This window comes from Paracoccaceae bacterium (assembly GCA_019454225.1).
Classification (GTDB): Bacteria; Pseudomonadota; Alphaproteobacteria; order Rhodobacterales; family Rhodobacteraceae.
Genome location: CP075370.1, coordinates 4,093,709 through 4,151,379, shown reverse-complemented (window position 1 = coordinate 4,151,379; position 57,671 = coordinate 4,093,709). Strand labels below are relative to the sequence as shown.

Annotated in this window: 49 protein-coding genes (2 of these 49 running past the window's edge); 35 read left to right on the top strand and 14 right to left on the bottom strand. The window is 69.5% G+C overall.

The genetic code is table 11. The features are described from left to right. The 3 genes in view from KF887_19780 to fliP are tightly spaced (each overlapping or abutting the next) and all read left to right on the top strand, a layout consistent with a single transcriptional unit that may run on beyond the window. A protein-coding gene (locus KF887_19780) for a flagellar biosynthesis protein (protein ID QYK41563.1) crosses the window boundary here: on the top strand, window positions 1–487 show its 3' portion. Its footprint begins 122 nt before the window's first position; only the last 487 of its 609 coding nucleotides appear in the window; its start codon lies beyond the left edge, outside the window; it ends in the stop codon at window positions 485–487. Next, complete coding sequence (locus tag KF887_19775) at window positions 480–746, top strand: FliM/FliN family flagellar motor switch protein (GenBank protein ID QYK41562.1); 267 nt, start codon at window positions 480–482, stop codon at window positions 744–746. The genes KF887_19780 and KF887_19775 overlap by 8 nt, the downstream gene beginning before the upstream one ends. After that, a complete protein-coding gene (fliP, locus tag KF887_19770; GenBank protein ID QYK41561.1) occupies window positions 746–1,480 on the top strand; it encodes a flagellar type III secretion system pore protein FliP in 735 nt (244 codons plus the stop codon). Before KF887_19775 ends, fliP begins: the two co-directional genes overlap by 1 nt. Before the next feature lie 174 nt (window positions 1,481–1,654). Here the strand turns inward: fliP and KF887_19765 are convergent, their stop codons facing one another. The 7 genes from KF887_19765 to KF887_19735 form a co-directional block, all read right to left on the bottom strand. Next, window positions 1,655–2,755 carry a flagellar basal body P-ring protein FlgI gene (locus KF887_19765; protein QYK41560.1) on the bottom strand — a complete coding sequence of 367 codons (1,101 nt, stop codon included), beginning with the start codon at window positions 2,753–2,755 and terminating at the stop codon, window positions 1,655–1,657. Further along, entirely contained in the window at window positions 2,752–3,753 is a 1,002-nt protein-coding gene (locus tag KF887_19760) for a flagellar biosynthesis protein FlgL (protein ID QYK41559.1), read from the bottom strand. Before KF887_19760 ends, KF887_19765 begins: the two co-directional genes overlap by 4 nt. Before the next feature lie 3 nt (window positions 3,754–3,756). Then, the gene (gene flgK / locus KF887_19755) at window positions 3,757–5,214 is read right to left on the bottom strand and encodes a flagellar hook-associated protein FlgK (GenBank protein ID QYK41558.1); all 1,458 of its coding nucleotides are present in this window, start codon (window positions 5,212–5,214) and stop codon (window positions 3,757–3,759) included. Window positions 5,215–5,241: 27 nt separating this feature from the next. Then, window positions 5,242–6,546 carry a flagellar hook-basal body complex protein gene (locus tag KF887_19750; protein QYK41557.1) on the bottom strand — a complete coding sequence of 435 codons (1,305 nt, stop codon included), beginning with the start codon at window positions 6,544–6,546 and terminating at the stop codon, window positions 5,242–5,244. A 118-nt stretch (window positions 6,547–6,664) separates the two neighbouring features. After that, window positions 6,665–7,507 (bottom strand): chemotaxis protein MotB, encoded by an 843-nt coding sequence (locus tag KF887_19745; GenBank protein ID QYK41556.1) that lies wholly within the window; start codon window positions 7,505–7,507, stop codon window positions 6,665–6,667. Window positions 7,508–7,682: 175 nt separating this feature from the next. Then, entirely contained in the window at window positions 7,683–8,594 is a 912-nt protein-coding gene (locus KF887_19740) for a hypothetical protein (protein QYK41555.1), read from the bottom strand. Between the two features lie 111 nt (window positions 8,595–8,705). Continuing rightward, a complete protein-coding gene (locus tag KF887_19735) occupies window positions 8,706–9,836 on the bottom strand; it encodes a 3-hydroxybutyryl-CoA dehydrogenase (protein ID QYK41554.1) in 1,131 nt (376 codons plus the stop codon). A 142-nt stretch (window positions 9,837–9,978) separates the two neighbouring features. Between KF887_19735 and KF887_19730 the strand changes: the two genes are divergently transcribed. The 8 genes from KF887_19730 (at window position 9,979) to KF887_19695 (ending at window position 17,895) form a co-directional block, all read left to right on the top strand. Next, window positions 9,979–12,261, top strand: coding sequence for a bifunctional salicylyl-CoA 5-hydroxylase/oxidoreductase (locus KF887_19730; GenBank protein QYK41553.1), 2,283 nt, complete (start codon window positions 9,979–9,981; stop codon window positions 12,259–12,261). Continuing rightward, window positions 12,258–12,977 carry an SDR family oxidoreductase gene (locus tag KF887_19725; GenBank protein ID QYK41552.1) on the top strand — a complete coding sequence of 240 codons (720 nt, stop codon included), beginning with the start codon at window positions 12,258–12,260 and terminating at the stop codon, window positions 12,975–12,977. Before KF887_19730 ends, KF887_19725 begins: the two co-directional genes overlap by 4 nt. Continuing rightward, a complete protein-coding gene (locus KF887_19720) occupies window positions 12,974–13,426 on the top strand; it encodes a MarR family transcriptional regulator (protein QYK41551.1) in 453 nt (150 codons plus the stop codon). Before KF887_19725 ends, KF887_19720 begins: the two co-directional genes overlap by 4 nt. Further along, window positions 13,423–14,235: an enoyl-CoA hydratase family protein gene (locus KF887_19715; protein ID QYK41550.1), complete on the top strand. Its 813-nt coding sequence runs from the start codon at window positions 13,423–13,425 to the stop codon at window positions 14,233–14,235. Before KF887_19720 ends, KF887_19715 begins: the two co-directional genes overlap by 4 nt. 72 nt (window positions 14,236–14,307) lie before the next feature. Then, window positions 14,308–15,444: an acyl-CoA dehydrogenase family protein gene (locus KF887_19710; protein QYK41549.1), complete on the top strand. Its 1,137-nt coding sequence runs from the start codon at window positions 14,308–14,310 to the stop codon at window positions 15,442–15,444. Then, complete coding sequence (locus tag KF887_19705) at window positions 15,441–15,857, top strand: acyl-CoA thioesterase (GenBank protein ID QYK41548.1); 417 nt, start codon at window positions 15,441–15,443, stop codon at window positions 15,855–15,857. Before KF887_19710 ends, KF887_19705 begins: the two co-directional genes overlap by 4 nt. Then, window positions 15,854–16,270 carry a RidA family protein gene (locus KF887_19700; protein ID QYK41547.1) on the top strand — a complete coding sequence of 139 codons (417 nt, stop codon included), beginning with the start codon at window positions 15,854–15,856 and terminating at the stop codon, window positions 16,268–16,270. Before KF887_19705 ends, KF887_19700 begins: the two co-directional genes overlap by 4 nt. Further along, on the top strand, window positions 16,267–17,895 hold the full coding sequence (locus KF887_19695) for an AMP-binding protein (GenBank protein QYK41546.1): 1,629 nt from the start codon (window positions 16,267–16,269) through the stop codon (window positions 17,893–17,895). Before KF887_19700 ends, KF887_19695 begins: the two co-directional genes overlap by 4 nt. A gap of 61 nt (window positions 17,896–17,956) precedes the next feature. Here KF887_19695 and KF887_19690 read toward each other — a convergent pair whose 3' ends face one another. After that, window positions 17,957–18,871: a LysR family transcriptional regulator gene (locus KF887_19690; GenBank protein QYK41545.1), complete on the bottom strand. Its 915-nt coding sequence runs from the start codon at window positions 18,869–18,871 to the stop codon at window positions 17,957–17,959. A 127-nt stretch (window positions 18,872–18,998) separates the two neighbouring features. On the opposite strand from KF887_19690, the gene KF887_19685 reads away from it, so the two are divergent. The 10 genes from KF887_19685 (at window position 18,999) to KF887_19640 (ending at window position 28,944) form a co-directional block, all read left to right on the top strand. After that, window positions 18,999–21,131, top strand: coding sequence for a xanthine dehydrogenase family protein molybdopterin-binding subunit (locus KF887_19685; GenBank protein QYK43675.1), 2,133 nt, complete (start codon window positions 18,999–19,001; stop codon window positions 21,129–21,131). Further along, window positions 21,128–22,081: a dihydrodipicolinate synthase family protein gene (locus KF887_19680; protein ID QYK41544.1), complete on the top strand. Its 954-nt coding sequence runs from the start codon at window positions 21,128–21,130 to the stop codon at window positions 22,079–22,081. Before KF887_19685 ends, KF887_19680 begins: the two co-directional genes overlap by 4 nt. Window positions 22,082–22,109: 28 nt before the next feature. Further along, window positions 22,110–22,658, top strand: a complete 549-nt coding sequence (locus KF887_19675) for a 3-hydroxyanthranilate 3,4-dioxygenase (GenBank protein ID QYK41543.1) — start codon at window positions 22,110–22,112, stop codon at window positions 22,656–22,658. 89 nt (window positions 22,659–22,747) lie between these two features. After that, complete coding sequence (locus KF887_19670; GenBank protein ID QYK41542.1) at window positions 22,748–23,905, top strand: ABC transporter substrate-binding protein; 1,158 nt, start codon at window positions 22,748–22,750, stop codon at window positions 23,903–23,905. 69 nt (window positions 23,906–23,974) lie between these two features. Beyond that, the gene (locus KF887_19665; GenBank protein ID QYK41541.1) at window positions 23,975–24,889 is read left to right on the top strand and encodes a branched-chain amino acid ABC transporter permease; all 915 of its coding nucleotides are present in this window, start codon (window positions 23,975–23,977) and stop codon (window positions 24,887–24,889) included. Between the two features lie 10 nt (window positions 24,890–24,899). Then, window positions 24,900–25,859, top strand: a complete 960-nt coding sequence (locus KF887_19660; protein QYK43674.1) for a branched-chain amino acid ABC transporter permease — start codon at window positions 24,900–24,902, stop codon at window positions 25,857–25,859. After that, entirely contained in the window at window positions 25,856–26,602 is a 747-nt protein-coding gene (locus tag KF887_19655; GenBank protein QYK41540.1) for an ABC transporter ATP-binding protein, read from the top strand. The genes KF887_19660 and KF887_19655 overlap by 4 nt, the downstream gene beginning before the upstream one ends. Beyond that, on the top strand, window positions 26,602–27,303 hold the full coding sequence (locus tag KF887_19650; GenBank protein ID QYK41539.1) for an ABC transporter ATP-binding protein: 702 nt from the start codon (window positions 26,602–26,604) through the stop codon (window positions 27,301–27,303). Before KF887_19655 ends, KF887_19650 begins: the two co-directional genes overlap by 1 nt. Continuing rightward, entirely contained in the window at window positions 27,269–28,093 is an 825-nt protein-coding gene (locus tag KF887_19645; GenBank protein QYK41538.1) for an aspartate dehydrogenase, read from the top strand. Before KF887_19650 ends, KF887_19645 begins: the two co-directional genes overlap by 35 nt. Next, complete coding sequence (locus KF887_19640; protein QYK43673.1) at window positions 28,090–28,944, top strand: alpha/beta hydrolase; 855 nt, start codon at window positions 28,090–28,092, stop codon at window positions 28,942–28,944. Before KF887_19645 ends, KF887_19640 begins: the two co-directional genes overlap by 4 nt. On the opposite strand, the gene KF887_19635 is transcribed toward KF887_19640, so the two are convergent. Beyond that, a complete protein-coding gene (locus KF887_19635) occupies window positions 28,915–29,505 on the bottom strand; it encodes a TetR/AcrR family transcriptional regulator (GenBank protein QYK41537.1) in 591 nt (196 codons plus the stop codon). The genes KF887_19640 and KF887_19635 overlap by 30 nt on opposite strands. 87 nt (window positions 29,506–29,592) lie before the next feature. Here KF887_19635 and KF887_19630 point away from each other — a divergent pair, with 87 nt between their 5' ends. From KF887_19630 to KF887_19600, 7 genes are all read left to right on the top strand, one after another. Next, window positions 29,593–30,060, top strand: a complete 468-nt coding sequence (locus tag KF887_19630) for a (2Fe-2S)-binding protein (protein QYK41536.1) — start codon at window positions 29,593–29,595, stop codon at window positions 30,058–30,060. Between the two features lies 1 nt (window position 30,061). Further along, window positions 30,062–32,293: a xanthine dehydrogenase family protein molybdopterin-binding subunit gene (locus KF887_19625; protein QYK41535.1), complete on the top strand. Its 2,232-nt coding sequence runs from the start codon at window positions 30,062–30,064 to the stop codon at window positions 32,291–32,293. Window positions 32,294–32,344: 51 nt separating this feature from the next. Then, on the top strand, window positions 32,345–32,770 hold the full coding sequence (gene arfB, locus KF887_19620; GenBank protein ID QYK41534.1) for an aminoacyl-tRNA hydrolase: 426 nt from the start codon (window positions 32,345–32,347) through the stop codon (window positions 32,768–32,770). After that, on the top strand, window positions 32,767–34,032 hold the full coding sequence (locus KF887_19615) for an aspartate aminotransferase family protein (protein QYK41533.1): 1,266 nt from the start codon (window positions 32,767–32,769) through the stop codon (window positions 34,030–34,032). The genes arfB and KF887_19615 overlap by 4 nt, the downstream gene beginning before the upstream one ends. Beyond that, complete coding sequence (locus KF887_19610) at window positions 34,029–34,967, top strand: phosphotransferase (protein QYK41532.1); 939 nt, start codon at window positions 34,029–34,031, stop codon at window positions 34,965–34,967. The genes KF887_19615 and KF887_19610 overlap by 4 nt, the downstream gene beginning before the upstream one ends. A 463-nt stretch (window positions 34,968–35,430) precedes the next feature. Further along, the gene (locus KF887_19605) at window positions 35,431–37,689 is read left to right on the top strand and encodes a S8 family serine peptidase (protein QYK41531.1); all 2,259 of its coding nucleotides are present in this window, start codon (window positions 35,431–35,433) and stop codon (window positions 37,687–37,689) included. A gap of 337 nt (window positions 37,690–38,026) precedes the next feature. After that, on the top strand, window positions 38,027–47,572 hold the full coding sequence (locus KF887_19600; GenBank protein QYK41530.1) for a hypothetical protein: 9,546 nt from the start codon (window positions 38,027–38,029) through the stop codon (window positions 47,570–47,572). A gap of 93 nt (window positions 47,573–47,665) precedes the next feature. Here the strand turns inward: KF887_19600 and KF887_19595 are convergent, their stop codons facing one another. Next, window positions 47,666–50,047, bottom strand: a complete 2,382-nt coding sequence (locus KF887_19595; GenBank protein QYK41529.1) for a DNA topoisomerase IV subunit A — start codon at window positions 50,045–50,047, stop codon at window positions 47,666–47,668. 281 nt (window positions 50,048–50,328) lie between these two features. Between KF887_19595 and KF887_19590 the strand changes: the two genes are divergently transcribed. The 6 genes from KF887_19590 (at window position 50,329) to KF887_19565 (ending at window position 54,374) form a co-directional block, all read left to right on the top strand. After that, window positions 50,329–50,826, top strand: a complete 498-nt coding sequence (locus KF887_19590) for an SH3 domain-containing protein (protein QYK41528.1) — start codon at window positions 50,329–50,331, stop codon at window positions 50,824–50,826. Window positions 50,827–50,885: 59 nt separating this feature from the next. Next, entirely contained in the window at window positions 50,886–51,713 is an 828-nt protein-coding gene (locus KF887_19585; GenBank protein ID QYK41527.1) for an SDR family NAD(P)-dependent oxidoreductase, read from the top strand. A 57-nt stretch (window positions 51,714–51,770) separates the two neighbouring features. After that, the gene (locus tag KF887_19580; GenBank protein QYK41526.1) at window positions 51,771–51,980 is read left to right on the top strand and encodes a twin transmembrane helix small protein; all 210 of its coding nucleotides are present in this window, start codon (window positions 51,771–51,773) and stop codon (window positions 51,978–51,980) included. A 7-nt stretch (window positions 51,981–51,987) separates the two neighbouring features. Beyond that, the gene (locus KF887_19575) at window positions 51,988–52,566 is read left to right on the top strand and encodes a cob(I)yrinic acid a,c-diamide adenosyltransferase (GenBank protein QYK41525.1); all 579 of its coding nucleotides are present in this window, start codon (window positions 51,988–51,990) and stop codon (window positions 52,564–52,566) included. A gap of 120 nt (window positions 52,567–52,686) precedes the next feature. After that, complete coding sequence (locus tag KF887_19570; protein ID QYK41524.1) at window positions 52,687–53,448, top strand: electron transfer flavoprotein subunit beta/FixA family protein; 762 nt, start codon at window positions 52,687–52,689, stop codon at window positions 53,446–53,448. Continuing rightward, complete coding sequence (locus KF887_19565) at window positions 53,448–54,374, top strand: FAD-binding protein (GenBank protein QYK41523.1); 927 nt, start codon at window positions 53,448–53,450, stop codon at window positions 54,372–54,374. The genes KF887_19570 and KF887_19565 overlap by 1 nt, the downstream gene beginning before the upstream one ends. Window positions 54,375–54,429: 55 nt before the next feature. Here KF887_19565 and KF887_19560 read toward each other — a convergent pair whose 3' ends face one another. After that, window positions 54,430–55,251 (bottom strand): hypothetical protein, encoded by an 822-nt coding sequence (locus KF887_19560; protein ID QYK43672.1) that lies wholly within the window; start codon window positions 55,249–55,251, stop codon window positions 54,430–54,432. 157 nt (window positions 55,252–55,408) lie between these two features. Between KF887_19560 and KF887_19555 the strand changes: the two genes are divergently transcribed. Further along, window positions 55,409–56,284 carry a 3-hydroxybutyryl-CoA dehydrogenase gene (locus KF887_19555; protein ID QYK41522.1) on the top strand — a complete coding sequence of 292 codons (876 nt, stop codon included), beginning with the start codon at window positions 55,409–55,411 and terminating at the stop codon, window positions 56,282–56,284. A gap of 7 nt (window positions 56,285–56,291) precedes the next feature. On the opposite strand, the gene KF887_19550 is transcribed toward KF887_19555, so the two are convergent. From KF887_19550 to KF887_19540, 3 genes are all read right to left on the bottom strand, one after another. Next, window positions 56,292–57,179 carry a lysophospholipid acyltransferase family protein gene (locus KF887_19550; GenBank protein ID QYK43671.1) on the bottom strand — a complete coding sequence of 296 codons (888 nt, stop codon included), beginning with the start codon at window positions 57,177–57,179 and terminating at the stop codon, window positions 56,292–56,294. A 101-nt stretch (window positions 57,180–57,280) separates the two neighbouring features. Further along, window positions 57,281–57,550: an HPr family phosphocarrier protein gene (locus tag KF887_19545; GenBank protein QYK41521.1), complete on the bottom strand. Its 270-nt coding sequence runs from the start codon at window positions 57,548–57,550 to the stop codon at window positions 57,281–57,283. After that, a protein-coding gene (locus KF887_19540; GenBank protein QYK41520.1) for a PTS fructose transporter subunit IIA crosses the window boundary here: on the bottom strand, window positions 57,547–57,671 show its final stretch. The gene runs 277 nt beyond the window's last position; only the last 125 of its 402 coding nucleotides appear in the window; its start codon lies beyond the right edge, outside the window; it ends in the stop codon at window positions 57,547–57,549. Before KF887_19540 ends, KF887_19545 begins: the two co-directional genes overlap by 4 nt.

The window sequence follows — 57,671 nt, the reverse complement described above, 5'->3', positions numbered from 1 at the left end:
CTGGGATGACGCGGCAGCGGCGGCCGAGGACGACCGGCAGAAGATGTCGGCCGATCTGGGGCGCCATCTTCAGACCCTGGGCTTCACCTATCACGAGGCGCGCGAGCATGTGCTGCGCGCCCTCGAACCCCTGCTGACCGAGATGACCGGGCGCATCCTGCCCGCCATCGCGCGCGCCGCCCTCGGCGCCGTGGTGGTCGAGACGCTGCGCCCGCTGGCGGCACAGATGGCGCTCGTGCCCGTGCGGATCGCGCTGAACCCGGCCGCACGCGCCGGTGTCGAAGGCGTGCTTGCGACCGAGACTGCGCTGTCCCTGACGATCATCGAGGATCCCGCCCTTCCGGAGGCCGAGGCGCGGCTGACCATCGGCGAGGCCGAGCGTCATGTGTCGCTCGACGCTGCCACGGCATCCATCGCTGCCGCCGTCGCCGATTTCTTTGCCCTGCTGCCGCATCCTGCCCCGACCGAGGAGTCCGCCGATGGATGACCGCCCCGACACACCCTTCGCACAGGTGCCGATCGAGATAACCGTCTCGGTCGGCAAGGCCCGGCCCCTGATCCGCGACCTCTTGCGGCTGGAACGCGATGCCGTCCTGCCCCTTGACCGGCGGGTCGAGGACCCGGTCGAACTCTACGTCGGCGACCGGCTCATCGCGCGCGGTGAACTGCGCGAACTCGAGGGGGATCAGGCCGGCCAGCTTGCCGTGCGCCTGACCGAGGTCGCAGATCTGCGCGGCGCGCTCTGATGCGGCCCGGCGTGACACTTCTGGCCCTGATGGTGCTCGTCGCGGCCAGCCCGGCAGCGGCCCAGACGGTCACGCTCGATCTGGGCGAGGGCAACTCGCTTTCGGGGCGGGCTGTCCAGCTCATCGCGCTTGTGACGGTGCTCAGCCTCGTGCCGGGGCTCGCGGTGATGGTGACCTGCTTTCCGTTCATCGTGACGGTGCTGTCGATCCTGCGCCAGGCGATTGGCCTGCAGCAGGCGCCGCCCAACATGCTGATCGTGACGCTGGCGCTGTTCCTGACCTGGTTCGTGATGGACCCCGTCCTGACCGAGGCCTGGACGAACGGGGTCGAACCCCTGACGCGTGACGCAATCACCCTCGAACAGGCGCTGCCCGCCACGTTGCAACCCTTCCGCCACTTCATGGCGGCCCGCCTCGATGCCGATACCTATGCCGCTCTCGCCGCCCTGCGTCCGCAGGTGCCCCCTGCCGCAGCGCCGGTCGAGGCGCCGCTGTCGCTGCTGGTGCCGGCGTTCCTGCTGGGCGAGATCCAGCGGGCCTTCGAGATCGGCTTCCTCGTTTTCCTGCCCTTCCTGATCATCGACCTCGTCGTCGCCGCCGTGCTGATGTCGATGGGCATGATGATGGTGCCGCCCGCGGTCGTCGCGCTGCCCTTCAAGCTGGCCTTCTTCGTCGTGGCCGACGGCTGGACCCTGATCTCGGGCGCGCTGGTAAGGGGTTACACCGGCGCCTGACAGCCCTTGCCGGACCCCCTGTCGGCCCTCCGTCCGCGCCTTCCGTGGTGTTCTCGGCATCGGCATCGGCATCGGCATCGGCAGTGCGTGCGCCGCCTCCGGTGGATTGCCGCGCCGACCGCGGCCGGACCGTCGATTGCGAACCGTCGGGAATCCCCGTATTGAGAACAAGACCTAGCGCACCAGCAGTTCGGCATGCAGCGCTCCGGCCGCATGGATGCTTTTCAGGATGTCGATCATGTCGTGCGGTGCCACGCCCAGGGCATTCAGCCCCGAGACGATCTCGGAAAGGTTCGCGCCCCCGCTCACCTCGGCCAGCCCGGTTCCCGGGTCGCGCTCGATGCTGGCGGAGCTGCGGGGCAGGATGATCGTCTCGCCCGGTGCGAAGGGGTTGGGTTGCACCGCCTGCGGCATTTCCTCGACCCGCAGCGTCAGGCCGCCCTGCGACACCGCCACCCGGCTGATCCGCACGTCCTCGCCCATCACGATGGTGCCGGACCGCTGGTCCACCACCACCCTCGCGCGCGTCTGGGGCGATACAGCGATGTTCTCGATCCGCCCCATCACATGCGCAGGCGAGGCCATGCGCGCGACCGCGATGTCGACCGCAACGGTTCCGGCATCCAGCATCACGGCGACACCCCGACCGAAATCCCGGTTGATCGCGGTCTCGATCATCCCGGCGGTGGTGAAGTCGGGGTTGCGCAGAGCCAGCCGGACGGCGCCCACGGCGGTGAAATCGAACTCCACCTCACGCTCGATCCGCCCGCCGGCGGGAATCGTGCCTGCGGTGGGCACACCCTGCACCACGCGGGCTGCCTGCCCCTCGGCCGCGACGCCACCCGCGATGATCGACCCCTGTGCCACCGCATAGATCTGCCCGTCCGCCCCGTTCAGTGGCGTCATCACCAGTGTGCCGCCCAGCAGGCTCTTCGCGTCGCCGATGGCGGATACCGCCACATCGACCCGGCCGCCCGACCGGGCAAAGGGCGGCAGCGTGGCGGTGACCAGTACGGCGGCCACGTTCTTTGGCCGGAACTCCTCTCCCGCGACGTTGACGCCCAGCCGCTCCAGCAGGTTCGCCAGCATCTCCTCGGTGAAGGGTGAATTGCGCAGCCCGTCCCCGGTGCCGGCCAGCCCGACGACCAGGCCATAGCCGACCAGATCGTTGCCGCGCACCCCGTCGAAGTCGACCAGGTCCTTGATGCGGACGGGCGCGGCGGATGCGGCCATCGCGGCCAATGTCAGGACGGCGGCAAGCAGAAGTCGGATCATCGCAGGAAATCCACCAGGCTGAGGCGCGACAGGCGCGCGGTGACGGCATGAAGTGTCTCAAGCTGGCTCTGCGCCGCTTCGAGGGCGGTGGCGGCCGCGTAGCTGTCCGCCTCCAGAATCTGGGCCCGCGCGATCTCGAGCGCGGTGATCTCGGTGGCGTTGCGGCGGTCCGCCGCCTCGATCCGCGCCTCGGCCACGCCCAGCCGCGCGGCGATGCCGGCCCGCCCCGTGGCGCCCGAGATCAGCGCCTCTCCCGCCCGGCGGGCAAGATCGGCCCGCTCCGCAGGCCCGCCCGCCGGAACGCCGCGGTCGATCAGTGCCGCCATCGCCAGGCCGGCCAGCGTATCGCGCAAGGCGGGGTCCTGCGCCGTCAGGTCGATGCGCAGCGTATCCTCGGGCGAGAGCGGCAGGGGCGACGGGGGCGCGCCCCCCTGATAGGCCGCGCCGAACCCGGCCGGGCTGGTGAACCAGGCCCGCACCGCCGCCTCGGTCTCGGCCGCCGTGACGGCGCCCCCCGCAGCGGCGGCCAGTGCATCGAGCAGCGCCGTGCCGCCGGTCAGGGCGGGGCCGCCGGTGCCGGTGCCGGCAAAGAGCGTCCGGTCGCCCAGCCGCGTGTTCAGCGCCGAGACCGCCGCATCGAAACGCGCGGCGGCATCCTGGGCAACCGCGGCCACCATGGCGGGCTGACCGGTGTTTCCGGCGGTCAGCAGGCTGCCCGACATGGCCGTGGCCAGGTCGTCGATGCGCCCCAGCACCGCCTGCATGCCACCCACGAACAGCGCGGCCTCGGCACTTGCGGTACGGTAGGCGCCCGCCCGTGCGATGGATGTCTGCAACCCTGCCAGCGGCACCAGGTCGCCGCGCACGGCGCGCGCCGTGTCGGCCACCCGCCCCGTCGTCACCTCGGTCGCGAGCCGCCGCACCGACAGCTTCAGCGCGGCGGCATCGCGGCGCTGCTGGAAGGCCAGCGACATGTCGCCCGCCGAGACGATCGCCATGTGTCAGATCTCCAGAATGAGCTTGATCATCGTGTCGACGGTCTGCACCACGCGCGCGTTCGCGCCATACGCGCGCTCGATCATCAGCAGGTCCTGCATCTCGCGGTCGGTATCTATGCCACCGTCCAGTTCGGCCTGGCGCAGGGCCTCCGCCCGGGCCGCGGAGAAGCTGACCTCGGTGTCCGCCGCGAGCCGTGAACCGGCGATGCGCGATGCCGCCTGCGCGGCGAGATCGGCCAGGCTGCGCACACCCCCGGCCGTGCTGCCCGAGGCCGTCGCGCGCGGCATGCGAAGGGCCTCGCCCAGCGCGACCAGAAGCGCCGAGTCCCCCGTCGCACCGGGGGCCGGTGCGCCCAGCCCGTCGCGCAGCCGCCACAAGGCGCCGCCGCGGTCCGGATCGGCGGCCGGGTTCCAGACGATCCGCCCGGCGATGCCGGTCTCCTCCGCCGGATCGAGGGCGGTGGTGCCGTCCATGAACAGGCCCGGCATGCCGGGGCCGATCGTTCCGTCCGGCCCGGGGGCCTGCAAGCGTTCGATCAGGTCGCGCGCAACGGCATCCAGATCCGCCTGCGCGCGCGGGGCGATCTCGTCGCGCAGGGCGAATCGCGCCGCCAGTTCGCCCCCGGCGAACAGGCCCTGCGAACCGGTATCGGCCGCGCGGCCGTTCAGCGTCAGCCCGGACAGCACGCCGCCGGCCGCCGACATCTCGGCCACGATCACGCCGACCGGTTCGAACCCCAGCCGCGACGGCTGTGTTCCGTCCAGCAGCGCGGCACCGCCGGTGGTGTAGAGCGCGACCAGCCCGTTGCCCCGGTCGATCTCGCGCAGCGGCACAAGCGTTGCGATCCCGTCGATCACCTGCTGCCGCTGGTCGATCAGGGCGCTCGGGTCGCGCCCCGTGCCCCCCAGGCCCTGGATCTGCGCATTCAGCCGCGCCACCTGGTCCAGCGCGTCGTTGATCCGGCCGACATCCTGCGCGATGGCGGCATCTGCCGCCATGCGCACCGCCTGTACTTCGCCAGTGGCGTCGCGCAGCTTGGCCGCCAGTGCGCGGCCCGCATCCGCCACCGCGCCCAGCCGCGCGTCCGAATCGGGGCGGCTGGCCGCCTCGACCAGCGCCGCCTCCAGCATGGCGATCCGGTCGGTCAGCGATCCGTCGGCCTCCGGGCTGCCCAGGGCCGACTCGATCCGTGCCAGGGCACCGGCCCGCAGTCCCCGGTCGCCCGCACCCGCCTGCGCCACGCGGCGGTCGGCGATCACCACCGGGTCGACCGCCCGCCTGACGCCCACGACCTGTGCGCCCTGGCCGGTGGACCCGACACTGCGCGCCGTCACCTGCAACTCGCGCCGCGCATAGCCGTCGGTCAGAGCATTCGCGACATTCGACGAGACAAGCTCGGCCGCGCGCGACGCCACCGTCAGGCCCGAAAGCGCGTTCGACATGGTGGCCGCAATGCTCATGCCCTATCCTCCGGGGCCGGGGGGACGTCAGCGCTTGATGTTGGTGGTTTCCTGCAGCATCTCGTCCACCGTCTGGATCACCTTGGCGTTCGAGGAATAGGCGCGCTGCGTCTGGATCAGCTGCGTCAGCTCCGCCGCAACATCGGTCGCCGATTCCTCGCGGCTGTAGCCCACGGTCGTGCCTGTCGGCCCGTCGCCCGCGTCCCACAGGTAGAACGGACCCGAGGCGGGCGAGATCTGGTAGGTCTGGTTGGACAGCACCGTCAGACCATTCGGATTCGGCACGTCAACCAGCGGAATCTGATAGATGCGGCGTGTGAAGCCCTGGTCGTAGATCGCCAGCAGGTTGCCGTTCCGGTCCATCTCCACCGCGGTCAGCGTCGCGACCGGAGAGCCGTTCTTGGCGATCGAGGTGGGGGCGAAGCTGTCGGACAGCTGCGTCATTCCGTTCGGGGCGCCGGGCAGGCCCAGGCCGATCTGCATCGGCCCCCCGCCCAGCGTCACGCCGACCTGGCCCGTCACCGGATCGTAGGTTCCGCCCGACAGCGTCGACACCGACAGCAGCGTGCCGCCGGTCGCCCGGCCCGAATCGAACGTCAGCACATATTCCCCCACCGTGGCGCCGCCCAGCGCGCTGTCCGCGACGGTCATGGTCCATTCATTCGACGATCCCGTCAGGGGAACCGAGGGGGTGAAGGTGAAGGTCAGCTTCTCCGACGTGCCGAGGTTGCCGTAGTATTCGACCGCCAGATCGATCGGCCCCGAGGTCGATCCCGCCATCGTCGCCGTCGCGGGCAGGTTGACCCCCAGCGACAGTTCGGTCGAGGGGTTGCCGACATATTCGTTCGAGCTGATCCGCACCGGCACGAGACCCGCCATCGTGTCACGCGGGAAAGGCGGCACGGTCCCGTCGAAATCGGCCGGCCATCCCATCAGCACCTCACCCGTCACGGTGCGCAGGATGCCGTTCTCGTCGGGCCGGAACGATCCCGTGGTGGCCAGCGCGACCGGGTAGGCGCCGTCGGCGGCCCCCACCGCGCCGATCGTGGTGACCGGCAGGAAGCCGCGCCCGTCGATGGCGATGTCCGTGGGGTTCGACGTCGCGATCAGCGGCCCCCGTTCGTCGATCAGGCGTGCCGTCGAGACGCGCACGCCCCCCGCCGAATAGGACGATCCCGCATTGCCCTGGATGACGACCGAGTGGAAATCCGCGTCCGACCGCTTGTAGCCATAGGTGGCCGAGTTGGCGATGTTGTCCGAGATCGTGGCCAGTCGGGTCGCATTGGCGTTCAGCCCTGCGACCCCCGCATTGAGCGAGGAGGAAATCGTCATCGGATGGCACCCTTCTGCTGCGCGACGCAATGGTCGGCATGCAGCATCCGCAGCGTCCCTTAAGATCGGACTAACGCAAGATTGACAGGCGGTTAACCGATAAACTCCGCCGGATTTCCTACCTGTCCCGGCGCAACAGCACGACCTCCAGCCGGTTGTTGCGCACGGCCGCCGGGTCGGGCGTCACGGGCGCGCGGTCGGCGTGCCCGCTGATCCGGGCCATCCGCCCGGCGGCAAGGCCGGCGTCCTCCAGCAGGCCGCGCATGGCCTGCGCCCGTTCCGAGGACAGCGTCCAGACCGGATTGTCGATCAGCGTCACGGGAAGCGAACGCACATGCCCGTTCACCGCAAGATCGTTCGCGGTGACCGCCAGCACCTCTGCCAGCAGCGCCGCGATGTCGCGCAGGATCGGTGCCGGCGCGGCCGTCAGCGCGTCGAACAGCGGCACGTCGGGCAGGTCGAAGACCTCGATCACCAGCCCCTCGTCCGTCACCTTCGTCGCCACATGCCGCAGGGCGCGTTCCATCGTCATGCTTTCGCCGCCGCGCGCCGTCAGCATCCGCGCGATCTGTTTCGCCTGTTCCTCGGCTGCGGCCTGGGCCTCGGCCTGCATGGTCCCGATCTCGCCGCGCGCCTGCTCATCCTCGGTCGGGTGCAGGTTCGACGCGCCCGATCCGTTGCGCGCCAGCGCCTGTTCCGCGAACACGCTGTCACCGCCGAAGGCGCCATCGCCGCCGCCCGATATCCGGTTCACCGGGATCGTCGGATTGAAATAGTCCGCAAGCCCCTTGCGCTGCTTTTCGGTCGTCGCGTTCAACAGCCACATCAGCATGAAGAAGGCCATCATGGCCGTCACGAAGTCGGCATAGGCAACCTTCCACGCCCCCCCGTGGTGGCCACCGCCCGCGATGATCTTCTTCCGCTTGATGATGACTGGCGCGGCATTTGACTGCCCTGCCATCCACACACCCGTTCCAACACCCGGGACCAGACCTCGCACATCGCGGTGAAGGCCGGCTTAACCGCTGGCATTTGAACGAGATAGGGAGGCGGCCCCCGGGGAAAGGGGCCGCCTCGGGGCCGCGCGCTCCCCCGGGAGCGGGGGGATCCGGGCGCCGACCCTGTGGGTGCCGCCGTCAGGCGGGGCCGAGACCGCAGAGCCGCGCGCGCGTGCGCAGCCCGATCGCCGCATATTCGGCCTGGAAAGCCAGCGCCTGCGCCCGGGGCAGGCCGCGTTCGATGCACATCGGGCTCCCGGCGCCCGGCGCCAGCACGGTTCCGGGCATCGCCCCGCCGCGCGTGATCAGGAAGTCGCTGACCTCGCTGTCGGACAGTCCTTCGGCGCCTTCCAGCATCAGGTCGAACCGCTGGAAATCGCGATTCACCGGTGCCGCGCCGCTGCCGGGAAAACGGCGCATCAGGTGATCGCACGTCGCCCGGTCGAGGTCGGCCGCGATCGCGCAGGTCATCGCGCAGCGCCGCGTGCCCAGCCGCGCCAGCTGCCGCGCCAGCGCCGCGGGCGCCGCCGGATCGGCCGGGCGCTGCAACGGGATCAGGTCGTAGCGCGCCGTCGCCGGGTCCGACAGGATCAGGCGCAGCCCGGTCAGGCGGGGCATCGCCGCCTGCCACAGCCCGACACGCTCCAGCGTCAGCCCCGTGATCACAAGGCCAGAGGGCGAGGCCAGATCGCGCGCCAGGTCTCGGGGCGGACGCATCGCCACATGGGCCAGCGTCTGCAACGTGTCGGTCCGGGTCACCCGGCCGCGCGGGTGCAGCGCGATGTCGCGGCGTGGATCGGTCGCGCTGGCCTGGTGCCCTTCGATCCTCGCCCGCGCCCCGATCACCGACAGCAGCGCCGCAACCCGCCGTGCCTGCCCGCGCGGCAGGCCCTCGGCAATCACCGGCTGCGCCCCGGCCAGGCGTCTGGCGGCCTCGCCGGCCGGCAGGCCCAGGTGCGCCGTCAGGATGTCGGCCACCATCTCTGCCATCGGTCCGGTCGCGGTCAGGACCAGTCGGACACTGTTCTGAAGAACGGGGCGGGCGGACATGGGACGCTCCTGATTGACGTTGCGGAAAGTCTGTCGCATTCCGCCGTCACCGTCCAGCCCGGCCCCGTCAAAGCCTCGTCAAATATGGGTTTTCTCCCCGTCAACGCAGGATCAAATCGTCCTGTCGCCCATCGTGCCCAGCCCTGGCGCCGGATCGTAGCGCCCCGCCAGATGCGCCGGCGCGGCAGCCGCCAGTGCCGCCAGCGTGTCGCGGATCCGGTCCCAGCCCTGCGCCTGCGCCGCCGCAAGGGCGCCGCGCGGAAAGTTCAGCCCCAGCCGCAGCGCGGTGTCTATGCCTGCCGCATCGACCCCGCCCTCGGCCAGCAGATAGGCCGCCTCGTTGGCCAGCGTCGCCTCGATGCGCAGCACGATGTCCGCCGCATCCGGCGGCGGCTCGACCGGCATCGCGCCCGTCACGAAACCCGTGCCCGACTTGCGGCCCAGCCGCCCGGCCGCGACCTGCGCCCGCAATGCCTCGAACGGGTGATAGCGGGGGTTCCGCCCCATCGCCGCCCACACCCCCTCGGTGGCGGCAAGGTTCACATCCGCCCCGATCAGGTCGATCAGCGCAAAGGGTCCCAGCCGATAGCCCGCCGCCACCATCGCCGCGTCGATCTCGCCCGGAACCCGCCCGGCTTCCAGCATCGCCAGCGCCTCGCCGTAATAGGGCCGGGCGCAGCGGTTCACGATGAACCCGGGCCGGTCGGCGCAGGCGATGACCGTCTTGCCCGCCCCCTCGGCCAGCCGTCGCGCCAGCGCCAGCGCGGCCGCATCGCTGCCGGCATGCGCGATCAGCTCCACCAGCTTCATCGCCGGGGCCGGGTTGAAGAAATGCAGGCCCACCACCCGCCCCGGCCGTTCCAGCCCCGCCGCCACGGCACCGACCGACAGCGAGGATGTGTTCGTCGCCAGAACCGCCTGCGGCGCCACGCCTTCCAGCATCCCGAACAGGGCGCGCTTCACCGCCAGATCCTCGATCACCGCCTCGATCACCAGGCGCGTGCCGGCGAGGCCGGCCGCATCGGGCAGGACGGCCAGCCGCCCGATCATCTCGAGGGCGGAATCCGCGCCCAGTCGGCCCGCCGCCACCCTGCGGGCCAGGTCCGCCTCCAGCCGAGCGGCCGCGCTGTCGCGGGCGGCAGCCATCGCGTCGGTGGCGACCACCCGGTGCCCTGCCGCCAGAAACACCTGCGCGATGCCCAGTCCCATCGCGCCCAGCCCGACAACCCCCACGATGTCCATGCACATCCCCCGCTTTGCGTCATGATCGGGGGAAATCGGCGGCCGATCAAGGCAGAAATTTCAAGCTTGAAATAATATGGCGCCGGTGGCACGCTCAACGCGGCGCGGCATGACTCGGCGGCGCGGCCAGGGGAGGGATGCAATGAAGGTTCTGTGCCTGGGTGGCGGTCCGGCGGGGCTCTATTTCGCGATCTCGATGAAGCTGCGCGATCCGTCGCACAGCATCACCGTCCTCGAACGCAACCGCGCCAACGACACCTTCGGCTGGGGCGTGGTGCTGTCGGATGACGCGCTCGGCCGGATGACGCGGAACGATCCGCAGTCGGCACGGGCCATCCGCGACAGCTTTGCCTACTGGGACGACATCGCCGTGGTGCGCGGCCCCGATCGCGTGGTCTCGGGCGGGCACGGGTTCGCGGGGATCGGGCGCAAGGCGCTTCTGGTCCTGCTGCAGGCGCGGGCGCGTGAACTCGGCGTCGACCTGCGGTTCGAGACCGAGTTCCAGCCCGCCGCCGCCTACGCCGCCGACCATGACCTCGTCGTCGCCTGCGACGGCATCAACTCGGCGACCCGGCGCGAATGGGCCGACCACTTCCGCCCCGACATCGATACCCGGCTGTGCAAGTTCGTCTGGCTCGGCACGAAGGCCAAGTTCGATGACGCCTTCACCTTCATCTTCGAGAATACCGAACACGGCTGGGTCTGGGCCCATGCCTACCAGTTCGACGCCGACACCGCGACCTGCATCGTCGAATGCACCCAGGAAACCTGGGACCGCTGGGGGTTCGAACACATGTCGAAAGAGGATACGGTTGCCACCTGCACCCGCATCTTCGCCCGCCACCTCGGCGGCCACGACCTGATCTCGAATGCCGCGCATCTGCGCGGGTCGGCGGTCTGGATGAACTTTCCCCGCGTGATCTGCGAAAGATGGTTCCACGAAAACGTCGTGCTGATGGGTGACGCCGCGGCCACCGGGCATTTCTCGATCGGTTCGGGCACCCGCCTCGCCTTCGACAGCGCCATCGCCCTGGCCGAATACCTGCACAGCGAGCCCAGCCTCCAGGCCGCCTTCCAGCGCTACCAGGACGAACGCCGGGTCGAGGTGCTGCGCCTGCAATCGGCGGCGCGCAACAGCCTCGAATGGTTCGAACAGGTCGAGCGCTATCTCGACATGCCGCCCCTGCAGTTCGCCTATTCCCTGCTGACCCGCAGCCAGCGCATCGGGCACGAGAACCTGCGCAGGCGCGATCCGGCCTTCCTGCGCGCCTGCGAGGATCACTTTGCCCGGGCCGCCGGCGGCACGCCGGGCCGCGCGCCGATGTTCCAGCCCTTCACGCTGCGTGGCCTGCGTCTGGAGAACCGCATCGTCGTCTCGCCCATGGCGCAGTACCGCGCGGCGGGCGGCACGCCCGGCGACTGGCACTTCGTCCATTATGCCGAACGCGCCAAGGGCGGCGCGGGCCTTGTCCATACCGAGATGACCTGCGTGTCGGATACCGGCCGCATCACCCCCGGCTGCCCCGGGTTCTATGCCCCGGCCCACAAGGCCGCCTGGAAACGCATCGTCGATTTCGTGCATCAGGAGACCGGCGCGAGGATCTGCGCCCAGATCGGTCACGCCGGCCGCAAGGGCGCCATGGGCCTGAAGGGCGGGAAAGAGGATCGCCCCCTTGCCGCCCCCTGGGAACTGCTGGCCCCATCGGCGCTGCCCTGGGCCGAAGGCCACCCCGTCCCCCGGGCGATGACCCGGTCGGACATGGACGTGGTGCGCAACCAGTTCGTCGCGGCGGTCAGGATGGCCGACCGCGCGGGGTTCGACATGGTCGAACTTCATGCCGCGCACGGATACCTGATCTCGTCCTTCATCTCGCCGGTCTCGAACCGCCGCACCGATGACCATGGCGGCGCGCTCGAGAACCGGATGCGGTTTCCGGTCGAGGTGTTCTCGGCGATGCGGGCCGCCTGGCCCGCGCACAAGCCGATGTCGGTGCGCATCTCCGCGACCGACTGGGTGGGCAGCGACGGCATCACACCCGAGGATGCGGTGCAGGTCGCCCGGATTCTTGCCGCCGCCGGTGCCGACATCATCGACGTCTCGGCCGGCCAGACCACGCCCGCCGCGCGCCCGGTCTACGGCCGCATGTTCCAGACCCCGTTCTCCGACCGCATCCGCAACGAGGCGGGACTTGCCACCATGGCCGTCGGCAACATCACCGAGGCCGATCAGGTGAACGGCATCCTGATGGCCGGGCGGGCCGATCTGGTCTGCCTCGCCCGCCCGCATCTGGCCGATCCCTACTGGACGCTGCACGCGGCCGCCGAACTGGGCGATGCCGCCACCCCCTGGCCGCTGCCCTACCTGGCAGGCCGCGACCAGGCCTTCCGCCTGCGCGAACGCGCGGCCGAGGTGATCCGGGCATGAGGCGCGTTCTGGTCACCGGCGGCGGGTCGGGCATCGGGCGGGCGGTGGCGCGCGCCTTCGCGGATGCGGGCGAGGATGTCACCATCGCGGGCCGCCGTATGGACGCCCTGCAGGAAACCGCGACCGGCCGCGCCATGACCTGCCGCACCGCCGACGTGACAGACGAGGCGCAGGTGGCCGCCCTGTTCGACCGTCCGTTCGACGTCGTCGTGGCCAATGCGGGCGGCGGCGCGGCGGGCAGGCTGCGCGGCGTGACGCTGGCCGAATGGAACCGGACCCTCGCCCTCAACCTGACCGGCACCTTCCTGACCTTCCGCGAGGCGCTGCACGCCATGCCAGGGGACGGGCGCCTGATCGCCATCGCCTCGACCGCCGCGCTCAAGGGCGGGGCGACGATACCGGCCTATGCGGCCGCCAAGCACGGGGTGCTGGGCCTCGTGCGGTCTGTGGCGCAGGACGTGGCGCGCAAGGGCATCACCTGCAACGCGATCTGCCCCGGCTTCGTCGACACGCCGCTGGCCGAACGGGCGGTCGCCGCCGTGCAGGCGCGCTTTGACCTGACGCCCGAGGCCGCCCTGGCCGAGGTGGTCCGCGACAACCCCACCGGCCGCATGATCACCCCCGACGAGGTCGCCGCCGTGGCGCTGTTCCTGGCCTCGCCCGGTGCCGCGCAGGTGAACGGCCACGCGCTCTCCGTGTCGGGGGGCGAGACATGAATGGCCCCGGCGCCCCCGATCCACTGTCCAAGCGGCGGCTCAAGCTGTGGATCCGCCTGCTCGGTGCCACCCGAACGGCCGAATCCGCGCTGCGCGACCATCTGCGCACCCGCCATGACACGACGCTGCCCCGGTTCGACGTGATGGCCGCGCTCTGGCGGCGGCGCGACGGGCTGACGATGGGGGAACTCTCGCGCATGCTTCTGGTCTCGAACGGCAATGCCACCGCCGTCGTGGACCGGCTGGAAAAGGACGGGCTGGCCCGGCGCACGCAGGATGAAGCCGACCGCCGCACCTTCCGCGTGGCGCTGACCGACGTCGGCCTCGCCACCTTCGAGGGCTGGGCCGCCGACCATGAGGCCGAGGTCAACCGCCTGTTCGGCACCCTGACCGAGGCCGAGATCGACACCCTGACCGCGATCCTGAAACGCCTGAAAGACGCGCCATGACCAGCCTCGCCACCCTTGCCCCGCAGCACTTCCTCTGGACCGTGCAGGACCGTGTCGCAACCGTCCGCCTGAACCGGCCCGAGCGCAAGAACCCGCTGACCTTCGACAGCTACGCCGAACTGCGCGACACGTTCCGCGCGCTGCCCTATGCCGATGACGTGGACGTGGTGATACTCGCCTCCAACGGCGGCAACTTCTGCTCCGGCGGCGATGTGCATGACATCATCGGCCCGCTCGTCGACATGGACATGAAGCGCCTGCTGGCCTTCACCCGGATGACCGGCGATCTGGTCAAGGCCATGCTGCACTGCGGCCGGCCGGTGATTGCGGCCGTCGATGGCATCTGCGTCGGCGCGGGCGCGATCATGGCGATGGCCGCCGACCTGCGGCTCGCCTCGCCGCAGGCCAGATGCGCCTTCCTGTTCACGCGCGTCGGCCTTGCCGGATGCGACATGGGCGCCTGCGCCATGCTGCCCCGCATCATCGGGCAGGGCAGGGCGGCGGAACTGCTCTACACCGGCCGGTCCTTCGGTGCCGAGGAAGGCGAACGCTGGGGTTTCTGGAACGCGCTCCACGCCGCCGACCGGCTGGAACCCGAGGCCATGGCGCTTGCCCGCCGGCTGGCCGAGGGGCCGACCTTCGCCCATGGCATGACCAAGACCATGCTGAACCAGGAATGGAACATGGGGCTCGACCAGGCCATCGAGGCCGAGGCCCAGGCCCAGGCCATCTGCATGCAGACCCGCGACTTCGAACGCGCCTACCGCGCCTTCGTCGCGAAGGAGACGCCGGCCTTTCTGGGTGATTGACGCAGCGCGCGCCCTGTCGGGACGGATGCCATACGCAAGCCATACGCAGACCAGACGGATACCAGACGCCCCATGCCCGACCGAAGCTTCCTCGACTGGCCCTTCTTCGAACCGCGCCACCGCGACCTTGCCGCCCGGCTGGACGACTGGTGCGCGGCCCATCTGCCGGTGTATCATGGCGATACCGATGCCGCCTGCCGGGGTCTCGTTGCCGCCCTCGGGCGCGACGGCTGGCTCGTCCATTCCGGCGCCGATACCGGTGAAACGCTGGATGTCCGCACCCTCTGCCTGATCCGCGAAACCCTGGCGCGGCACGATCCCCTTGCCGACTTTTCCTTTGCGATGCAGGGGCTTGGCATGGGCGCCGTATCGCTGTTCGGCACCCCGGAACAGCGCCGCTGGCTGGCGCGCACCCGCAGCGGGCAGGCCATCGCGGCCTTCGCGCTCACCGAACCCGGCTCCGGCTCCGACGTTGCCGCCACCGCCACCACCGCCACCCGCACCGAGGCGGGCTGGCGCCTGTCGGGCGCCAAGACCTGGATCTCGAACGGCGGCATCGCCGATCTCTACACGGTCTTTGCCCGAACCGGCGAAGCCCCCGGCGCCAAGGGCATTTCCGCCTTCCTGATGCCCGCCGGCAGCCCCGGACTGACGATCGCGGAACGGCTGGAAACCATCGCACCCCACCCCCTTGCGACCCTGTCGCTCGACGGGGTGGACCTGCCCGCCGAGGCCCTGATCGGCCGCCCGGGCGAGGGATTCAAGCTGGCGATGTCGGTGCTCGACGTGTTTCGCTCCACCGTCGGCGCGGCGGCGCTCGGCATGGCCCGCCGGGCGCTCGACGAGGCGACCGCGCGCGTCAAGGCCCGGCGCATCCAGGGCGAGCCGCTGGCGAATCTCCAGCTTGTCCAGGGGCATATCGCCGACATGGCAATGGCCGTCGATGCCTCGGCGCTGCTGGTCTATCGCGCCGCCTGGGCCAAGGACTCGGGTGCCCCCCGGATCACCCGCGAAGCCGCGATGGCAAAGCTGCACGCCACCGAGGCAGCGCAGACCGTCATCGACACCGCGGTTCAGCTCTTTGGCGGAGAGGGCGTGCGGTCGGGCAGCACGGTCGAGAAACTCTACCGCGATATCAGGGCATTGCGGATCTACGAAGGGGCCAGCGATGTGCAGCGCGTGGTCATCGCGCGGGGGCATCTGGCATGACCTGGCTGCGCGACAACCCGGTCGAGTTCAATCACTGCGACCCTGCGGGCATCGTGTTCTACCCCCGCTATTTCGAGATGACGAACGCGACGGTCGAGAACTTCTTTCGTGAAGTCATCGGCTTCCCCTTCGCGCGGATGGTCGCGGAGGGGCGTGGCGTGCCCACCGCCCGGATCGCCATCGACTTCACCGCGCCGTCGCGCCTCGGCGAGGTTCTGACCTTCTCGCTCGATGTCACGCGCCTCGGCCGCACCAGCGTGACCCTTGCCATCGCCGCCACCTGCGCGGGTGCGCCGCGCCTTAACGGGATGTTCACGCTCGTATGGGTGAATGCACAGGGACGGCCCGACCCCTGGCCGGCCGAGATGCAGCGCGGTTTCACGCAACATCTGGTCAAGGAGGGGTCGGAATGACCGACAGTCCGCATGATTTCCTGAACCCGAAGTCCTGGAAACCGCCGGTAGGCTACGCCAACGGGGTCTCGGCAAGGGGGCGCATGGTGTTTACCGGCGGCGTGGTGGGCTGGAATGCCGACCAGCAGTTCGAGACCGACGACTTCGCCGGCCAGGTCCGGCAGGCGCTGGCCAGCATTGTCGAGATATTGGCGTGTGGTGGTGCAGGGCCACAGCATCTTGTGCGGCTGACCTGGTATGTGACCGACAAGCGCGAGTATCTCGACAACCTGCGCCAGGTTGGCGCCGCCTATCGCGCCACCATCGGCCGCCACTTCCCGGCCATGGCGCTCGTGCAGGTCGTGGCGCTTGTAGAGGATCGCGCCAAGGTCGAGATCGAGGCCACCGCCGTCGTGCCGGAGGATGCCGAATGACCGTTCATGCCCTCGGTCCCTCGGGCCACGCCGACACCTTCACGCGCGACAACCTGCCTCCCTTCGACCAGTGGCCGGACCTGCTGACGGGGCCCTTTCCCTATCCGGACTGGCTGAATGCCGGTGTCGAGCTGACCGACCGCATGGTCGAGCGCGGTTTTGGCGACCATACCGCGCTGATCGGCAACGGCCGCAGCCGCACCTACAAGGAACTGACCGACTGGACCAACCGCATGGCCCGCGCCCTGGTCGAGGACTATGGCGTCAAGCCCGGGAACCGCGTGCTGATCCGGTCGGCCAACAACCCGGCGATGGTGGCCTGCTGGCTGGCCGCCACCAAGGCGGGTGCCGTGGTGGTCAACACCATGCCGATGCTCAGGGCCGGGGAACTGTCCAGGATCGTGGACAAGGCCGAGATCTCGCTTGCCCTCTGCGACACCCGCCTGATGGACGAGATCGTGGCCTGTGCCAAGGAGTCGCGGTTTCTGAAGCAGGTGGTCGGTTTCGACGGCACCGCCAACCATGACGCCGAGCTTGACCGTGCCGCGCTGCGCAAGCCGGTGCGGTTCCAGGCTCCGCCAACCGGGCGCGACGACGTGGCCCTGCTGGGCTTCACCTCGGGCACCACCGGCGAACCCAAGGCCACGATGCACTTCCACCGCGACCTGATGATCATCGCCGACGGCTATGCGCGCGAGGTGCTGCGCGTCACGCCCGACGATGTCTTTGTCGGCTCGCCGCCGCTGGCCTTCACCTTCGGGCTGGGCGGCCTTGCGGTGTTTCCGCTGCGCTTCGGCGCGGCGGCCTGCCTGCTGGAGAACGCGTCGCCGCCGAACCTGATCGAGATCATCGAGACCTATCGCGCCACGGTCTGCTTCACCGCGCCCACGGCCTATCGCGTGATGCTGAAGGCGATGGACGAGGGCGCGGACCTGTCGTCGCTGCGGGCCGCGGTCAGCGCGGGCGAGACGCTGCCGGCGCCGGTCTACGAGGAATGGATGGCCAAGACCGGCAAGCCGATGCTGGACGGGATCGGTGCGACCGAGATGCTGCACATCTTCGTGTCGAACCGGTTCGATGACCACCGCCCCGGCTGCACGGGGAAGCCGGTCACCGGCTACGAGGCGAAGATCGTGGACGCGGCGGGCCGCGCGGTGCCGCGCGGGACAGTCGGGCGGCTGGCGGTGCGCGGGCCGACCGGGTGCCGCTACATGGCCGACGACCGGCAGCGGACCTATGTCGAGAACGGGTGGAACATCACCGGCGATGCCTTCTGGCAGGATGAGACCGGGCATTTCCATTTCGCGGCGCGGAACGACGACATGATCGTCAGCGCGGGCTACAACATCGCCGGGCCCGAGGTCGAGGCGGCGTTGCTGAAGCATCCCGAGGTCGCGGAATGTGCCGTGGTGGGCGAGCCGGATGACGAGCGGGGGCAGATCGTGGTGGCCCATGTCGTGCTGGCGGCGGGGGTCGCGCCCGGCGCGGCCACGGCCGGCCGGCTGCAGGACCACGTGAAGGCGGTGATCGCACCCTACAAGTATCCCCGCAGGGTGATCTTCGTGCCAGCGCTTCCCAAGACGCCGACCGGCAAGATCCAGCGGTTCCGGCTGCGCGAGACCTGAGGCGTCCCACGATGGGACGCGGAGCGGAGTGAATGATTCCAATGGGTTGACCCCGAAGAATTCATGTATCGTTAACGATTGCGGCGTCGTCCGGGGCCAGCTTGCGCAGGCTGCGGACCAGATGGTCGGCCAGTGCCCGCCCTGCGGGCGACAGCAGGCGGTCCGGCGGCAGGGCCAGCGCCAGGTCGCGGCGGATCGACGGGTCGGCCAGGGGCAGCGCGGCAAGCCCGGCCGGAAGCCCGACGCGCGCATAGCCCGGCAGGATGGCGATGCCGAAGCCCGCCGCCGCCAGCGACAGGGCGGTGGCGATGCCCTGCACCTCATGCACCGGGGAAAGCGGCAGCCCGGCGGCCTCGAACCCCAGTTCGGCGGGCACGCGCAAGCCGTTGGTCGCGGCCATCGCGATCACCGGCAGCCCCGCAAGATCGGCCCAGCGTGGGGCCGGGGGCAGCGTGCCGGGCGCGGCGAAGGCCATCATCGGATCGGACAGGACCGGGCGGCGCGACAGGTCGGCCTCGGCCACGGGAAAGGTGCCAAGGCCGATGTCCGCCCCGCCGCCGCGCAACCGCGCCACGATTCCCGCGGTGGGCAGGTCGGCCAGATCGACCGCAAGGCCGGGATGCAGGGCGCGGAACGCGGCCAGCACCGGCGGCAGCACGGTGGCCGCGAGAAAGGGGGGCGCGGCCAGCCGCACGCGCCCCGTTCGCAGCGCCGCGGCATCGCGCGCCGCCTCGGCGGCGTGGTCGAGCGCCGCGAGGCCGCGCCCGGCCAGCGTGCGGAAGGTCTGGCCCGCCTCGGTCAGCGCCAGCCGGCGCGTCGTCCGGTCGATCAGGCGCAGGCCGAGATGCGATTCGAGGTCGCGCAGCGCCTGGCTGACGGCGGGCTGCGACAGCCCGAGGCGCCGGGCGGCGGCGGACAGGCTGCCGGTTTCGGCAATCGCAAGGAAGGTCTCGATCTGGCGCAGGGGCGGGCGCATTCATTGTCATCTGTTATGAATAGATAAGATACTGACGGATTGTCTGATAGGTGTCCATCCGCTTGACTGTCGGCCGGAGGCACCCTTGGACGGCACCGCGACACATCAGGGATGGATCGGCCGGGCCATGCCCCGGCGCGAGGATGCGCGGCTTCTGGCCGGGCAGGGTCGGTTCGTGGCCAACCTGGTGCCGCCGGGATGCCTGCATCTGGCGTTCCTGCGGTCGCCCTACCGTGCGGGCCGGATCGCCCTGCTGGATACGGCCGATGCGCGGGACCTGCCCGGGGTTCGTGCCGTTCTGACGGCGGGCGATCTGGTCTGGCAGGCGACGGCGGCGGTCAACCCGCTGCTGCCCGAGGCGCGGATGGTGCCGCTGGTGCCGCTGGCACGGGGTTTCGTGCGCGCCGCCGGGCAGGCGGTGGCGGCGGTGGTGGCCGACACGCCCGAGGCCGCCCGGGATGCTGTCGATGCGATCCTGTTCGAGGTGGAGGAAGACCCCGAATCGCCCGAGCCCGTGGCGCGCGAGCGCGTCGGTGCGGCCGATGCGCTGCCGCCCGGGGGGCAACGCATCGTGGCGCGGGTGGACCACGCCCTTGTCGCGCCGATGGCGATGGAACCGCGCGCGGCGCTGGCGGTGCCGGACGATGCGGGGCTGACCGTCTGGCTGCCGGTGCAGACACCGCAGCGCTGCCGCGACGACCTGGCGGCCATGCTGGGGCTGCCGCCCGACCGGGTGCGGGTGGTCGCGCCCGATGTGGGCGGTGCCTTTGGCGGCAAGGCCAGCCTGATGCCCGAGGATGCGGTGGTCGCGGCGGCCGCGCTGCGGCTGGGGCGCGGGGTGTTCTGGCAGGGCACGCGGTCAGAGGATTTCGTGGCCGCGACCCAGGGGCGCGGCGCGCGGACGCGGGCCGAGGCGGTGCTGGAGGGCGGCCGGATCACCGCGCTGCGGGCGACGATGACCTTTCCGCTGGGCCACTGGATGCCCTATTCGGCGCTTGCCCCGGCGCGCAACGGCGCCCGCATCCTGCCCGGGCCCTACCTGATCGAGGATTGCGGGGCCGAGGTGACGGCGCTGACCACCGAGGGGCCGGCGGTCAACATCTATCGCGGTGCCGGGCGCCCGGAGGCGGCGATGCTGCTGGAGCGTCTGATGGACCGCGCCGCCGAGGCGGATGGCACCGACCCGCTGGAGATGCGGCGGCGGCATGTGTCGGGTGCCGGGCCGCGCGCCTGTTCGGGCGACATGGGCGCGTTGCTGGACCGGATGGCGGTGGCGGCGGACTATGCCGGGCTGCGCCTGCGCCAGGCCGCGCGGCGCGCGGCGGGCGCGGTCTGCGGCATCGGCATCGGGCTATACGTCGAACCCTGCGGTCAGGGCTGGGAAACGGCGGGGATCGACCTGTTGCCGGACGGAACGGTCCGGGCGCGCAGCGGGTCGTCGGCGCAGGGGCAGGGGCGCGAAACGGCGGCGGCGCAGATCGTGGCCGAACGGCTGGGCATCGACCCGGGGCGGATCGCGGTGGCGGCGGGCGACACGGCGGTGATGCCCGAGGGGATCGGGGCGCTGGCCAGCCGGTCGACCGCCATCGGCGGCGCGGCCCTGCTGCGGGCGGCAGACCGGTTCCTGATGGAGCTGCGCGAGGCGGCAGCGGCGATGCTGGGGGTCGATCCGGCGGCTGTTTCGGTGACGGACGCGGGCGTTTCGACGGGTGCCGCGACGCTTTCGTGGGGCGATGTCGCCGCGCGGCTCGGGCGGCCGCTGTCGGTGGATCTGCGGCACGAGACCGGGGCCGAGGCCTGGGCCTCGGGCGCGGTGCTGGCCGAGGTGGGGATCGACCCCGACACCGGGGCCGTGACGGTGGAGCGCATCACCTGGGCCGATGACGCGGGCCGGGTGGTGAACCCGGTGCTGGTGCGCGGGCAGTTGCTGGGCGGGCTGGCGCAGGGGCTGGGCGCGGCGCTGATGGAGCGGATGGTGATCCGCGACGGCCAATGCCTGACCGGCAGCCTGATGGACTATGCGGTGCCGCGCGCCGCCGACATGCCGCCGGTCACCCTCCTGTCCTGCCCGACGCCCAGCCCGGCCAACCCGCTGGGTGCCAAGGGGGTGGGCGAGGCCGGTTGCATCGGTGTTCCGGCCGCGATCCTGAACGCCGTGCAGGATGCGCTGATCCCCCATGGCGCGCCCGACCTGTCCCTGCCGCTGACCCCCGAGAAGGTCTGGCGCGCGATCAACCGACTGCCGCAGGAGGCCCCGTGAGATACGACCGCAAGACCGCGAAGGACCACGCCCGCGCCCATATGCGGGGCATCTGGGCCGCCGCGCTGATGCCGTTCCGCGACGACCTGTCGATCGACGAGGACGGGTTCCGCGCCAATGTGGATCACTGGATCGGCGATCTGGGGATCGACGGGTTCTTTGTCGCGGGGAAGCAGGGCGAGTTCTACGCGATGAGCCTGGACGAGCGGAAACGCTGCTTCGATCTGGCCGTGGATGCCTGCGCGGGGCGGGCGCAGACCATCATGTCGTGCAGCGATCAGAACATGGACACGGTGATCGAGCTTGCACGCCACGCGCAGGGCTGCGGGGCGGACTATGTCGTGGTGCATGCCCCCGTGCTGCATTTCACCAAGGCGCAGGACGACACGCTGATCCGCTATTACGAGACGATCGCGGCAAAGGTCGACATCGGCATCGCGCTGTGGAGCCATCCCGATTCGGGCTACCTGATGAGCCCGCGACTGTGCAACCGCCTGGCGGACATCGAGACGGTGGTGGCGATCAAGTATTCGGTGCCGCGCGCGATGTATGCCGAACTGACGCGGCTGGCCGGTGACCGCATCATCGTTTCCACCGCATCCGAGGAGGAGTGGCTGGACAACGTGCTGGAACTGGGGTGGCGGCTCTACCTGTGCTCGTCGCCGCCCTATCTGATCCAGACCGCCCGCGACCGCCGGATGCGCGACTATACCGACGCGGCCTTTGCCGGGCGCGCCGACGCGGCGCGGGCGATCCGCGACAGTCTGGACCCGGTGCGCGCCGCGCTGCGCGAGACGCGGCCTGCGGAAAAGCCCCACGCGCACCAGAAGTACTGGCAGGATCTGCTGGGCCAGACCGGCGGGCGGACCCGGCCGCCGATGCTGGAACTGACCGACCGCGAGCGCGCCCGCACGCGCGAAGCCTTTGACATGTGCGGTCTTCTTGTCTGACACTCGCCCCCCGAACCCGGAGGAACCCATGGCACGCCTTGCCGCCTTCAACTTCCAGAAATGGATCGATGAACACAAGCACCTGCTGAAACCGCCGGTGGGCAACCAGATGGTCTTCAAGGAGGCCGACCTGATGGTCACGGTGGTCGGCGGGCCGAACAAGCGGACCGACTATCACGACGATCCGGTCGAGGAATTCTTCTACCAGCTCAAGGGTGACATGCTGCTGAAGCTGCATGACACGGCCACCGGCGAATTCTATGACGTGCCGATCCGCGAGGGCGACATCTTCCTGCTGCCCGCCCACATGCGGCATTCGCCGCAGCGCCCGCAGGAGGGATCGATCGGACTGGTGATCGAGCCTGCCCGTCCCGAGGGCGCACTGGACGCGGTGGAATGGTACTGTTTCGAATGCCGGTCGCTGGTTCACCGGGCAGAGGTGGACCTTGAGTCCATCGTCGACGACCTGCCACCGATCTACGCCCGTTTCTACGGCGATGAAAAGGCGCGCACCTGCCCCGGTTGCGGGGCGCTGCACCCGGGCAAGGAACCCCCGGCGGGCTGGGTGCAGCTCTGAGATATTTTAGACTTGAAATAATCCTGGGGAACGGGCATCGTTCCCCTCAACCAGTGCCGGAACAGGCCCAATCCAACAGGGAGTCCACGATGAAGAAACTGCTGTCTGCCGCGAGCCTACTGGCGCTGACCGCGCTGCCGGGCCTTGCCGATCCGGTGAAGATCGGCGTGATCACCACACTGTCCGGCCCGCCCGGCTATATCGGCGAACAGATCCGCGACGCGATGCTGCTGGCCGCCGAGCAGGGCGGCGGCAAGCTGGGCGGCGTGGAGGTGGAGTTCGTGGTCGAGGACGACGGCCTGAAGCCCGGCAACGGCCTGCAGATCGCGCAGAAGTTCCTGAACGACGACGGCATCAAGCTGATCACGGGCATCGTGTTCTCGAACGTCGCGGGCGCCACGGTGCCCGAGGTGGTCGACTCGGGCGCGATCTACATCAGCCCGAACGCCGGCCCGTCGAATCTGGCAGGCGAGGGATGCCACCCCAACTATTTCGTGGTGAGCTGGCAGAACGACAGCCTGCACGAGGCATCGGGCGCCGCGGCGAAGGTGCTCGGCTTCAAGAGGGCGGTGGCGCTTGCGCCCAACTATCAGGCCGGCAAGGACGCCATCGAAGGCTTCAAGCGGCTGTTCGAGGGCGAGGTGACCGAGATATTCACCCAGCTTGACCAGACCGATTTCGCCAGCGAGATGGCGCAGATCCGCGCCGCCGATCCGGAAGTGGTGTTCCAGTTCCATCCCGGCGGCCTGGGTATCGCGTTCCTCAAGCAGTACCAGCAGGCCGGTCTTCTGGGCGCGATCCCGATGGTCCTGTCGGAGCCTTCGGTCGATGGCGTGATCCTGAACGCCGTGGGCGAGGCCGCCGTGGGCATCAAGGCCACGACGCACTGGAACGAGGATTTCGACAACGACGCGTCCAAGGCCTTCGTGGCCGCCTGGCGCGGCAAGTACGGCGACCGCCCGATCACCTACTATGCCCAGCAGGCATGGGATACCGCGATCCTGATCGGCGCGGCCCTGGAAAAGACCGGCAGCGTCGATGACGTCGATGCCTTCGCCGAGGCGCTGCGCACCGCCGAATGGGCCAGCACCCGGGGCGATTTCGCCTGGGGCAAGAACCAGCACCCGGTGCAGGACTGGTTCATGGTCGACATCGTGGCGGGCGAGGGCGGCAAGCCGGTGGCCAGGACCGGCGAACAGCTGCGCGACAATGTGGGCGACATCTACGCCGACGCCTGCAAGATGTGACGCCACAGGGGCCGGGGATGCAGCCCCGGCCCTTCTTCCATCGGAACCCCTGAACGCTCGGGCAGGCGCATGATCCTGTTTCTCGAACAGTTGCTGAACGGCCTGCAATACGGGATCACCCTGTTCCTGCTGGCCGCCGGGCTGACGCTGATCTTCGGCATCATGGGGGTGATCAACCTGGCCCATGGATCGCTGTTCATGGTGGGGGCCTATGCCGGAACCCTGGTGGCGGCCGAGACCGGCAGCTTCTGGCTGGGCCTTCCGGCGGCACTGGCGGCGGCCGCGATCACCGGTTTCGTGATCGAGACGGTGGTGATCCGGCGCCTCTATGCGCGGGACCACCTGGATCAGGTGCTGGCGACCTTTGCCCTGATCCTGACGTTCAACCAGCTGATCGTGCTGGGCTTCGGGCGGCAGCCGGTGTTCACCCGCCTGCCTGCCGGGCTGGACGGGTCGGTCGAGATCCTGCCCGGCCTGCCCTATCCGACCTATCGCATCCTGATCATCGCGGTGGGCCTTCTGGTGGCGGCGGGGCTGTATCTGCTGATCAACCGCACGCGGATCGGCGCGCTTGTCCGGGCGGGGGCCACCAACCGCGACATGGTGCGGGCGCTCGGGGTGGACATACGGCTGCTCTATACCGTGGTGTTCGGCCTGGGGGCGCTGCTGGCGGGGCTGGCGGGCTATCTGTCGGGGCCGATCAGTGCGGTCCAGGTGGGGATGGGCGAACAGATCCTGCTCGCCACCTTCGTCGTGGTGGTCGTGGGCGGCGTGGGCTCGATCAAGGGGGCCTTCGTGGCGGGGCTGTTTCTGGGCGTGGTCGACACGATGCTGCGCGCGTTCCTGCCCACGGTCCTGCGGCAGGTGATGCCCGCCTCCGAGGCAGACGGGATGGGCATCGCGCTGGCCTCGATGGGGATCTACCTGATGATGGCGCTTGTCCTTCTGGTCCGCCCGCGCGGCCTGTTCGCGGCGGGGTCGTGAAGTGAGGGGCCTGGTTCCGCTGGGCGTGGCGGCCGTGCTGCTGCTGGCCGCGCCCTTCCTGACCGAGGCGGCGGGACAATCGGCGCTGCTGTCGCTGATGACGCGCATCCTGATCTACGGGATCGCGGCGGCCAGCCTGAACTTCATCCTGGGCTATGGCGGGATGGTCAGCTTCGGGCACGCGGCCTTCTTCGGGGTGGGGGCCTATGTCGTGGGCATCCTGTTCACCCATGCGACCAGCGGCGCGCCGTTCCTCGGGCTGGTTCCCGGCACGACGCAGATGCTGGTGACGCTGCCGCTGGCGATGCTGGTCGCGGGGCTGTTCGCGGCGGTGATCGGGGCGCTGAGCCTGCGGACCGGGGGCGTGCAGTTCATCATGATCACCCTGGCCTTCGCGCAGATGCTGTTCTTCCTTTTCGTCAGCCTGCGGGCCTATGGCGGCGAGGATGGCATCATCATCCGCCGCACCAACGACCTGTTCGGGCTGAACCTGCGCGACCGGACCACGCTTTATTATGTGGTGCTGGCCATCACCGCGCTGTTCTTCGCGGGGCTCTGGCGGATCGTGCATTCATCCTTCGGCAATGTCCTGCAGGGCCTGCGGCAGAACGAGCGGCGCATGGCGGCACTGGGCTTTGCGCCCTATCGCTACAAGCTTTACGCCTTTGTGCTGGCGGGCATGGGGGCGGGGCTGGCGGGAGCGCTGATGGCCAACGTGCTGCGCTTCACCTCGCCCGACATGATGCACTGGACCAAGTCGGGCGAGCTGATGATCATGGTCATCCTGGGGGGCGTGGGCACGTTCTTCGGCCCGCTCTACGGCGCGGGCGCCGTGCTGGTGCTGGAAAGCGTGCTGGCCGGGTGGACGGAGTACTGGCAACTGGTCATGGGCCTGATCCTGCTGGTGATCGTGCTGGGCACCCGGGGCGGCATTGCCGGGCTGATCGCGCGGATCGGGGGGCGGCGATGACCATCCTTGCCCTTGACGGACTGGTGAAACGGTTCGGCGGGCTGCTGGCCACCGACCATGTGTCGCTGACCGTGGAAGAGCACGAGATCCACGCGCTGATCGGCCCGAACGGGGCGGGGAAATCGACGCTCATCAACCAGATCTGCGGCGAGCTGGCGCCCGATCAGGGCCACATCCGGCTGGCCGGGCAGGACGTGACCCGGGCATCGGTGCCGGACCGGGTTGCCATGGGGCTGGGCCGGACATTCCAGATCACCTCGCTGCTGAACGAGATGACGGTGCGGGCCAACATCGCCATGGCGGCACAGGCCCGCGAGGGCGGCAATTTCCGCATCTGGGATGTGCTGCGGACGCGCCGGCCGCTGTGGGACTGCGCCGACGCGCTTCTGTCGGGAACGCCGCTGGAGGGGCGGGCCGACATGCCGGTCACCGACCTGAGCCACGGCGAGCGCAAGCAGCTTGAACTGCTGGTCGCCCTTGCCCGCCGGCCGCGCCTGTTGCTGCTGGACGAACCTATGGCGGGCCTCGGCCATGCCGAAAGCCAGGAGATGATCGAGACCCTGCGCGGCGTGGCGCGCACGACGCCGATGCTGTTGGTCGAGCATGACATGGACGCGGTCTTTGCGCTTGCATCGCGGATATCGGTGCTGGTCTACGGCCGGATCATCGCGGCGGGGTCGGTCGAGGACATCCGCAACGACCCGGCCGTCCGCGAGGCCTATCTGGGCGAGGAGGACGCCTGATGCTGAGCGTGCGGAACCTTCAGGCGGCCTATGGCGCAAGCCAGGTGCTGTTCGACGTGTCGCTGGAGATCGGCGAGGGCGAGGTTGTCACCCTGCTGGGCCGCAACGGCATGGGCAAGACCACGACGGTGCGGACGGTCATGGGCCTGATGCCGCCGCGCGGCGGCGAGGTGCGGTTCCTGGGGCAGGATGTGGGCGGCCGGTCGCCGGAACGGGTGGCGCGGATGGGCGCCGGGCTGGTGCCCGAGGGGCGGCAGGTGTTCCCGACGCTGACGGTGCGCGAGAACCTGACCGCCACCGCGGCGAACCGTCGCCGCCGCGCCGATCCCTGGACGCTGGCGCGGATCTATGACCTGTTTCCCCGGCTGGGCGAGCGTGCCGGGCAGTTCGCGGCCACGCTGTCGGGGGGCGAGCAGCAGATGCTCGCGATCGGGCGGGCGCTGATGACCAACCCGGTGCTGCTGATCCTGGACGAGGCCACCGAGGGGCTTGCGCCGGTGATCCGCGCCGAAATCTGGCATGTGGTCGAGCGGCTGAAGGCCGAGGGGCAATCCATCCTGCTGATCGACAAGAACCTGGCGGTGCTGAAGCGGCTGGCCGACCGGCATGTGATCATCGAGAAGGGGCGCACCGTCTGGCAGGGGTCGGGGACCGATCTGGACCGCGATGCGGCACGGGTGCAGGCGCTTGTCGGGCTCTGATCCGCTCCGGCTGGTGCTGGTGGGCTGGGGCGCCATCGGGGTACGGGTGGCCGGGTTGCTGGCCGCGCGCGGGGCGCCGGTGCGGCTGGCGGGCGTAGGGCTGCGCGACGCCGCGCGCGCGGGCCTTCCCGATGTGCCCCTGCTGACCGACCCGGCGGGACTGGCTGCGCTGCGCCCCGACCTGGTGGTCGAGGCGGCCGGCCGGGCGGCGGTTCTGCCGTGGGGGCGTGCGGCCCTGGCGGCCGGTGCCGATTTCGCGCCCTGCTCGACTTCGGCCTTTGCGGACGACGCGGTGCTGCCGGAACTGCTGGACCTCGCGCGCGCGGCGCGGCGGCAGGTGATCGTGCCGCCCGGCGCGCTCGGCGGGATCGACGCGCTGTCGGCGGCGGGGCGGCTGTCGCTGGCGGCGGTGCGGCACGAGATCGTCAAGCCGCCCGCCGCCTGGGCGGGCACCGAGGCCGAACGGCTGTGCGATCTGGCGGCGCTGACCGCACCCGCGGCCTTCTTCACCGGCAGCGCGCGGCAGGCGGCGGCGCGGTTTCCGCAGAATGCCAATGTGGCGCTGATCTCGGCGCTCGCGGGTCTCGGGGCCGATGGCACGACCGTCGCGCTGATCGCGGACCCGGCGGCGCTGCGCAACGCGCATGTCGTCACCGCCACGGGCGATTTCGGGACGATGACGGTGCGGCTGGAGAACCGGCCGCTGGCCGCCAACCCCAAGTCGTCGGAACTGACCGCGCTGTCGCTGGTGCGCCTGATCGAGAACCGGGCCGGGGTTCTGGTGATCTGATGGATTTGAGGGATGAGGCGGCCCTGCCGCGCGACCGCATCGACGCCGACTATACCGCCCGGGCCTGCGTCGAGCCTGCGGATTTCGCGCGCATCATCGGCGACTATCGCCGCCTGTCCGGGGCCGCGATGGCAATGCCCGGACTGCAGGCCGGGCTGCGCCCCGATCCGCAAGGCGCCGAGCTGATGGATCTGTTCGGGGCCGGACCCGGCCACAGGCGCCCGGTGGTCATGTTCATCCACGGCGGGTACTGGCGCGCGCTGTCGCGGCAGGAGTCGGCCTTCATGGCGCCGATGCTGGCAGCGCGGGGCATTGCGACCGCGGTGCCCGACTACACGCTGGCGCCCGCGGCCACACTGACCGAGATCGTGCGGCAGATGCGCGCCGCGCTGGCCTTCCTGTGGCACCGGGCGGACGACCTGGGGATCGACCGCGACAGGATCGTGGTGGCGGGCAGCAGTGCCGGGGGGCATCTGGCGGCGGCACTGGCGATGCCGGGGTGGCAGGCCCGGTTCGGGCTGCCGCCCGGCGCGGTGCATGGCGCGCTGCCGGTGTCGGGGCTGTTCGAACTGGCGCCGCTGGCCGCCAGCCACGTGCAGGACTGGATGCACCTGACCCCGCGAGAACTGGCCGATCTCAGCCCGATGCGCCACGTGGCAGGCACGGCGCGCAGCCATGTCGCGGTGGCCGGGGTCGAGACGCCGGGGTTCCATCGGCAGAGCCTGGCCTATGCCCGGGCGCTTGGCGCACCCCTGCTGACGGTGCCGGGCCGCAACCATTTCGACGTGATCCTGGACCTGACGCGCCCGGATACCGACCTGTCACGCGCCCTTCTGGCCCTGACCGAGTGACAGGGCGAGCATCCGTGCCAGCACCGCCTGCCCGGCGCGATAGTCGGCCACCGAGGCGGCCGAGGTCTTGAGCCCCTTCAGCGCGGCCAGCACGGTGCCCGCTGCCGTGCCCGGATCGCCCAGCGACCGCGCCGCACCGTGCGCGGCCAGCCACTCTGCCAGGGCGGCGCCCATCTGCGCCTCTTTCGTGCGCGCCAGATCGGCCGCGATCGAAAATCCCGCGTCCAGCAGTTCGCGGCCATGCGGCGTGCCCAGAACCACATCCATGAACTTGCCATCCTTGGCGGCAAAGGCCGCGCGCAGCACCTCCTCGGGCGGCCCGGGGGTGTCCAGGGCGGCGCGCATGTCGGCAAGGCACTGGTCGAAATAGCGTTCGGACAGCGAGCGGAAGATGTCTTCCTTGCTGCGGAAGTGCAGGTAGAGCGCGGTGCGCGACAGACCGGCGCCGGTTGCGATATCCTCCATCGACGTGCGCCGATAGCCATAGCCCGCGAAGGCATGGAAGGCGGCGTCAAGAATGGCGTCCTGCCGGTCGGGCGGGGCGGTGTCGTGCGGGCTCATGTCGACGATGTGACAAAGGCCGTCCCGAATGTCAATTGACAACCTGACATTTACTGACAATTATGTCAGAAACCTGAGGAGGCACCTATGGCCCATATGCTGACCGTGAACGGAACGTCCCACACGCTGGACCTGCCCGATGACATGCCGCTGCTGTGGGTTCTGCGCGACGCGCTGAACCTGACCGGCACGAAATACGGCTGCGGCGTCGCGGCCTGCGGCGCCTGCACGGTGCATCTGGACGGGGTAGCGGTGCGGTCGTGCCAGACCCCGCTTGCCGATGCCGCGGGGTCGCAGGTGACCACCATCGAGGGGTTGGGCAATCCGGCGGCGCTGCATGCCGTGCAGGCCGCCTGGATCGAGCATCAGGTGGCGCAATGCGGCTACTGCCAGTCGGGGCAGATCATGCAGGCGGCATCGCTGCTGGCAGAGAACCCCGACCCCACCGACACCGACATCGACGACGCCCTGAACGGCAACCTGTGCCGCTGCGGCACCTATCCCCGCATCCGCGCCGCCGTGCGCACCGCCGCCACCACGCTGAAAGGGGCCTGAGATGAGCCGTCTGGGAACCATCGCGCGCCGCACCTTCCTGATCGGGTCCGCCGCCATCGCGGGGGGTGTGGCCTTTGGCGTCTGGCAGTACCGCAAGCCCTATCCCAACCCGCTGCAAGGTGGCGAGGGGGCGGCGCTGACGCCCTATGTCGCCATCGACGCAACCGGCGTGACGATCATCGCACCGCGCGCCGAGATGGGGCAGGGCATCCATTCCACCCTTGCGGCCCTGGTGGCCGAGGAACTGGACCTGCCGTGGGATCAGGTGCGGGTCGCGCATGGCCCCGCCTCTGCCGCCTATTACAACGCGGCGCTGCTGGAGGAGGGCGTGCCGTTCTCTCCCACCGACGAAAGCTGGATGGCCGAGACCGCGCGCGGCTTCATGCATGTGCCGGCCAAGTTCCTGGGGCTGCAACTGACGGGCGGTTCGACCTCGATTCCGGACGGATACGAAAAGATGCGCGCGGCGGGGGCGGTGGCGCGTGCGGCACTGGTCGCGGCCGCGTCGCGCCGTTCGGGCGTGCCCGCGACGCAGTTGCGCACCGAGGGCGGCGCCGTGGTGCTGCCCGATGGCACCCGGCTGCCCTATGTCGCGCTTGCGGCCGAGGCAGCCGGCGTCGATCTGCCGCCGGTGCCGCCGCTGAAACCCCGGGCGGAGTGGGCGCTGCTTGGCCGGTCGCTGCCGCGCACCGACATGGCGGCGAAATGCACCGGAACGGCCGGGTTCTCGGCCGATGTCCGGCTGCCCGACATGGTCTTTGCCACCGTGCGCGCGAACCCGCATCTGGGGTCGGGCGTGCAATCCTTCGACGCGGCCGAGGCGCTGAAGGTGCCGGGCGTGCTGTCGGTCGAGACGGTGCCGAACGGGCTGGCGGTGGTTGCCACGAACACCTGGGCCGCCTTCCGGGGGGCCGAGGTGCTGGCGGTGCAATGGGCGCCCGCCGCCTATCCCGCATCCTCGGACGAGATCGAGGCGATGATCGCGGCCAGCTTCACCGAAGACCTGCGCGACAGCCGGCTGCGTGACGACGGCGATGTCGAGGCCGCGCTTGCCGCCGGTGCGACGCTGCAGGCCGACTATGCCGTGCCCTTCCTGGCCCATGCCACGATGGAGCCGATGGCGGCGGCGGCCTGGCTGCACGACGGGCGTCTGGAGGTCTGGGCGGGGAACCAGTTGCCGACCCATATCCTGAAGATCGGGGCCGAGATCACCGGTCTGCCAAGGGATGCGGTCGAGGTGCATACCCCGTTCCTGGGCGGCGGATTCGGCCGACGGGCGGAGCTGGATTTCGTGACGCAGGCGATCACGCTGGCAAGGACGCTTGCGCCAAGGCCCGTGCTGCTGACCTGGAGCCGGGAAGAGGATACCACCCATGACGTCTATCGCCCCGCCGCCGCCGCCCGCGTCACCGCGCGGCTGGAGGCAGGGCGGATCGCCGCGCTTGACCTGGGCCTTGCCGCCCCTTCGGTGGCGGCAAGCCAGATGGGCCGGCTGGGGTTTCCGGTGGCCGGGCCGGATGCGACCATCGTGCAGGGGGCGTGGGAATCGCCCTATGCCCCGGCCGCGTTCCGCGTGACCGGCTATCGCGCGGCAGAGACGGTGCCGCTGGGGTTCTGGCGTTCGGTGGGGGCGTCGCAGAACGGGTTCTTCCTGGAAAGCGCGATCGACGAACTGGCCCATGCGGCGGGTGCCGATCCGCTGGCCTTCCGGCTGGATCACCTGACGCATGCGCCGTCGCGTGCGGTGCTTGAGGCCGTGGCCGAGATGTCGGGCTGGGGCAGCCCCTTGCCGCAGGGCCGGGCGCGCGGGGTCGCGTTCTGCCTGTCCTTCGGCGTGCCGGTGGCCGAGGTGATCGAGGTGGCCGACGCGGACGGTGCGCTGCGTCTGACCGGTGCCTGGGCGGCGGCGGACGTGGGCCTGGCGCTCGATCCGCGCAACATCGAGGCGCAGGTATCGGGTGCCATGATCTATGGCCTGTCGGCCGCGATGACCGGCCGCATCAGCTTTGCCGAGGGCCGGGTCGAGCAGACGAACTTCCCCGATTTCGATCCGCTGCGCCTGGCGCAATGCCCGCCGATCTCGGTCAGGATCCTGGAATCCGGGGGCAAGATCCGGGGCATCGGCGAACCGGGCACGCCCCCGGCGGCACCCGCGCTGGCCAACGCGATCTTCGCGCTGACCGGCGTGCGGCACCGCCGGCTGCCGCTGGCCGATGCGGTGCGCTTTGCCTGAGCGGGCGACGACCGGCTTTTCCCGCGCCGTCCGACCGGCTAGCGTGCCGCCATGCTGCGGATCACCGACACCCTTGCCCTGGCCGACTGGGAACTGACCGAGACCTTCACGCGGTCGCAGGGGCCGGGCGGGCAGAATGTGAACAAGGTGGAAACCGCCGTCGAACTGCGGTTCGAGGCGGAACGCTCGCCGCACCTGTCGGGTCCGGTGAAGGCGCGGCTGAAGCGGCTGGCCGGGCGGCGGTGGACGGATGAGGGGGCGATCCTGATCCGGGCCGAGGAAACCCGCAGCCAGGCCCGCAACCGCGAGATCGCCCGGGAACGGCTGGTCGAGATGATCCGTGCCGCCCTGGTGGCACCCAAGCGCCGGATCGCCACCAAGCCGACCTATGGCAGCCAGCAGCGCAGGCTTGCCGGAAAGGCGATCCGGGGGCAGGTCAAGGCGCTGCGCGGGATCGCGCCGGGAGAGGACGAATGACCGAGACAGCCGCCGAACGGCGTGCGCTGCTGATGGGGCCGAACGTGCCGACCTTCTACCGCACGCCGCTGCATGTCGTTCGGGCCGAGGGGGTATGGCTGTGGGATGCGGCGGGGCGGCGCTATCTGGACTGCTACAACAATGTGCCGCATGTCGGCCATTGCCACCCCAGGGTGGTGCAGGCGATCGCGGGCCAAGCGGCCGTGCTGAACACCCACACCCGCTATCATCATGATCTTGTGCTGGATTACATCGAGCGGCTGACCGGGCGCATGGGTCACGGCCTGAGCCAGGCGATCATGTGCTGCACCGGGTCCGAGGCCAATGACGTGGCGCTGCGGATGGCGCAGGCGATGACCGGACGGACCGGCATCGTGGCGACCGACAACACCTATCATGGCAATACCGCCGCAGTGTCGGCCCTGTCGTCGCGCCGCCCGCCGATCGGGGGCTATCCGCCCCATGTGCGGCTGATCCCGGCGCCGGATTCGCTGCGGGCGCCCGACCCGGACGGGCGGATCTTTGCTGCCCATCTTTCCCGCGCAATCAACGAGTTGCAGGATGCGGGCTTCGGCTTTTCCGGGCTGATCCTGTGCCCGGTCTTTGCCAATGAGGGGCTGCCGGCCGTGGCGCCGGGGTTCCTGGATGCGGCGGTCGCGGCCGTCCGGGCGGCGGGCGGGCTGGTCATCGCCGACGAGGTGCAGCCGGGCTTCGGGCGGGTGGGCAGCCGTTTCTGGGGGCATGACCTGCTGGGATTTGCACCCGATGTCGTGACGGTGGGCAAGCCCATGGCGAACGGACATCCGGTGGCGGCGGTGATTGCGCGGCCTGCGGTGATGGCCGCGTTCCGGGGGGCGTTCGGGTATTTCAACACCTTCGGGGGCAACCCGGTTTCGGCGGCGGCCTGCCTGGCCGTGCTGGATGTGATCGAGGAAGAAGGGTTGCAGGACAACGCCTTGCGCGTTTCGGCCCATGTGATGGAGCGGATGCGGGCGCTGCGCCATCCGTGGCTGGCCGAGGTGCGCGGGGCCGGGATGTTCTTTGGCGCAGAATTCGTCAGCGATGCCGACAACCGCCCCGCCACCGGCTTTGCCGAGGATGTGGTCGAGGCGATGCTGGCGCGGGGCTTTGTGATGAACCGCATCGGGCGGGCGGGCAACACGTTGAAGATACGGCCACCTTTGCCGTTCGGGATCGACCATGCCGACAGCCTGATGGACGCGCTGCAGGAGGTTCTGGACGCCACGCCGGTGCGGCCGTGACCGAGGCGGAGGAGGCCGCCGCTGCCTGGGGCGCGGTGACCGGGCGGCTGCTGGTAGAGCGCGAGAATGCGGTGTGGCAGGTGCGGCTGCCCGGGGGTGTGCCCGCCGCGCTGCGGCTGCATCGCCCCGGATACCAGTCGGAGGGCGCGATCCGTTCCGAGCTGTGGTGGTGTGGTGCGCTGGCGGCCCAAGGGGTTGCGGTGCCTGCGCCGGTCCCGACCCTGTCGGGCGGGGTGCTGCACCGGTTGGCAGGAGGACGGCTGGCCAGTGTGGTGGGCTGGATCGAGGGGGCGGCGATCGGTGCCTCGGGCGTGCCGCTGCCCGGATCGGAGGCCGACCAGCGGCGGCTGCATCGTGACCTGGGGCGGTTGCTGGCGCGGGTGCATGCGGTGACGGACAGGCTGGAACTGCCGGAGTGGTTTCGCCGACCATCATGGGATTTCAACGGCTTGCTGGGTGAGGCGCCGTTCTGGGGGCGGTTCTGGGAACATCCGGCGCTGGCGCCTGACGAGGCCAGGGTCCTGCGCCGGGCCCGCGACTGGCTGGCGGCGCGGATCGGTGAGCATGCGGCACGCGAACCGCTGCGGCCGATCCATGCGGATGTGCTGCGCGAGAACGTTCTGGCCGGGCCGGGCGGCCTGTCGATCATAGATTTCGACGACAGCGGAATGGGTTACCGGCTTTATGACCTGGGCACGGCGCTGTCGCAGTGCCTGTACGAACCGGCCTATCCGGCCATCCGGGCCGCGCTGATGGAGGGCTACGGAACCGATGACGGCGCGATGGTGAATGCCTTCACGGTGATGCGGTGCTGCGCCTCGGTGGGGTGGACGATGCCGCGCCTGCCCCCCGACAGCCCGATCCACCGCAGCCATATCGCGCGGGCGGTGATGGCGGCCGAGCGGTTCGGGGCGGCGGGGCGCACGCTGCCTTAACCATCGACTTTTCAGGGGTCTGGACAGGGGAGGCGGGGCCAGCGCGCGCCGGTTTCGCGTATGGCCCGCGTCTGGCATCCGTCGGTACAGCGGAATTCCGCCGGTGCCGGGCGGCGGCGTTAACCGAGGTCTGCGAATCATGTCGCGGGACGGGCGTGGCGGCCCGTCGCACCGCCGGATGCGGCCCGGCCACGGGCCGGCCGATCCCCTGCCCGGGCACGGGCCGGGCGCGCGGGCGTTGCCTGCAATTCGACACATTCCGCCACCGCGAATTCACCCGCGCTTAACGCTGCCGGGGCAGCCTGCGCGGGCCCATGCCACGCAGAAACGCTGGCTTTTTCCCGATCACTTCCGACCCGCACCGAGGGGCCGGGCCGTCTGCGGCCTGCGGCGCGGCGACCAACAAGGTTGCGCCATAACTGACCGCGACGTTTGCGCCATCCCTGATCTCCACGGTTGTGCCATGCCCGATACGTCTTTCCAGAGTGATGCCCAGGACGCCCAGAATCCGCTACCGGAGGAGGGCGACGGGCCTGTGCTGATGTCGGTGTCGGGGCCTGTCGCACCCCTGCCCGGCGAGACACCGTTCTGGTTCCTGCTGGACCCCGCGCAGGGCGGCGCGGGCATCCTGGGGGCGTGGCAGCTGGCGCTGGGGCAGGGCGTGCGCGTCGGCCTGCTGGATACCGGCATCAACACGGCGCATTCCGATTTCGTGCCGGGGCAGACCGCCACCGCCGCGACCGGCCTGCTGACCGATCCGCACGGGACGCGGGTGGCCGGACTGGTCGCCGGGCGGCTGGACAATGCGATCGGCGGCCTTGGCGTCGCGACCGGCGCGCAGGTGGTTTCGGAACGCATGGATTTCTCGGTGCAGCCGTCGGTCTCGGTCATGGCGGCGGCGCTGGGGCGGCAGGCGCTGTTCGACGTGTCGAACAACAGCTGGGGATGGTCGCGCGCCTTCGCCGACAACTTCCGGTCGGCCGCCTACCAGCCGGTTGCCAACGCCATCCTCGACGGCGCGCAGGACGGGCGCGGGGGCCTGGGCACGGTGTGGGTGTTCGCGGGCGGCAACGGCCGGATGACCAAGACCGGCGTCAACCACGGCGATGATTCCAACTTTCACAACCTGACGAACGCCCGCCAGACCATCGCGGTCGGTGCCACCGACGCGACCGGCAAGGTGGCGAGCTTTTCCAGCCCCGGGGCCAACCTGCTGCTGGTGGCGCCCGGGCAGGGCCTGGCGACCACCGACGGCCTGACGGCCGATGCGACGGGCCGTGCCTGGGCCACGGGCACGTCGTTCTCGGCGCCGCTGGTCACCGGCACCGTGGCGCTGATGCTGGAGGTTGCGCCGCACCTTGGCTATCGGGACGTGCAGGAAATCCTGGCGATCACCGCGCGGCCCATCGCGACCTCGCCCGGCACGGCCAATGCCGGGCAGGCGGTGAACGGCGGGGGGATGGTGTTCAGCCGCGATGCCGGGTTCGGGCTGCTGGATGCCGAGGCGGCGGTGCGGCTGGCCAGCCACCACGCGGGCGGCGGGACGGCGGCGACCGAGGCGAGCCTTGCCGTGACGATGCAGGGCACCGGGGCCGTGCCGGACCCGCTGGAACACCGGCTGACCGCCACCGTGGCCGCCCCTGCCGGGGGTCTGCGCCTGGAATGGGTGGAACTGAGCCTGACGCTGACCGATGCGGCGCTGAAGACACTGTCGGTCACCCTGATCTCGCCCTCCGGGACATCGGTGGTGATCGCGCCGAACATGTCGATCGTGGGCAGCACCACGCGGCTGGACTTTACCTTTACCAGTGCGGCGACCTGGGGCGAGGACATCGCGGGGGACTGGACCGTGGTGCTGGCGCATCCGGCGGGAACCGGGGCGATCACCGTCGAGGCGGCCGAACTGCGGCTGCACGGCGATGCGGGGGGCGATGACGGGATCCGCTATTTCACCGACGCCTGGGCGGCGCTGGCGGGCGCCGACGCGTCGCGGGGCGTCATCGCGCATGAGGCGGACGGGCCGGGCACGCTGAACTTTGCGGCGGCGCGGGGCGCGGTCGTGGTGGACCTGATGACCGGGACGGGATCGCTGGACGGCGCGGGGTTTGCGCTGGGCAGCGCCTTTGGCCGGGTGATCGGCGGGGCGGGCGACGACGGCCTGCGCGGCGGACGCGGCGGCGACGTGCTGAAGGGCGATGCCGGCGCGGACACGATCGAGGGCATGGCGGGCCACGACCTGATCGAGGGCGGCGCGGGCGACGACTGGCTTTACGGCGGGAATGGCCTCGACACGCTGCTGGGCGGTGCGGGCGACGACCGGCTCTGGGGCGGCGGCGGGAACGACGTGCTGTCGGGCGGCGACGGCGACGACCGGCTGAACGGTGGCGACGGCGACGACCGGCTGATCGGCGGCGCGGGACGCGACATCCTGACCGGCGGCGCGGGGGCGGATGTGTTCGTGTTCCGCCCGGGCGATGCGCCGCCCGACGGGATGCGCGACCGGATCACCGATTTCGACGCCGGGGACCGCATCCTGTTCGAGGGATTCGACGCGCCATTGCGTTTCATCGGCATGTCGCAATTCTCGGGTCAGGCCGGAGAGTTGCGCTTTGTCACCAAGCAGCAGCGGCTGCTGCTGGACATTGATGGCGACGGCCAGGCCGATATGCAGATCGACATGCCGGGATTCGTTCCGGCCGACGATGCCTTCCTGATGTGGTGATCCATTTTGCCGGGCAGGCGGAATGGGGCGACCGTCGAGAATCAGCGTCAGGCGGGCCGCGCAACCTGTGCAATTGTTGCATGCGCGGAAACATAACCACAGGTTGATAAACCTGAATTTCGCGTGCGATCAAGCTGCTCCGTACTTCGTGGCTGGCCGAATTCTTGTCAAAATCAGTGTCAAATTCCGACAAACTGCTTCCATCGTGAATACGCGCTGTTATCGTCCTGCGCAGGGTGGGTGAGGTCAGGCGAGCCGGTTGAATCCGGTTTTTTGCCAATGAACATAGTATGTTCGATGACTGGATCATTCCCGCCGGATCAAGGGAGTTTTCCAGATGGCCGATGTAATCCTCACAGTCGATGCAAGCGCGGTAGAGGGTGGTTTGACCTTCAACACCATTGCCGCTGCCCTTGCGGCCGCCGGAACCACCTATTCCGGAGATGCCGAGGTCGATATCCAGATTGTTTCCGGAACCTACACCGAGAATCTGGCGATCACGCGGGGCGGCATCCGGCTGCTGGGCGCGAACGAGGGCGTCGCGCATGACGGCCCGCGGGGCGCCGAGACGGTGATCGAGGGCCGGATCGACGTGCAGGCGGATGGCACGGTGATCGACGGCATCTCGGTGCTGAACGGCGGCAACATCCTGGGCCAGAACGCCGGCATCTATGTCCGGGCCGAGAACGTGAGCATCGCGAATTCGGTGTTCGAGCGTGACGCCGGTCCGAGCAACTTCCGCGCGATCATTACCGAGATCAATGACGGTGCGGGCCTGTCGGTGACGGGATCGAGCTTTACCGGCTGGGCCACCGGCATCTATTTCAATCCCGGCGCCACGGGCGTCAGCGTGACCGGCAACAGCTTTGACGGCAACAATGTCGGCATGTCGCTGGACTATCCGGTTTCCGGAGACGTGAGCGGCAATGACTTTGCGAACTCGGCCCTCGAGCATATCGGGGTGGGGGCTTCGGGGCTGGACGTGAACGTCGGCGACACCGTCGGCGCCAACAGCTTCGACAGCAGCGCCGATCCGGTGACGATCTACGGCGCGACCCCGGGTCAGGCGATCACCGGCACGGTGAATGCCGACGTGCTGAACGGCACCGCCGGAAACGATACGTTCGTGATCGACCTGACCGATACGGTCAACGGCGCGGGCGGCACCGATACCGTGGTTCTGGACGGTGCCACGACGGCGCAGCAGGTTGCCGACGCGGTCGAGGCGGGCGACCTGGTGCTGAACAGCGTCGAACTCATCCAGATCGGAGACACGGTCGGCGCGCGCGTGTTTGTCGTGCTGGAGGGCATGTCGATCCAGGCGGCGGTCAACGCCGCGGCGGCGGGAGAGACGATCCAGTTGGGCGTGGGCACGTTCACCGAAGTGGTCGACCTTGTTGGCACCACGGGTCTGACCTTTCTTGGCGCGCAGGCGGGCGTTTCGGCCGGTGTCGGCGGCACCCGTGACATCTCGAGCGAGGACGACGAGTCGATCATTGTCGGCGGGTTCACCTTCGGGGGCAGTTCGGCGCAGGTGACCGGCCTGACCCTTGACGGACTGCGCATCGAGGGCGGAAACGGCCTTTCCAACATCCGGATCAACGGCGCGCTGACGATCCAGAACACGATCATCGAGTCGACGCAGACCTACGCGATCCAGACCGTCGGGATCTTGACGAACCTGCATAGCATCACTGTGACGGACAGCACGATCGTGGCGCCGCGCGGCGTGCATATCCAGAACGGCAACATCACGGCCGCGACTATCGAGGGCAATGTCTTCAATGCGTTGTCGGGTCAGGGTGTCTTGATCGCCGCCGGTGCCGGTGCGAACGTGTCCTATGTCACCATCGACGGCAACGAGTTCAATGGCCTGCGTGGCATCCAGACCGTCGGCGGGGGTGCCACGATCACCGACAACAGTTTTTCCAACACCGAGTATGGCCTGCGTTTGTGGGAGACGGCTGTCGGCGGCACGGTGAGCGAAAACACCTTCAACGGTCCTGGCGCAGGTATACTTCTGGCGCCCGGGCACGGGCCGCACGGCGCGGCCGGTGCCGGATTTGCCAGCGTGACGATCGAGGACAACGAACTGACGGGTGCCGTCACCCTGTTCAACGAGACCGGCGTCGATGCGCTGCTGGAAGTCAACACCATCAATGGCGTCCCGTTCCTGTCCGGCACGCTCGTGCTGGCAGGCGGCGGGCCGATCTTTGCCCCCATCACAGGGACCCCGGGCAACGACAACCTTGTCGGCACGGCAAACGATGACACGTTCATCGCTGATGCAGGCAACGACACCATCGACGGACTGGGCGGCGACGACACGCTGGACATGACGGCGGCGGGCGCCGGCGGATCGCTGGTGGACCTTGAGACCGGCAATGCGTTTTCGACCGCGACGGGCATCGATTCGCTGACCAGCATCGAGAACGTGCGCGGGTCGGCGGGCAATGACGCGCTTTTCGGCAGTACGGACGACAACACGTTCATCGCCTCGGGCGGCAGCGATGTGATCGACGGGCGCGAGGGGTCGGACACATTCGATGCCTCGGCCGCCGCGGGCGCGGTGCAGGCGAACCTTGATACCGGCGCCGTGACGGGGGCCTTCACGGCCGCGCTGACCGCGATCGAGAACGTCAAGACCGGCGGCGGCGCCGATCTGGTGACCGGCTCGGATGCCGACAACCGGATCGAGACCGGCGAGGGTGACGACACCATCATCGCCAGCGCCGGCCAGGACACGATCGACGCGGGCGCGGGGATGGATGTGGTGGTCTTTGCCGGTGCACGGGACAGCTACACGATCACCTGGGATGGCACGACGGCCGTGGTGACAGACACGCTGACGGGCGACGTGACCGAGGTCACGGATGCCGGGCGTCTGGTGTTCGACCTGACGAGCGTCTACCTGGTGGCGACCACCTCGGACGAATATGCCACGATCCAGTCGGCCGTCGACGCTGCCGGTGGCGGCGACGAGATCATCGTCCATGCGGGCACCTATGTTGAGCAGGTGGTCATCGACGGTCTGGACAACCTGACGGTCCGGGGCACCGGCGGGACGGTGACGGTGCGCGCGCCGGCGGATGTGGAGGAAACCGCGCGGTCGTCGTCGGACCGCGAGATGCATTCGGTCATCACGGTTCTGGACGCCAGCAACGTGGTCCTGCGCGACATGACCGTGGATGGCGACGGGCGTGGCAACACGGTCAGCGAGGGCGGCGGCGCCGGGCAGGCGCAGTTCACGGGCGTGTACTTCCGCGACGCCTCGGGCGGACTGGACGAGGTGAACATCACCGGGGTGCGCGATCCCTATGCGGGCGGCACCACAGACGACGGCTTTGACGTTGTCAGCGGCGTCCAGCGTGGCGTGGCGCTGCAGGTCGACAACAGCAACCTGCTGACCTTCTTCATGCATGGCGGCACGATCGACGATTTCCAGAAGAACGCGACCGTGTTCAGCCGTGCCGACCTGGATATCGACGGGGTGACGGTGATCGGCGGCGGTGCGCAGACGATCAACGCGCAGAACGGCTTCCAGGTGCTGAACTCGACCGGCACGATCGCCAACAGCACGCTTTCGGCCATCGGCTATGCCGGGCCGGCGCTGGCCTATTCGTCGATGATCCTGGGCTATGGCAACACCGACCTGGACATCACCGGCAACACGCTGACCGGCACGAACGGCACGACCACGGTGGCCAAGGTGGTGGGCATCTACATCCTGGACTTCGGCACGCCGAACAGCGGCGGGTCGATCACCGGCAACACGGTCAGCCATGCCGACATCGGCATCGCGGTCTATGGCGAGCTTGCGCCGGACAGCATCGCGGTCAGCGGCAATACCGTGACCGACGTGGACGTGACCGATCCCTTCGCGGCGGGCGTGAGCTTTGCGCCGGATTACGGGCCGGTTCCGCATTCGGTGGTCGGGTCCGCAAGCGGCGACTATCTGGAAGGCGGCAGCGGTGATGACAGCCTGAGCGGCGAGGGCGGCGACGACGTGATCGTCGGTGGCGAGGGTGCCGACAGCATGTCGGGTGGCGATGGCGACGACCAGTTCGAGATCTACGATCTTGGCCATCATGTCGGCGACAGCATCGACGGCGGCGACGGGTTCGACACGATCCTGTTCACCGACGTCGGGACGCTGGTGCTGGAATCGACGGTGACCGATGTCGAAGCGGTTGTCGTCACCAGCAGCAGCGGCGCGGGCGTCGATGCCTCGGCGATCGGCAACGCGCTGGAAATCCATGGTGGCGTCGGAAACGACAGCCTGCTCGGCACGGCGCATGATGACGTGATCGACGGCGGCGAGGGTGACGACACCCTGGATGGCGGCGGCGGCAACGACACTGTCGACGGCGGCGACGGGCTGGATACCGTGGTCTTTGCCGGTGCGCGGGGTGACTACACTGTCGTGTGGGATGGCACCACCGCCATCGTCACGCATGACACGTCGGGCGACGTGACCGAGGTGACGAATGCCGGGCGGCTGGATTTCACCGACCGGGACGTGCTGCTGGTTGCGGCGGGAACCGAGTTCGGCACCATCCAGGCCGGGATCGCGGCATCGCAGACCGGGGACGAGGTGCTGGTGGCCGAAGGCAGCTACACCGAGAACCTGGACCTGGGCGCCCGGGCGATCACGCTGACCGGTGCGGGCGCCGGGATCAGCCTGGCGGGCTGGATCAGCGTCGCCGACGACATGGACACCGACGACCTGCTGCGCTTTGCCAACATCGCCATCGATGCGACGGGGTTCCAGTACGGCATCCGCATCGTCAACTCGGCGACGGATGTGCCGGGCGTGAACGGCGGGTTCATCGAGCTTGACGGGGTGTCGATCTCGAACGCGCGGGCGAACGGCCTGTTCTACATGCACCCGGCGAACGGCTCGAATCCGATCAACCCGAACACGGTCGGCAACATCTCGATCGTCGACTCGGACTTCTCGACCAACGGCGAGTTCTATTCGGGCGCGCGCGGGCATGGCCATGTGAACCTGTTCGGGTTCAACGGAAACCTGACCGTGGATGGCGTGACGATGGCCAGCACGGCCACCGACCAGGGGGATGCGACCTTCCGTGGCGGCTCGGTCAATACCAATGGCGCGCCGGTGAATGCCGACAAGGCGTTTTCGGTCACGGGCATCCGCGTCGGCACGCCCGGCGTGGGCGGCTATGCGGACGCAGGCGCGCTGGTCCTGAACGACGTGACGGTGACGGGGCGCTACAGCAGCGATGCCGTGTCGTTCTACACCATCGGCAGCTTCCTGGGCGGGATGACGATCAGCGATCTGGACATCAACGCCTACGCGCCCTGGGCACTGGTCAACTTCGACGGAGTCAGCGGGCCCATCGACCTGTCCTCGGGCTTTGTCGGGGTGAACAGCTCGGCCGGCGAGATTGTCGAGCTGCAGGGGCTGGCGACCGACGACGCGATCACCGGTTCGGACGGCAACGACCTGATCTATGGCCGTGGCGGAGCCGATGACCTGAAGGGTGGCGACGGCAATGACGTGTTCGTCTACACCTCGGGCGCCGAGTTCGCGGCGGGCGAGAGCGTGGATGGCGGCGGCGACACCGATACGGTGTTCTTCCAGTCGATTGTGGCGGATACCCTGACGCTGTCGGCCGATGTCACGAATGTCGAGCAGGTGGCGCTGGGCACGGCGACGATCAACTACGGCGGCCTGATCGGCGTGGTGAACCACGACAACGTGGCGATGAACCTTGACCTGTCGGCGGTGGACAACGGGCTGACCGTTGTCGGCAACGCGGCCGCGAACACCATCATCGGCACCGCGCATGCCGACGACATCTCGGGCGGTGGCGGCAACGACACCATCGCGGGCGGCGGCGGCAACGACAGCATCGACGGCGGTGCGGGTGTTGACACGGTCAGCTTCGCGGGTGACCGGGTCGACTATACCGTGACCTGGGACGGCACCACCGCGATCGTCACGCATATCGCGTCTGGCGATGTCACCGAGGTGACGAATGCCGGGCGGCTGGACTTTGGCGATCTGGATGTGTTCCTGGTGGACGACGGGTCGACCGACTATGCCACCATCGGCGCGGCACTGGGCGACGCGGTGGACGGCGACGAGATCATGGTGGGGGCCGGCAGCTATGCCGAGAACCTGACCGTGAGCGCGGCGGTCACCATCATCGGTGCCAATGCGGGCCTTGCGGGCACGGACCCCGGCCGCGTGGCGGAGTCGGTGATCGACGGCACGATGGTGATCAACGCCGCCGGTCCCGTGACGCTGGACGGGATGATGTTCCTGCATGACGTGCCGACCTCACCGGCGCGGGGCGAAGTGAACGTGCTCTACATCACCACGGGCGGTGGCCACGTGATCACCAACACCGTGTTCCAGAGCGCGGTGCAGGGGGCCTCGACCGGCGGTAGCTGGGACAAGGCGATCTACACGACGGTTCTGACGACCGGATCGCTGACGATCACCAACAACCTGATCACCGGGGTCGGCAACTTCGTCAACGGGGTCAATCTGCTGCCTGAGGCGGCCTGGGGCCGCGGCATCTGGTCGAACGTCAACGGCGCGACACTGCTGATCGACGGCAACACCTTCGACGAGACCCGGTCCGCCATCAACCAGGAAGGCTGGAACGACAGCACCACCACGATCAGCAACAACACCTTCGTCAACTCGGGTTCCGGCATCTCGCTGGGCGTTCCGGCGGCGGGGGCGATCACCGGGATCACCGACAACACGTTCACCAACGTCGGCACCGACTTCAACCTGCAGAACCTGACCGGAGCCGTCACCTTCGACGCGCAGGCCACGGGCAACAGCGCGACCGACGTGCTGGCGATCCTGGGCGGCGCGGGTGGCGACGCCATCACGGGGACCGACGGCGCGGACATCATCGCAGCGCGCAACGGCGATGACACGGTGACCGGCGGCGAGGGCAACGACACGGTCGATGGCGGCGGCAACAACGACACCTTCGTGGTGTCGGGGAACGTGTCCGACTACACCTGGACGGGCGCCCCGGCGCTTCTGGTGCTGACCGACGGCGCGGGGACCGACGGGGAGGATACGCTCGCCAACGTCGAGTTCATCCAGTTCGCCGACATCACCCTGTCCACCACGGCGCTGTTCGCCGACATCAAGCTTTACGATGTCGACGGCAACCTGCTGGGCGGGTTCGCCACCCTGCAGGAGGCGATCGACGCTGCAACGGGCGGGATCGGCGAATACATCGAGATCGCGGCGGGCACCTTTGACGGCGATGTCATCGTCAACAAGGCGCTGGACATCTTCGGTGCGCAGGCGGGCGTCGCAGCGGATGACGGCGCGCGCGGCACCGGCGAGACGGTGATCGGCGGCCGCGTGCAGGTGACGGTGGATGGTGCGACGCTCGACGGCGTCACGCTCAGCAAGCCCTCGACCTCGGTCGACACCGGGACCGGCACGAACTTCACCGGCTGGGGCGGCAACAACCTGACGCTGGCGGCCGGTTCGACGGTGACCAACAGCATCATCGAGGCCTATGGGGCGCATGGCGGTTTCGCCTTCGGGTCGGGCTTTGTCCGGCTGGAGGGCGATGGCGCGGCCTTCACCGGCAACCTGCTGGTTGCAGGATCCGGTTACAGCGCGGCGGCAGACGGGCGCGGGGTGTCGGGCATCTGGGTGAACGGCGCGGCGGGCGACGCGATCAGCGTCACCGGCAACTGGGTGCAGGTGTCCACCGGCGGTGCCGACGGCATCTTCGTGATGGGTGGCGATGCCACGGTGACCGGCAACGCGATCTCGGGCACCCATGCGGGTTTCGTGGCCTGGGGCGCCTACGGGCCGCTGGTCTTTACCGACAACACGATCACCGGCGTCACCGCCGACACCATCCGCATCCTGGGCAGCAGTCTGAACCCGACCGTCGTGGTCGAGGACAATACTGTCCCGGGCACCGTTCCGATGCCGTTCACCGTCACCGGTGACACGACGCTGGAGGGGGGTGACGGCGACGACATCCTGACGATGGGAACCGGCAGCGGCACCTTCGATGCCGGGGACGGCACCGATACCGTCGCCTTCCTGCAGGCCACCGAGGCCGACCTTGCGGCGGGAACGGCGACCGGCGGCGGATCGCTGTCGTTCACCTCGGTCGAGAACCTCAGCGGGTCGTCGCAGGATGACAACCTGCGTGGCGATGGCGGGTCGAACCTGCTGCAGGGTGGCGACGGCAACGACACGCTGGCGGGACGTGGCGGCGACGACACGATGAACGGCGGGTCGGGCAGCGATACGGCCGACTTCAGCGAAAGCAATGCCGCGGTCTTTGCCAACCTGGGCCTCGGCGTCGCATTCGGCAGCGACATCGGCAACAACGTGCTGATCTCGGTCGAGAACCTCGTTGGCGGGGCGGGCAACGATGCGCTTGTCGGTGCCAACGGCGGCCACATCCTGGACGGCGGTGCCGGAAATGACACCCTGACCGGCGGCACCGGCAACGACACGCTGATCGGCGGTTCGGGCAACAATGCTCTGTTCGGCGGCGCGGGCACCGACACGGGCATCTTCGACCTTGACTGGGCGATGTATGCCATCTCGGAATCGGGCGGGGTCTATACGCTCAGCGACGGCACCCACACGACAACGGCGACCAGTGTCGAGAACTTCGTGTTCAACGACGTGACGCTGGCCGCGGCCGACCTGCTGAACGTGGCGCCGGACGATATCCTGTTCGACGACGATACGCCGTCGGTGGACGAGAACGCGGATGGTGCCGACATCACCCGGCTGGGCGCGACCGACCCGAACGCGGCCGATACGGTGACGCTGACCGTTGACGACCCGCGCTTCGAGATCGTCGCAGCGGCCGGTCCGGGCCTGCCCTGGATGCTGCGGCTTGTGGCGGGCGAGACGCTCGACCACGAGACGGAGCCGACCGTGCAGGTGACCATCACCGCCACCGATGCGGGCGGGCTGACGCGCGAGGAGGTGCTGACGATCACTGTCAACGACCAGAACGATCCCCCCGGCGGCGGCATCGGCCTGGCGGTCTGGACGCCCGACACGGTCGAGGCGGGCGCCCGCGGCGCGCGGCTCTTCCCCGAGGCGGGCATCATCGACCCCGATGGCGATGACCTGTCCTACACCCTGCTGACGGGGCCGGAGGCGGGCAGGCTGCTCCTGAACGGTGTCGAGGTCATGGTGGACGACATCCTGACCCAGGCGCAGTTCGAGGCGATGGTCTACGAGACGACCGAAGCCTCGGGCAGCTACACCGCCAACTTCGAGGTGTCCGATGGCGATTTCGGCGTGCCGCTGACGGTGTCGCTGAACGTGCAGGCGGGGATCTCGGCGATCTACGAGGGCACGAGTTCCGCCGACATCATCGACGGGGCCTCCGGCAGCGACACGATCTTCGGCCGGCAGGGCGCCGATGAGCTCTACGGCGGAAGCGGCGCTGACCGCCTGCTCGGCGGCGGTGGGGTGGATACGCTCTATGGCGGCAGCGGCAACGACCGCCTGTTCGGCGGTGCCGCCATCGACGTGCTCTATGGGGGGGACGGCAACGACTTCCTCGATGGGGGGACCGGCAGGGATTCGCTCTACGGCGGTTCCGGTGCCGATACCTTCATCCTGAAGGTGACGCCCGGCACGTTCGACAACGTGCCGCGGCTGCATGTCATGGACTTCGAGCAGGGCATCGACAAGATCGACCTGTCCGCCTTCGATCTGACCTTCATCGGCTCGGCGGGCTTCGCCGCGAGCGGCCTGGGGCAGGTGCAGTATTCGGCAACGCAGGACTGGCTGTCGATCGACTTCGACGGCGACCGCGCGGTCGATTACCGCATCCAGCTCTACTCCGGCGTGACGATCACCGAGGACGACCTGATCCTCTGACCGGCCCTGCCGGGCGGCGCCTGCCGCCCGGCGACTTTCGCCCATCCCCGCAGACCCGGCCTGCGGGGATGGGCCTATCCTCCCTCCGCCCGCTCATCCGTTGAATTTGTTGTTTCTTGGGAAGCCTCTTGGTGCCATTTTTCCTGGTGTTGCGCGTTTTGCGGTCCATTCCCGGAGGTTTGTTTCGGTTCTGGATCGTCCTGCGGGGTCTTTCCAATTGAGGCCGCTGTCGAGGGTGAGGGTGGTGGCGTCGGCGAGGCCGCCGTCCTTGTACTTCTGGAGCCGGACGCCCTTTCCGCGGGCCATTTCGGGGAGGTCGGCGAGGGGGAAGACGAGCATCTTGCGGTTTTCGCCGATGACGGCGACATGGTCGCCGGCGACGCGGCGGCAGAGGGCGAGGCGGGCGCCGGGGGCGAGGGTGACCACGGCCTTTCCGGCGCGGGTCTGGGCCAGCACCTCGTCGGCGGGCACCACGAAGCCGTCGCCGGCGTCGGAGGCGACGAGCAGCCGCTCGCCGGGGCGGTGGATCAGCATCTCGACGATCTCGGCCTCGTTCGGCAGGTCGACCATCAGGCGCAGCGGCTCGCCCATGCCGCGCCCGCCGGGCAGGCTGCCGGCGCCCAGCGTGTAGAACCGCCCGTTCGAGCCGGCCACCAGGATGCGGTCGGTGGTCTCGGCATGGAAGACGAAGCGCGGCCCGTCGCCATCCTTGAACTTCAGCTCGAGGTCGAGCGGCTGGTGCCCCTTCATCGCCCGCACCCAGCCCATGCGCGAGCAGATCACGGTGACCGGCTCGCGCTCGATCAGCGCCTCGGGCGCGACCTCGGGCGTCCCGCCCGCCTCGGCCAGGGTGGTGCGCCGCGCGCCGCCCGGGGCGCTGCGGCCGAAGCGCGCCTGGGTCCCGGCCAGTTCCCCGGCGATGCGCGCCCATTGCTGCGCCGGGTCGGCGACGAGCGCGGCCAGCCCCGCGCGTTCGGCCCGCAGCGCGTCGCGCTCGGCCAGCAGCTCCATCTCCTCCAGCCGCCGCAGCGCGCGCAGCCGCATGTTCAGGATCGCCTCGACCTGGACCTCGCCCAGCTCGCCCGGCCCCGGCCCCGGGCTGCGGTAATCGGCCTCCGAGGTGGCGCGGCGATGCCTCCGCCCCCAGGTCTCGCGCATCAGCGCGGCCTTCGGATCGGCGTCGTAGCGGATGATGTCGATCACCCGGTCGAGGTTCAGGTAGGTGACCAGCAGGCCCGCGAGGATCTCCATCCGGTGGTCGATCCGCTCCAGCCGGTGGCGGCTGCGGCGCAGGAGCACCGCGCGGCGGTGGTCGAGGAAGGCGCGCAGCACCTCCTTCAGCGAACAGACCTTCGGCACCCGCCCGTCGATCAGCACGTTCATGTTCAGGCTGAAGCGGATCTCGAGGTCCGAGCTGCGCCACAGCAGCCCCATCAGCATCTCGGGGTCCACCGTGCGGGCGCGCGGCTCCAGCACGATGCGCAGGTCCTCGGCGCTCTCGTCGCGCACATCGGCCAGCAGCGGCACCTTCCGCGTCACGATCAGCTCGGCCAGCCGCTCGATCAGCCGCGACTTCGCCACCTGGTAGGGGATCTCGGTGATCACGACCTGCCAGGCACCGCGCCCCAGATCCTCGACATGCCAGCGGGCGCGCAGCCGGAACGCGCCGCGGCCCGTGCGATAGGCCTCGCGGATGCTCTCGGGCGGTTCCACCAGCACCCCGCCGGTGGGGAAATCGGGGCCGGGCACCAGGTCGGCCAGGGCGTCGTCGGCGATCTCCGGATCGCGGATCAGCGCCAGGCAGGCATCGACCAGCTCGTGCAGGTTGTGCGGCGGGATGTTGGTGGCCATGCCCACCGCGATGCCCGACGCGCCGTTGGCCAGCAGGTTCGGAAAGGCCCCGGGCATGACCACGGGTTCCTCCAGCGTGCCGTCGTAGTTCGGCCGGAAGTCCACCGCATCCTCGGCCAGCCCCTCCATCAGGGTCTCGGCGATCGCGGTCAGGCGGGCCTCGGTGTAGCGGCTGGCCGCCGGGTTGTCGCCGTCGATGTTGCCAAAGTTGCCCTGCCCGTCGACCAGCGGGTAGCGCAGGTTGAAGTCCTGCGCCAGCCGCGCCATCGCGTCATAGATCGCGGCATCGCCATGCGGATGGTAGTTGCCCATCACGTCGCCCGAGATCTTGGCCGACTTGCGGAACCCGCCCGCGGGCGACAGGCGCAGCTCGCGCATCGCATGGAGGATGCGGCGGTGCACCGGCTTCAGCCCGTCGCGGGCATCGGGCAGCGCGCGGTGCATGATCGTGGACAGCGCATAGGTCAGATAGCGCTCGCCGATGGCGCGGCGCAGCGGTTCGGCCAGGTCCGCGGGCGCGGCCCCGGACCTGTCGGGCCCGGGCGTGTCGGGCCCGGGCGTGTCGGGCGGGGGGCTGTCGGGCCCGGGAGTGTCAGGCGGGGGGCTGTCGGGCGGGGCGGGCATGGCGGTGGTGTAAGGCGCGGGCGCGGACCGGTCCAGTGCGGATTGCGCGCCGCGGGCCCGGACCCCGCACCGCGGGCCCCGCGGCACGGTCCGGGGTCCGCTTCGGGAGGCCGTTCCGGGGCGGCCACCCGGCGGCGCGCCCCGGGGGGCGCACGGCGGGCATTCGGGGGTCCGCTCGGGGCATGCTCGGGGGGGGCCGTCGCAGCCTGCCGCTTTTTTGGCCCGCCGCGCCGCGAAAGCATGGTAAACGAACGGAAATCGTCCGGAATCGGTTGCCGCCCATGGTCAGACTGCTCAGCCTTCTCGCCGCCGCGATGTTCCTGGTCCTGCTGATCGGGGGCCGCGACCACGGCCAGGCGCGCTTCGGCCTGGCCGGGCATTACGCCCCCGAGGCCTATGCCGACCTGCCCCCCGCACGCCCCGCCCCCGCCGCCGTCCCCGCAGCCCGCGCCCCCGAACCGGCGCCCGGCCGCCTCGCCGCAAGCCTCACCCCCGCAAGCTTCACCCCCGCCACACCGCCCGCCGCCACACCCCCGGCAGCCGCACCCGCCGCCACCGCGCCCACCGCCGACCCCCTCCCCCTCCGCTACGTCTCCGCAAACGCCGTCAACGTCCGCCAGGGACCCTCCACCACCGAACCCGTCATCGGACGCCTCACACGAAACGAGGCCGTAACCGTCGTCGAAAACCCCGAAAACGGATGGGTCCTCATCAAGATCGAAGGCGACGGAATCCAGGGATACGTCGCTGAAAGACTCCTCTCAAAGCCACAGCCGTGAGACTTACATTCCGGAACACGGCGATCTAGGTGTACCCCGGCAACCAGCCGGGCCGAACCATGACACAGCGTACCCTTCTGATCACCGGATGTTCCTCTGGCATCGGCCTTGATGCGGCGCGCGGGATGGCGGCGCGCGGCTGGCGCGTCTATGCCACCTGCCGGGCCGAGGCCGATTGCGAGAGGCTGCGGGCCGAGGGTCTGGAGAGTTTCCGGCTGGACTATGCCGACCCCGGCAGCATCGCCGCCGCGATGGCCGAGGTGGCGGCGCGCGGCGGCCGGCTGGACGCGCTGTTCAACAACGGCGCCTTTGCCTGCCCCGGCGCGGTGGAGGACCTGCCCACCGACGCCCTGCGCGCGATCTTCGAGACCAATCTCTTCGGCTGGCACGACCTGACACGGCGGGCCATCGCGGTGATGCGGGCGCAGGGGGGCGGCCGGATCGTGCAGTGTTCCTCGGTCCTGGGCTTCGTGGCGCTGAAATGGCGGGGCGCCTATGTGGCGACCAAGCACGCGCTCGAGGGGCTGACCGACGTGATGCGCCTGGAAATGGCGGGCACGGGCATCGAGGTGATCCTGATCGAGCCCGGCCCGATCGCCACGAAGATCCGCGAGAACGCGATCCCGCATTTCGAACGCTGGATCGACTGGCGCGGCTCGGCCCGATCGGCGGAATACGCCAGCCTTCTGGACCGGCTCTACAAGCCCGCGCTGAAGAAGGACCGGTTCGAACTGCCGCCCGCCGCCGTGACCGCGAAACTGGTCCATGCGCTCGAATCCGCGCGGCCGCGCGCGCGCTACTACGTGACCACGCCCACGTACCTGATGGGCGCGCTGCGCCGCCTGTTGCCGACCCGCGCGCTCGACTGGGTGGCGCGACAAGGCTGACCCTTCGCCTTTTCGCCGCCCGGGGCTAGATTGGGCGGATCAACCCCGGGGGGACCCATGTTCAACGACCCGCTTCTGATCGTCGCCATCGCCGCCTGTCTGCTGGTGCTGGTCATCCTCATGGTCGGCGTGGGCGGGTTCGCCCGGGGCGGCGATTTCAACAAGAAGCACGCGAACCGCATCATGCGGTACCGCATCTATGCGCAGGCGGGGGCGGTGGCGATCATCCTGATCTATGTCACCCTGCGCGGCGCCACGGGGAGCTGAGCAGCGCATGGTCGTCCTGTCGAAAATCTACACCAAGACCGGCGATGCCGGGGAAACCGCCCTGGGCAACGGCGCCCGGGTGGCGAAGCATTCGCTGCGGGTGCAGGCCTATGGCACGGTGGACGAGACGAACGCCACCATCGGCCTTGCCCGCCTGCATGCGCCGGCCGAGATGGATGCGGGCCTCGCGCGCATCTCGAACGACCTGTTCGACCTGGGCGCCGACCTCTGCACCCCCGACCGGCACCTGGACGAGACGCGCCCCTACACGCCGCTGCGGATGATCGATGGCCAGGTGGCGCGCCTGGAATCCGAGATCGACGCCTGGAACGATCCGGCACGGCTGAAGCCGTTGAAAAGCTTCATCCTGCCGGGCGGAACGGCACTGGCGGCGCATCTGCACCTGTGCCGCACGGTCTGCCGGCGGGCCGAGCGGCTGGTGGTGGAACTGGCCACGGTCGAGGACGTGAACCCCGAGGCGGTGCGCTACCTGAACCGCCTGTCGGACTGGTTCTTCGTCGCCGGGCGCATCGCCAACGACGAGGGCCGCGCCGACGTGTTGTGGGTGCCGGGCCTGACGCGATAGCGGCGCGCCCCGGGAAAACGCGGCGTCGCGGGCATCGCGCCGGTCGCATTTGGTCTGTCGCGCAGGTCCGCGACGCGGTATCTAGCTGCGCAACATTCTGTCATTCGGGAGACGTATCGGATGAAGGTCCTTGTGCCTGTGAAGCGGGTGATCGACTACAACGTGAAGGTTCGCGTGAAGGCGGACGGAACGGGCGTCGATCTTGCCAATGTGAAGATGTCGATGAACCCGTTTGACGAGATCGCGGTGGAAGAGGCGATCCGCCTGCGCGAGAAGGGCATCGCCACCGAGATCGTGGTGGTCTCGGTCGGCGTGAAGCAGAGCCAGGAAACGCTGCGTACGGCGCTGGCGATGGGTGCGGACCGTGCGATCCTGATCGAGGCGGCATCGGACGTTCATGTCGACATCGAACCCCTTGCCGTGGCCAAGCTGCTGGCGGCGGTGGCCCGGGACGAACAGCCCGGCATGATCCTCTGCGGCAAGCAGGCGATCGACAACGACATGAACGCGACCGGTCAGATGCTGTCCGCGCTGCTGGGCTGGTCGCAGGCGACCTTTGCCAGCGAGGTGGTGGTCGAGGGCGACCATGCCACCGTGACCCGCGAGGTCGACGGCGGGCTTCAGGTGATCCGGGTGAAGATGCCCGCCATCGTGACGGTGGACCTGCGGCTGAACGAGCCGCGCTATGCCTCGCTGCCGAACATCATGAAGGCCAAGAAGAAGCCGCTCGAGGAAAAGACACCGGCCGACTACGGGGTCGATGTCAGCCCGCGGCTGACGGTTCTGAAGACGGTGGAACCGGCGGGCCGCAAGGCCGGGGTGCGCGTGGGTTCGGTGGACGAGCTCATCGCGAAACTGAAAGACGAAGCGGGGGTGATCTGATGGCCGTTCTTCTGATTGCGGATGTGAACGACGGGCAGCTTGCGACCGATTCCGTGGCCAAGGCGCTGACGGCCGTGTCGGGACTGGGCGAGGTGCATGTGCTGGTCGCCGGACAGGGCGGCGACGCGGCGGCGGCCGAGGCTGCGGGCCTGTCGGGCGTGGCCAAGGTGCTGTTCGCGGACGACCACGTGTTCTGCCACGGTCTGGCCGAGCCGGTTGCGGCCCTGGTCGTGTCGCTTGCGGGCGGCTATTCGCATATCGCGGCGGCATCGGGCGCCTTCTCGAAAAGCGTGCTGCCGCGGGTGGCGGCGCTGCTGGATGTGATGGTGATCTCGGAGGTGACGGCCGTCATCGACGCCGACACGTTCGAACGGCCGATCTATGCGGGCAACGCGATCCAGACGGTCAAGTCGTCGGACCCGGTCAAGGTGATGACGATCCGCACGGCAACCTTCCAGGCCGCCGGGACGGGTGGCGCCGCGCCGGTCGAGGCGGTGGCAACCGGCGCTGACGGTTCGCTGTCGTCCTGGGTCGAGGATCGCGTGGCGGCCAGCGACCGCCCCGAGCTGACCAGTGCGGGCATTGTGGTTTCGGGCGGCCGCGGCGTGGGTTCCGAGGCCGATTTCGCGCTGATCGAGCGGCTGGCGGACAAGCTCGGTGCCGCCGTGGGCGCGTCGCGCGCGGCGGTCGATTCGGGCTATGCGCCGAACGACTGGCAGGTGGGCCAGACCGGCAAGGTCGTGGCGCCGCAGCTCTATGTGGCGGTTGGCATCTCGGGCGCGATCCAGCACCTGGCGGGGATGAAGGATTCCAAGGTGATCGTGGCGATCAACAAGGACGAGGAGGCACCGATCTTCCAGGTCGCCGACTATGGCCTTGTGGGCGACCTGTTCACCGTCGTGCCCGAGATGATCGAAAAGCTGTAGGCTCGGCATCCGCCGCCTGCATGTCGGGCGCCCCGCCGGGGCGCCCGTTTGCCTGTCAGGTCAGCCGGTCCAGAACCGGCGACAGCAGCGCCGCGATTTCCTCATGTGCGGCGGGGCCCGGCAGCCCTTCGGCGGCGGGCCGCTCCATCGGGGCAAAGGCCATGCCCTGCACCCCCTGCGCCAGCGTATCGGGGCTGAGTACCACCTCGACATAGTCGGAAACGCCCCGGCGCAATGCGGCAATCATCGCCGCGTCGATCAGATAGGGGTCGCCGCCCGCAGGCGTGCCGCGCGGCGGCGGCGGGGCGCGCCCGATCCACAGCAGCACCACCGGCACCCCCAGCCCCGCGATCAGTGCCCGCATCCGGCCGACCCAGGCCGCCCGCAGGTCATCGGCGAGCGTGGCAAAGCGGGCGGGCGACACCTCTGCCAGCGTGCCGAGCAGATGGCGGGTGAAGTGAAAGTTGGTGAAATCCACCTCGGGAAACAGGCTGCGCAGCGGCCCGTTCGCGCGCACGAACCGGTCATTGCGGCGGGGATGCACCGCATAGTGCCGGTTCGACAGGTTGGCCGCCCCCGTCACCTGCAGAACGGCCGCCCGCGCGCCCTGCGCCACCCGCAGCGCGCCCGCATCGGCAAGCCACGCATCCGGCCCCGCGTTGACGCAGCCGAGGTTCACCATGCGCCAGCCCGTCGCCGCCTCGACCAGATCGGGCCAGGGGCGCGGAATGAACCGGCCATAGGTCTCTGCCCCGCCCAGCGATACCACATAGGGCATCGCCAGGTCGCGATGCGGCCCGCGGAACAGCAGTCTGGACCCGCCGTAGTGGCAGGGAAAATAGTCGAGCGACCCCTCGCCCGCATAGGCATAGGCCATGTCCACCCACCTGATCGTCACAACACCCGCGACTCACTCTGGACAGCTTCGGTTTCCAAAGCGCTAAACCTCGAATTTGCGGAAACCCCCCGGCCTTGCACCTCCGCCTGCCCCCGGCCTATGGTCAGGCGCGGCGAGCGGCCACTGGGGAACGGCGATGGACATCAGAAGCGTGGGCGTGGTGGGCGCGGGCCAGATGGGCAACGGCATCGCCCATGTCTTTGCCCTGTCGGGCTATGAGGTCACGCTGACCGATGTGAACGCCGAGGTGCTGCAAAAGGCCGTGGCCACCATCGACCGCAATCTCGAACGCCAGGTCGCGCGCGGCAAGGTTTCGGCCGAGGACAAGGCCGCCGCCATGGCGCGCATCCGCACCACGATGGATCTGGCCGACCTCGGCCCGCTCGACCTGATCATCGAGGCGGCGACCGAGAACGAGGCGGTCAAGCAGAAGATCTTCGACGCCCTGGCGCCGCATCTGGGGCCGCAGACCATCCTGACCTCGAACACCTCGTCGATCTCGATCACCCGCCTCGCCAGCCGCACCGACCGGCCCGAGCGGTTCATGGGGTTCCATTTCATGAACCCGGTCCCGGTTATGCAGCTGGTCGAGCTGATCCGCGGCATCGCGACCGATGCCCCGACCTACCAGACGCTGCTGGCCGTGGTCGCCAAGCTGGGCAAGACGGCCGCCAGCGCCGAGGATTTCCCCGCCTTCATCGTCAACCGCATCCTGATGCCGATGATCAACGAGGCGGTCTATACGCTGTATGAAGGCGTCGGCTCGGTGCTGTCGATCGACCAGAGCCTGAAACTGGGCGCCAATCACCCGATGGGGCCGCTGGAACTGGCCGATTTCATCGGGCTCGATACCTGCCTTGCCATCATGAACGTGCTGCACGACGGCCTTGCCGACACCAAGTACCGCCCCTGTCCGCTGCTGACGAAATATGTCGAGGCCGGCTGGCTGGGCCGCAAGACCGGGCGGGGCTTCTACGACTATCGCGGCGACGTGCCGGTGCCGACGCGCTGAACCGGCGTCAGTCGTCCGCCGCGGGGGCCGGCGGCGTGCCCGGCGCGCGCCGGAACGCCTCGGGCGGGGCAACCGCCGCAGGCCCGCCGGGCGCGTCCAGTGCCAGCGTATGGGCCCGCAGCCAGGCCAGGAAGCCGCGCGGATCGCTTGGCCAGTCCCTCAGCACCGCGGCCGGGATCGGATGGCCGATATGGGGCCGCTGCGCCTTGTTCAGCCCGCGCTTGATCTCATGCAGCAACAGGCCCTGCCGCAGCGTCGCCGACATCAGGTTGGCCATCAGGTAGGCCCGGCTGTTCTGGCCGGAAAACTTGATCGGCAGGATCGTGGCACCGGACTTTGCCACCATCTTGTGCGTGAAGACATTCCATTCGGATTCCACCGCCGGGCCGAAGAACGTGTCGGAATGCGCCACCTTGCCCGCCGGAAACAGGATGATGACCCCGCCCTGCTTCAGATGCGCCATCGTCTCGGCCCGCATCTGCAGGCCCATCTCGCGCGCGCCTTCCTCATGCGGAAAGGGAACCGGGATCATGAACTGCGCGACCTCGGGGATGCCGGTCAGCAGCGACCGGGTCAGGATCTTGAAGTCCGACCGGACGCGGTTGATCATTTCCGCCATCACCATGCCGTCGACCACCCCCGACGGATGGTTCGCCACGACGACCAGCGGACCGGTGGCCGGGATGCGGGCAATCTCGTCCGCCGGCGTGTCGATGCGGATGCCCATGTGGGCGATGGCGGCGGGCCAGAACGGCGGGCCGAAGGGCGCGCCCTTGCGTTCGAAAGACCGGATCAGGCGCAGCAGCGTGATCTTGGCCGTCAGCCACTCGATGGCACGGATCGTGTTGGCCTTGAACGGGTTGGTGAACGTGCCCGCATAGGACAGGCGGCGCATGTCGTACTTGCGCGCGGCGGCGGCCCGCTGCAGGTCTGTCGCTTCGTCCAAGAATACCCCATTCCGCTGCGCCGCCCGTTTGCCGGGGGCGGCATCGCGCCCTAGTAATCCTCACCGAAGCGGTTGGCAACGAGCGCGGTCAGCGCCTCGGCCAGCGTCTCGGCCTCGGGCCCGGTGGTGACCACCTCGATCGCCGTGCCCCGCGCGGCGCCCAGCATCAGCAGCCCCATGATCGAATCGCCCGACACCGTCATGCCGTCCTTCGACACCTGCGCCTGCGCGTCATGGCGTTCCACCACCTCGACGAACTTGGCCGAGGCGCGCGCATGCAGCCCCTTCTCGTTCACGATCTGAAGCCGCAGCACCGTCACGTCGCCTCGCCCGTCCCGAGGTCCAGGCTGTTGATGTACTTGCGCCCCGCATCGAGCGCGAGCGCCACCGCCTCGTCGACCTTCAGGTCGCGCGACTTCGCCAGCTTGATCAGCATCGGCA

What these genes read in the sequence shown, in the direction of transcription:
- KF887_19565 (QYK41523.1), top strand. Translation starts at nt 53,448, where the DNA reads ATGGCCGTTCTTCTGATTGCGGATGTGAACGACGGGCAGCTTGCGACC.
- arfB (QYK41534.1), top strand. Translation starts at nt 32,345, where the DNA reads ATGCTGCGGATCACCGACACCCTTGCCCTGGCCGACTGGGAACTGACC.
- KF887_19655 (QYK41540.1), top strand. Translation starts at nt 25,856, where the DNA reads ATGACCATCCTTGCCCTTGACGGACTGGTGAAACGGTTCGGCGGGCTG.
- KF887_19765 (QYK41560.1), bottom strand. Translation starts at nt 2,755, where the DNA reads ATGATCCGACTTCTGCTTGCCGCCGTCCTGACATTGGCCGCGATGGCC.
- KF887_19595 (QYK41529.1), bottom strand. Translation starts at nt 50,047, where the DNA reads ATGCCCGCCCCGCCCGACAGCCCCCCGCCTGACACTCCCGGGCCCGAC.
- flgK (QYK41558.1), bottom strand. Translation starts at nt 5,214, where the DNA reads ATGAGCATTGCGGCCACCATGTCGAACGCGCTTTCGGGCCTGACGGTG.
- KF887_19705 (QYK41548.1), top strand. Translation starts at nt 15,441, where the DNA reads ATGACCTGGCTGCGCGACAACCCGGTCGAGTTCAATCACTGCGACCCT.
- KF887_19730 (QYK41553.1), top strand. Translation starts at nt 9,979, where the DNA reads ATGAAGGTTCTGTGCCTGGGTGGCGGTCCGGCGGGGCTCTATTTCGCG.
- KF887_19570 (QYK41524.1), top strand. Translation starts at nt 52,687, where the DNA reads ATGAAGGTCCTTGTGCCTGTGAAGCGGGTGATCGACTACAACGTGAAG.
- KF887_19645 (QYK41538.1), top strand. Translation starts at nt 27,269, where the DNA reads ATGCGGCACGGGTGCAGGCGCTTGTCGGGCTCTGATCCGCTCCGGCTG.
- KF887_19695 (QYK41546.1), top strand. Translation starts at nt 16,267, where the DNA reads ATGACCGTTCATGCCCTCGGTCCCTCGGGCCACGCCGACACCTTCACG.
- KF887_19550 (QYK43671.1), bottom strand. Translation starts at nt 57,179, where the DNA reads ATGCGCCGCCTGTCCTATGCGGGCACGTTCACCAACCCGTTCAAGGCC.
- KF887_19625 (QYK41535.1), top strand. Translation starts at nt 30,062, where the DNA reads ATGAGCCGTCTGGGAACCATCGCGCGCCGCACCTTCCTGATCGGGTCC.
- KF887_19745 (QYK41556.1), bottom strand. Translation starts at nt 7,507, where the DNA reads ATGGCAGGGCAGTCAAATGCCGCGCCAGTCATCATCAAGCGGAAGAAG.
- KF887_19605 (QYK41531.1), top strand. Translation starts at nt 35,431, where the DNA reads ATGCCCGATACGTCTTTCCAGAGTGATGCCCAGGACGCCCAGAATCCG.
- KF887_19720 (QYK41551.1), top strand. Translation starts at nt 12,974, where the DNA reads ATGAATGGCCCCGGCGCCCCCGATCCACTGTCCAAGCGGCGGCTCAAG.
- KF887_19635 (QYK41537.1), bottom strand. Translation starts at nt 29,505, where the DNA reads ATGAGCCCGCACGACACCGCCCCGCCCGACCGGCAGGACGCCATTCTT.
- KF887_19740 (QYK41555.1), bottom strand. Translation starts at nt 8,594, where the DNA reads ATGTCCGCCCGCCCCGTTCTTCAGAACAGTGTCCGACTGGTCCTGACC.
- KF887_19630 (QYK41536.1), top strand. Translation starts at nt 29,593, where the DNA reads ATGGCCCATATGCTGACCGTGAACGGAACGTCCCACACGCTGGACCTG.
- KF887_19580 (QYK41526.1), top strand. Translation starts at nt 51,771, where the DNA reads ATGTTCAACGACCCGCTTCTGATCGTCGCCATCGCCGCCTGTCTGCTG.
- KF887_19675 (QYK41543.1), top strand. Translation starts at nt 22,110, where the DNA reads ATGGCACGCCTTGCCGCCTTCAACTTCCAGAAATGGATCGATGAACAC.
- KF887_19665 (QYK41541.1), top strand. Translation starts at nt 23,975, where the DNA reads ATGATCCTGTTTCTCGAACAGTTGCTGAACGGCCTGCAATACGGGATC.
- KF887_19590 (QYK41528.1), top strand. Translation starts at nt 50,329, where the DNA reads ATGGTCAGACTGCTCAGCCTTCTCGCCGCCGCGATGTTCCTGGTCCTG.
- KF887_19760 (QYK41559.1), bottom strand. Translation starts at nt 3,753, where the DNA reads ATGGCGATCGTCTCGGCGGGCGACATGTCGCTGGCCTTCCAGCAGCGC.
- KF887_19750 (QYK41557.1), bottom strand. Translation starts at nt 6,546, where the DNA reads ATGACGATTTCCTCCTCGCTCAATGCGGGGGTCGCAGGGCTGAACGCC.
- KF887_19560 (QYK43672.1), bottom strand. Translation starts at nt 55,251, where the DNA reads ATGGCCTATGCCTATGCGGGCGAGGGGTCGCTCGACTATTTTCCCTGC.
- KF887_19585 (QYK41527.1), top strand. Translation starts at nt 50,886, where the DNA reads ATGACACAGCGTACCCTTCTGATCACCGGATGTTCCTCTGGCATCGGC.
- KF887_19615 (QYK41533.1), top strand. Translation starts at nt 32,767, where the DNA reads ATGACCGAGACAGCCGCCGAACGGCGTGCGCTGCTGATGGGGCCGAAC.
- KF887_19690 (QYK41545.1), bottom strand. Translation starts at nt 18,871, where the DNA reads ATGCGCCCGCCCCTGCGCCAGATCGAGACCTTCCTTGCGATTGCCGAA.
- KF887_19715 (QYK41550.1), top strand. Translation starts at nt 13,423, where the DNA reads ATGACCAGCCTCGCCACCCTTGCCCCGCAGCACTTCCTCTGGACCGTG.
- KF887_19775 (QYK41562.1), top strand. Translation starts at nt 480, where the DNA reads ATGGATGACCGCCCCGACACACCCTTCGCACAGGTGCCGATCGAGATA.
- KF887_19670 (QYK41542.1), top strand. Translation starts at nt 22,748, where the DNA reads ATGAAGAAACTGCTGTCTGCCGCGAGCCTACTGGCGCTGACCGCGCTG.
- KF887_19710 (QYK41549.1), top strand. Translation starts at nt 14,308, where the DNA reads ATGCCCGACCGAAGCTTCCTCGACTGGCCCTTCTTCGAACCGCGCCAC.
- KF887_19685 (QYK43675.1), top strand. Translation starts at nt 18,999, where the DNA reads ATGCCCCGGCGCGAGGATGCGCGGCTTCTGGCCGGGCAGGGTCGGTTC.
- KF887_19725 (QYK41552.1), top strand. Translation starts at nt 12,258, where the DNA reads ATGAGGCGCGTTCTGGTCACCGGCGGCGGGTCGGGCATCGGGCGGGCG.
- KF887_19735 (QYK41554.1), bottom strand. Translation starts at nt 9,836, where the DNA reads ATGGACATCGTGGGGGTTGTCGGGCTGGGCGCGATGGGACTGGGCATC.
- KF887_19575 (QYK41525.1), top strand. Translation starts at nt 51,988, where the DNA reads ATGGTCGTCCTGTCGAAAATCTACACCAAGACCGGCGATGCCGGGGAA.
- KF887_19555 (QYK41522.1), top strand. Translation starts at nt 55,409, where the DNA reads ATGGACATCAGAAGCGTGGGCGTGGTGGGCGCGGGCCAGATGGGCAAC.
- KF887_19600 (QYK41530.1), top strand. Translation starts at nt 38,027, where the DNA reads ATGGCCGATGTAATCCTCACAGTCGATGCAAGCGCGGTAGAGGGTGGT.
- fliP (QYK41561.1), top strand. Translation starts at nt 746, where the DNA reads ATGCGGCCCGGCGTGACACTTCTGGCCCTGATGGTGCTCGTCGCGGCC.
- KF887_19650 (QYK41539.1), top strand. Translation starts at nt 26,602, where the DNA reads ATGCTGAGCGTGCGGAACCTTCAGGCGGCCTATGGCGCAAGCCAGGTG.
- KF887_19700 (QYK41547.1), top strand. Translation starts at nt 15,854, where the DNA reads ATGACCGACAGTCCGCATGATTTCCTGAACCCGAAGTCCTGGAAACCG.